Genomic DNA, 57,671 nt, shown 5'->3' on the forward strand with positions numbered 1-57,671 from the left:
GCCGGCGAACTCCGTCATGGCGATCGCTTCGGGTGTGAGCGCCTTCAATTGCCGACGCTCTGCCGCCGTTGCGGGTGCGTCGGTACGCTCATACCACGAACTGCCGAGATCGTTCGCGATCCTGTCATAGGCGACAGCAGGGTTGGTGCCGGTCCGGGCGGTGATCTCCGCCGCGAGCAGGCCCACGATCATCCCATCCTTGTCCGTCGTCCAGGCGGTCCCGTCGCGACGCAGGAAGCTCGCACCACCGCTCTCCTCACCGGCAAAGCCCAGGCTTCCGGCAAGCAGGCCCTTGGTGAACCATTTGAATCCGACAGGCACCTCGATAAGTGCGCGACCGAGCCGGGCGGTCACGCGGTCGATGGTGCCGCTGCTTACGAGCGTCTTGCCGACCGCCGGCGCCGGTCCCCAGGCTGGACGATTGGCGAACAGGTAATCGATCGCGGCGGCCAGCACATGGTTGGGGTTCATCAGCCCATCCGCGCCGGCGACGATACCATGCCGGTCCGCATCCGTATCGGTGGCAAAGGCGACGTCGAACCGGCCGCGCAGCGCGACCAGACGCGTCATCGCGTAGGTTGAGGAGCAGTCCATCCGGATCCGGCCATCCCAGTCGGCGGTCATGAACCGGAAGGTGGGGTCGACGATGTCGCTCACCATGGTGGCCGCAATGCCGTAGCGCTCAATGACCGGCTGCCAGTAAGCGACCGCAGCACCACCGAGCGGATCGATGCCGATACGCACGCCCGATGAGCGGATGATGTCCATGTCGACTACGTTGGCAAGATCCGCAACATATGGTCCGACATAATCGTGCCGGTGGATGTGTGCGGATTTCAGCGCACGATTGAGCGGGATGCGCCTGACGTAGCGGAGGCTCGCCGCGAGCAGCGTATTAGCAGTCTGCTCGATGGCGCTGGTGACGTCGAGATCAGCCGGTCCGCCATCGGGGGTATTGTATTTGAAGCCGCCATCCTCGGGAGGATTGTGCGACGGCGTGATGACGACCCCGTCCGCCAGCCCCGTCGTGCGGCCGCGATTATAGGTCAGGATGGCGTGCGAGATGACCGGGGTCGGGGTGTAGCCATCATGCGCGTCGATGAACGCCTCCACACCGTTCGCCGCGAACACCTCCAGCGCCGTGGCCAGCGCCGGGCGGGACAGGGCGTGGGTGTCGATGCCGATGAACAGCGGGCCGTCGACCCCCGCCGCTTGACGATGCCGGCAGACCGCCTGGCTGATCGCCAGGATGTGCGCCTCGTTGAACGTACAGTCGAACGCGGACCCGCGATGGCCCGAGGTCCCGAAGGCCACGCGCTGCTCCGGGCTGGCCGGATCTGGCGTCAGGGTGAAGTACGCGGTGACCAGGCGCGGCACATCCACCAGGGCGGAGTTTGGCAGCAGCGTGCCGGCGAGCGGGCTGATCGTCATGAATGTACCTTTCCGCCGAGCATCACCTCGACCAGGTGGGTACCGCCATCGTCGCGCAATGCGACCGGTCCGTTGTCCGCGTCCGCGCCGTCCAGCCGCATCCCAGCCACGCCACTGCACACCTTGTCCGGATTGCTGACCACGACGCGGTAATGGGCCGAGCGCCAGGTTAGCGTGGCCTCGAAACCCGGCCAGTCGCGCGGAATACACGGGTCGAGATGCAGTGCGGCGCCCAGGATGCGCAGGCCCAGGATGCCCTCCACCCCGGCCCGCTGCATCCATCCGGCGGATCCGGTGTACCAGGACCAGCCGCCTCGGCCGACATGCGGCGGCACCGAATACGCGTCCGCCACCACCGCATAGGGCTCCACCTTGGACCGGTCGGCATCCGCCTCGGTCAGCGCGCGTCGGATCGGGTTGAGCAGGCCGAACAGCATCGCCGCCCGGTCGCCGTCGCCCATAGCCGCGGTGGCCAGCACCGCCCAGGTCGCGGCATGGGTGTACTGGCCGCCATTCTCGCGCAGGCCCGGCGGGTAGCCCTTGATGTAGCCGGGATCGTGCGTCGTGCGGTCGAAGGGCGGGGTCAGCACCAGCAGAAGCCCGTCATCGGGCCGCACCAGCTCACGGTTAAGCGAGGCCATTGCCGTCGCCGCCCTATCCGGTGGCGCCACGCCAGACAGCACCGCCCAGGACTGCGCGATGGAGTCGATCCGGCACTCGGCGTCGGTGTGCGACCCGAGTGGGGTGCCGTCATCGTAGTAGGCACGAAGATACCATTCTCCATTCCAGGCCGCCGCAAGTGCCGGTTCCAGCGCCGCCGCGTGGGCACGCCAGACTGCGGCGCGGGCGTGATCACGCGCGTCGGGCCGTGCTTCGGCCAGCGGTGCGAATGCCAGCAGCGCCTTGTGCAGGAACCAGCCGAGCCACACGCTCTCACCCCGCCCGGCCTCGCCGACGCGGTTCATGCCGTCGTTCCAGTCGCCGGTGCCCATCAGCGGCAGGCCGTGCGTGCCGGTGGAAAGGCTGTGGTCGAGGGCGCGGGCGCAATGCTCGAACATGGTCCCGCCACTGTCGGCAGGCTCGGGTGCAAAGAACCGGTCGTGTTCCGCCTCGGTCAGCGCCGGCGCCTGCAGGAACCCCGCCTGTGCGTCGAGCAGCGCGCCGTCGCCGGTCGCCTCGACATAATGCGCGACGGCGGTCGCCAGCCAGGCGCAGTCGTCGGAGATCCGGGTGCGAACGCCCATGCCGGACCCCGGCAGCCACCAATGCTGCACGTCGCCCTCGACGAACTGCCGAGCCGCCGCCCGCAGCAGGTGCTCGCGGACCAGGTCCGGGCGGGATGCGGTCAGCGCCATGCCGTCCTGCAGCTGGTCGCGGAACCCGTACGCGCCGCTCGCCTGGTAGAAGCCGGCGCGCGCCCACACACGACAGGCGAGCGCCTGGTACAACAGCCAGCCATTCAGCATGATGTCCATGCTGCGGTCCGGCGTGCGCACTTCAACCGCGCCGAGCACGCCGTCCCACAAGTGATGGATCCCGACCAGGACGGCATCGAGGTCGGCGCCCCGGTACTTCATGACCAGGGCCCGCGCCGCGTCCGCGCTCGCCGCTTCGCCGAGCAGGAAGACGATCTCCGCATGCCCGTCCGGCGGCAGGTGGATGGTGGCCTGCATCGCCCCGCACGGGTCCAGCCCGGCCCCGACGCACCCGGATAATGGCGCCGCGCGGGCGACACCGGCCGGGCAGTCAAGCGAGCCGTTGCGACCGATGAACTCGCGCCGATCGCCAGTCCAGCTCGTCTGGCTGCCACCGAGATCGGCAAACGCGACATGCCCGCTGTTTGCCGCACCCCAGGGGTTGGTCGCGAACATCGCGCCGGTCTCGCTGTCCATCGTTGTCGTGACGAACGCGGCCGTGGCAGTGCGGGAGGCGCCGAGCACCCACTCCACGTAGGCCGACACGCTCAGCGTCCGGGCGCGGCCGGACAGGTTGTGCAGTTGCAGGCGGGACAGCTTCACCGGGTCAGCGGTCGGCACGTATTGCAGCAGGGAGCTGGCGATGCCGTGGGCCACGCGCTCGAAGCGGGAAAAGCCGCGGCCATGGGTGATCACGTAGGTCGCCGCCGGGTCGCGGCGCGGTGATGCGGTCGGACACCACAACCCGTGGGTGTCGACGTCCCGGATGTAGAACGCCTCGCCCGAGCGGTTGGTGACCGGGTCGTTGGACCAGGGGGTCAGCTGGTTCTCGCGGCTGTTCCGGCTCCAGCTGTAGCCGCCACCCTCGGCCGCGACCAGGAAACCGAAGCCCGGGTTGGCAATCACGTTGATCCAGGGCGCCGGCGTGGCTTGGCCGGGGCGGAGCACCACAACGTACTCTCGGCCGTCATCGGCAAAGCCACCATGGCCGTTAAAAAACTCCAGGGGGGGCACCGGGGGGATCGCGGTTCCCGTGTCACGGGGTGGCTGCAGGGCCGGTACGGGCAGCACCGCAGTGCTCCGCGTACGCAGCTGCTCGGACAGGCTGCCGCGTTCGGCCGACAGCACGACGCGCGCGGCCGAGGCCAGCAGGGCGACGGTCTCCTTGGCAACCAGGTCGCTGCGCAACAGGAAGAGCGCGCCCTCTGCCGCCGCCCCGATGACCGGCGGGGTCCGGGGCTGCATCCGCACCAGCGCCTCGAGCGCGATCTGCAGGTCTTGCGAATAGGAGGCTGCGTGCTCGTTCAGGATCACCAGATCCACCGCGAGCTGCTTCAGCCGGAAATACTCGTGTGCGAGCAGGACCTGCCGCGCGACATCCAGGTCGGCGCTGTCGCGGATGCGGAGCAGCAGGATCGGCAAGTCGCCCGAGACGCCCTGCCCCCAGAGCCCTTTTTGCGCGCTACTGCCACGCCGGATGCAGTCCGACCCCGGCCGCAGCGCCGGACCGGCGAACACTAGGTGCCCTGCCAGGCGCTGGAACAGGTCTGCCTCGGTCGGGCGAATGCCAAGGTGGCGCAGCTGTACTTGCGCCTGCGCCCAGGCCAGCGTCGAGGCACGGTCAAAAGCGGCGGCATCACGATGCTTGTCTATGGCGCCAGCCAGCGCGTCGCGGCTGCCAGCCACCATGGTCCAGAACGCGACGCGCACCACCGCCCCGGGCGGGACCGTCACGCGACAGCGCAGGGCGAATACGGCGTCCAGCACGGTCCCTGTGGTCCCGGACAGCCTTCGCCCATCCATCGCGGCAGCGTCACGGACGCACCGTCCGCGGCCCAGGAAGCGGGCGCGATCGGTCTCCGTCTCGATAGTGGCCGCCGTACCCTCCGCGACCAGCAGATGTGCCGCCCATATCTCCGGCTCATTGGGGGCCCGCCGCCTGCGGGTCGCCAGGATGGCGTCACCCAGCCGCTCGGTCTGCACAAACATCTTGGCGAAGGCGGGATGCGCGATGTCGTCGGCGCCGCGGATCAATGCGAGCTCGGCGTACGAGGTGATGTCGATGGTGCGTGCTACCCGGCCGCCGTTTGTCACGGATATGCGACGAACTTCGGCATCCTCCTCGGCCGAGACCAGGACCTCCATGGTGGTCGTCAGGGTTCCGTCGCGTCGGGCGAACTCGGCCCGGTCCTCTCCGAAAGCCACCTCGTATTGGTCCGGTGCCACGCCGATCGGCTGCAGCCCTGCCGACCAGACCTCCCGACTGACCGCGTCGCGCAGGAGGATCCAGGATCCCCAATCATCAAGGGTCGGGTCCTCTCGCCAGCGGGTGACAGCCACATCTCCCCACCGACTGCTGCCTGCACCTGCTTCCGTCAGCATGACGGCATAGCGTCCGTTCGACAGCAGGTGCGTGACGGGTTGTGGCGCGTCCGCGCTGGTGTAGCGCCGCCCACCCGGCCGCCCGACGGTTTTTGCGGCTGACGGTTTCTTGACCATGGGTAGGGGTCGCGCGATCGCCACGTTGCGGGGCGCACGCTCCTGTAGCAGCAGCTCAGCCGCCTGGATGATGGGTTCGGCGTGGAAGCGCGACCGCATGACCCCGACCAGCACGGCATCGGCGATCGCGATGATCGTCATTCCCTGGTGGTGCGCCATGAATGCCCGCACCACGGCCACCCGCTTGCCGGCCGGGACCCTCTCCGGAGTGTAGTCGAGCGCCTCGTAGAAGCCGTAGCGCCCCTGCCCGCCGGCATTTGCAAGCAGCAGGAGGTTGCGGACGGCTGCCGCGGGATTGACCATGGCTGCCAGCGCCGTGGCGTAGGGCGCGATCACCAGGTCGGCGTCCAGGCCGCGTTTCAGTCCCAATCCGGGGACGCCGAAATTGGAATACTGGTAGGTGTACTCGACGTCACGCACGTTGTAGGCGGATTCTGACACGCCCCACGGCACGTCATGATCGCCGCCGAAGCCGATCTGGCGATGCACCACCAGATGGCTGGTGTCCTCGAGCAGGCTGCCGTGCGGAGCTCGCATCACCAGGGACGGCATCAGGTACTCGAACATCGAGCCTGACCAGGACACCAGCACGGCGCCGCCATCCATCGGTGTCAGGGCGCGGCCGAGCCGGAACCAGTCGCGCGCCGGGATGTCGCCCTTGGCGATGGCGATGAAGCAGGCAAGCCGTGCCTCGGAGGCAAGCAGGTCGTAGCAGTTGGCATCGAGCACGCCTTCGTCGGCAAGGAAGCCGATGGAAAGCAGCTTGCGCTCAGTGTTGCGGAGGAAGCGGAACTCCATTTCCAGGGCCATGCCGCGCGACGCCTGTTCGATGGCGAGCAGCCGGGGGCCTAGGTTCGCCGCCTCGGCCCAATCCCGTCGATGACTTTCGACGGACCGGTCCAGAGCGGTGATCCAGAACTCGAGATCCGCAGCATCCGGCCTTGCAGCACTCAGCAGCTTTGCAACGGCTGCTGCCGAAGCGGTATCGGCAGCGAGTCCGTCAAAGGCTGCATTACGATCGCCGCCCGGGGGTTGTGCCAGCCGGGTCGTGATCGCCGCGAGTGTCGTGCCAATATCGCCCAGGAGGGGCGTCGGCGGGGTGGTCGTGGACAAGCGGGCCAGTTCATCGACGGCGATACCGGCGGTGTCGACCAGGCCTGCACGATAGGGCGAGGCTGCCACCGTATCGCACTGCCAGGACCTGCACGTGTTGGCGAGCGCGATCAGGTGGCCGGCCAGGTTGCCGCTATCGACGGTGGAGACGTAGCGCGGCTCTAACGGACGCAGGTCGGCGGTGCCGTACCAGTTGTAGAAATGCCCGCGGAAGCGCTGCAGCCGCGCCATCGTGCCCAGCGTCGCCTCAAGGCGGTCTACCGTGTCTATAAGCCCAGCCCAGCCGAAATCATGCGCGGCTGCGGATGAGAGCAGATAGAGGCCGATATTGGTCGGCGAGGTCCGGCGTGCCAGCACGGGCGCTGGGTCCTCCTGGAAGTTATCGGGCGGCAGCATGGTGTCAGCGGACGTCACGAAGCTCTCGAAGAACCGCCAGGTCCGCCGGGCGGTCATCCGCAGTGCCCGCCTGTCTTGCTCCGACAGCGCCGGACGGTTGCCGGTGGTCACCCGGCTGCACCAGTACGCGACCGCCGGCGAGGCGATCCAGGCCACCGCAAATGGCAGCGTCAGCATCCAGCTGTGGGCCGGAGCACCCGCCCGTGGCCAGACTGCCACCCCAAGGGCGAGGACGCCCAGCACTGGAGCGCCGGCCATGCGTCGATAATAACCGGCAACGCCGAGGGGCGCCCCGTCCGCTGCCTGCGCCGCCGTGACCCACTCCAGCAGGTGGCGGCGCGTCCAGAACACCCGCACGGTGGTCCGCGCGATCGCGTCGCCCATCAGCACGGCCTGGTGCGCCAGGAACACGACCACCAGCCCGGCCAGCGCGGTGGCGTGGCGCAGTCCGTCGGCCAGCACGCCCAGGTAGCTGCGCCACGTGACCCAGCGCGAGCCCGGCGCGACGTCGGCGAACACCGGCAGCAGGGCGGGCAGTGCGATCGTCAGCAGCACGAACACGGTCCAGGCCAGGGCCGCGGGAAACGGCAGCAGCCACCCGGCCAGCAGCGCCCCCACACCGGCCGGCGCCGACAGCGTCCGCCGCAAATTGTCCAGCATCTTCCAGCGACCCATCGCCGGGATGGCGTCGCGGGCAGCCGCCCCGTGATGCGGAACGATCCAAGGCAGCAGCTGCCAGTCGCCCCGGGCCCAGCGATGCTGACGCAGCACTGCGACCGCATAGGCAGCGGGGAACTCCTCGACCACCTCGATGTCGGACGCCAGTGCCGCGCGGGCGAACACACCCTCGAACAGATCGTGGCTCAGCAGCGTCGAATCTGCGACCCGGCCTTGCAGTGCCGCTTCGAACGCATCCACCTCGTAGATGCCCTTGCCGGCATAGGAGCCCTCGCCGAACACGTCCTGGTACACGTCGGAGACGGCACCCGCGTACGGATCGATCCCGTCCAGGCTGGAGAAGATGCGCTGGAACATCGTGCTGCCGCATCCGGTCGGCAGCGACGGAGTGACCCGCGGCTGCAGCACCGCGTAGCCCTCCACGACACGCAAGCGGACCGGGTCGAGACGCGGCGCGTTCAGCGGGTGCGCCATCTTGCCGACCATGCGTCGCACCGCGCCCTGCGGCAGCCGTGTGTCGGAATCCAGCGTCACGACGTAGCGCACGCCGGACGGCACCGGTGGCGGGTCCAGGAACGTCGTGTCGGTGGCGCCACGCAGCAGCCGGTTCAGCTCGTGCAGCTTGCCGCGCTTGCGCTCCCAGCCGATCCAGCGCGCCTCGCCGGCATTCCAGACCCGGCGCCGATGCAGCAGCAGAAAGCGGTCGCCGCCCGGTGCGCCGCCGTACAGCCGGTTCAGTCGGTCGATGCCGGACCGGGCCTCTGCCAGCAGTGACGCATCGGTGTCGACATGCTCCGCCCGGCTGTCGGTCCAGTCGGACAGCAGCGCGAAATGCACCTCGCCATCCCGGCTCGCCAGATGGTGGACCTCCAGCCGAGCGACCTGCTCCGCCACCGCCGCCTGCGTGGTCAGCAGGATCGGCACGGCGACGAGGGTGCGTAGCGGTGCGGTGATGCCGGACTTCAGCTCGAGCCCGGGCAGAGCCGTGGCGCCGAATACCGACGTCGCCAGCCGGTTCACGCAGGCGACGGACGCATCGGAAGCCAACACGAATCCGGCCGCGCTTAGCAGTGCCAGCATGAGCACGCCAGCCCCCGCCCCTGCCGCAAGCCGCAGCGGCACCGCCACGAAGGCCAGCGCGAGCAGCACGACAGCGGCACCGTAGCCACTGATGCCCAGCCTGCGGCAGCCCTTCTCCAGCCAGGCGCGCCAGGTCGGCCGATAGCCGATCGCCGCCTCGAACGCCGCACGGCCGCTGCCGATCAGCGAGTAGCCGGGGTCGTGCTGCCTCCCATCGGGGTGCCCGGCGGCGATGCTGGCGGCCTTGCGGGCGATGTCGAGCTCGGACCAGTCGGAGCCGCGCGACAAGGTCTCGATGGCAATGCGATAGAGATTGCGGGTGGTGAAATCCATCTCCGCGAACGGCGCCTCGGCGGCTAGCACGTCGTCGACCAGGGAGACCCGCTCGAACAGGTCGGTCCAGTCCATGCCGGCGATCATCCGCATGCTGGTGATCACGTTGCGCACGGTCGCGTTGGCCATGCCGTGCTTGTGCAGCTCGTCGCGCACCACGTCCTGCACCGTCGTACCCTGCGCCTCGAGCCGCCGGTCGAGCCAGGCCAGTGCCGGGTTGGTGCGGGGGTCGTGGCCGCGCAGCCGGTGCGCCAGCTGGACCGCGAAGGGATCGCTCACCCTGGTGTCGCGGGGCAGGCCATCCGGCAGGTTCAGCGCGCTGCCACCGACGCCCTCGACCCGGTCCGCCAGCTCATCGGCCGATTGCCGTGCGGCCGCGTCATCCACCACGAGCTCGGCGACACGCCGGAGATTCTCGATCAGCACGATCCGCAGCGTGATCGGCAACGCCCACAGCTCGCCGATGGTGAGCGGCTGCACCGACTGGTACGCGACCAAGTAGCGGCGCAGCGTTTCGATGTCGATATGGCTGTCGGTGTGGGCCACCAGCGACCACATCGCCCCGAACACCTGCGGCAGGCCGGTGAACGGGCCGGCCGCGAGCTTCGGCAATTGCACGTAGAAGCCCGGCGGCAGGTCGATGCCAATCTCGCGGATCTGCATGTCCACCAGGTGATAGTTGTCGGCCAGCCACTCTGCCGCAGGCGTGGCGTGGTGACCGTCCTCGGCCGACTTCGCGAGAACGCGGTTGGCCTGCAGCAGGAACGCGGCATTGTCGGCCAGCCTATTGGACAGCCGGCTGCCACGCGTGCGTCCGGCGGTCACCGTCTGTGCCGCGGCCAGGCTCCGAGCATGCTGCTCGAGACGCTCCACCCCGAACAATTCGGCCCGCACCGGGGTCCGGGCCCACGGCAGCGGACGGGCCCGATGCCCTAGCCCGCGGCTCGCGATTAGCGGCCCGCGCGCGGGAAGCCGGAGAGCGCTGACACTCACCGGGTCAGCGACGGAACAGGCTTCTGCGGCCCTGCGGCACGGCGGCGCCGGACAACAGCGTGTGGCCACCGAGATGGGCGCCCTCAGCCGCGTCGTAGTCGCCGAAAGGCTCCGCGCCGGAAATTGTTGCCGGGGCTGTGGGACCGTCGGAGACAGCCTCGGCAAAACCCGGATTTGCGTTGCTGGGCTGCGGGCTGGTCTGAACGTCGCTCATCGTGTCCTCCCTTATTGGTGATCCGGCAGCATAGGAAACCGGAACCGACGCCAACGGCAGGCTCGGAAACTACTTATCGATCGGGCGCAGCGTCTGACCGGCGTGCGGCTGAGTAGTTTTCGGTCCTTCGCCTGGCAGAACGGATTTGATAGCGTCCGCGTATCGAGAGATGCTCGGCCATCCAGCCGGCGTCATTGTCCTCATGGGAGATCGTGATGTCTCAAGACAGCCAGTTGCAGCAAGCCGTCCTGGCGGAATTCGACTGGGAGCCTGGTGTTTCGTCCCAGGTTTTGATGGTGCATTCTTATCCGGTGTATGGAAGGAAGGATTATGGGCCAGGTTCTGCATGGCTGCGCCACGACGACCGCGGCAATCCGTCGAGCGATAAAGCATAGTCAAAAGAGCCTCAGGGCTCTCGCCCGACGTTACGGCATCAACCAGAAAACCGTCGCCAAGTGGAAGCGGCGGAATTTCGGTGACGGACCAGCCAACCGGTCCAAGAGACCCGAAATCCGCCGTGTTGTGGGTTGAGAACGAGACGATCATCGTGGCCTTCCGTTGCCATACGCTGCTGCCACTCAACGACTGCCTCTACGCCCTGCAGGCGACTATCCCGCATCTGACCCGCTCGTCACTGCATCGCTGTCTGCAACGCCACGACATCTCGCGCCTGCCTGACGTCACTGGCGACAAGCCCGACAAGCAGAAATTCAAGGAATATCCGCTCGCTATTTCCATTTCGACATCACCGAGGTCCGCACCGAGCAGGGCAAGCTCTACCTTCTTGTCGCCATCCACCGGACTTCGAAGTTCCCTTTCACCCAGCTGCATGAGAAAGCCACCAGGTAGGTCGCCGAAGCCTTTCTCCGCACCCTCATCAAAGCCGTGCCCTACAAGATCCACACCGTCCTGACAGACAATGGCACCCATTTCACAACGCCGGGAAATGTCTGCTCGGCCGCCGCCAATATCCCTATTGCCATGGATAGGGGTGAATTCTACCGGGCGCGCTCGTTCGAGTATGCGTGCGCTCAGAACAGCATCGATCATCGACTGACCAAGCCGTGCCACCCGTGGACCAACGGGCATGTCGAACGCATGAGCCGGACCCTCAAGGAGGCCACCGTCAAGCGATACCACTATGAGAGCCAAGACTAGGTTCAGGACCCTTTACGCGGCTCGATGCAGTGTGATTCATAGGGGATTGGAGGTGTCCGATGTCCCGTTTGATCCTGCTTTCCATCGCTCAGATGAACCGGCTCTCGCCACATTTCCCGCGCCCCCGGGGGCTTGCGCGCGTGGACGACCGTCGCGTCGTCAGCGGGATCGTCTACGTGATCCGCAACGGGCTTCAGTGGAAGGACGCCCCAGCGGGATACGGGCCGCACAAGACCCTCTACAACCGGTTCATCCGGTGGAGCCGCCTCGGCGTATTCGACCGGATCTTCGCAGCCCTGGCCGCCAAGGCAGGCGTGCCTGAGCGCCTGATGATCGACAGCACGCATCTCAAGGCACACCGAACGGCCGCGAGCCTGCTTAAAAAGGGGCTGCTCCGCGCTGCATCGGACGCACAAAGGGCGGCTTGAACTCCAAGCTGCACGCCGTCTGCGACGGCGAGGGCCGCCCGGTCATCATGATGCTGACGGAGGGCCAGATGAACGATCACAAGGGTGCCGCTCTCCTGCTTCCAGCGCTCCCCGCCGCGCGTGAACTGCTTGGCGATCGTGGGTATGACAGCGACAAGTTCCGGAATGGTCTGCGAGAGCGCGGTATTGAGCCCTGTATTCCGCCAACAAGGAACCGGAAGGCCCCTCCCGCCTACGACAAGATCCTGTATCGTCAGCGCCATCGCATCGAAAATACCTTCGGTCGCCTCAAGGACTGGCGACGGATTGCCACCCGCTACGACCGATGCGCCCACACCTTCTTCTCGGCAATCTGCATCGCAGCAACCATTACGTTCTGGCTCCCACAATGAGTCCTGACCCTAGCTCAAAAGCCACTTGGCGGACTTCATCACGGCCTACAACTTCGCCCGGCGCCTGAAGACCCTCAAGGGCATCACAGCCTACAAAACCCATCTGCAAAACCTGGACAAACCAGCCACAGCGATTCATCGTAGACCCGATCCACCAAATGCCGGGACTGAACATCTAGCTTAAACCGTTACCGGTTGTCTCGGCGGCCTGCGGCTTGAAATTGTTCATGACGGATTATCCCGGACCGTTCCGTGGACGGCCTCGCGCCAATCTGATCAGTCAGGGTCCCGCGCCAGCATTGCCGCTGTCGCCAGCCAGGCCAGAACCACCGAGGTCGTCGCCACCGTGACGATGTTGATCCAGAACAGGTGCTCGGTGCCTGCATAAGGGGTACGAAACTTTCTGCCCGGGATGAGCAGCAAAAGCCACTGTATGATGAGCGTCACGCAGCCCGCCTTCAGGATCATCAGATAGCGGGACTGGCCATGCCGGAAGCTGACGCTCGTCAGCAGCGCCGCCATCACGCTGGCTGTCACCAGCCATATCATCGCGACGCGCTGAGGTTCCAGGCGCTGATGACTGGTAGATCGGCGTGGCCGGGATTGGATCCGAGGACGCCCACGGCAGCGGTCCCGAGCACGAAATGCTGGCCTTCGATTACCGGCAGCCCGATCCACCGCACTGTCAGGCTGCTGCCGATCTGGCCGTGGGAGAACAGGGCGATGCTGCCCCCTAAGGCCCGCAACCGCGCGATGAGGCGATCGGCGCGCAAGGTGACCTCGGCCGGTCCTTCCCCCTCTGGACAACCGTCGCGATAGACGCTCCAGCCTGACCGCTCCGCACGAATCTCGATCGACCGTCGGCCCTCATAGGCGCCGTAGTCCCACTCGGCCAGGTCCGGCTCCTCCTCCGCCATGTCCCCCAGTCCCGCCAGCATGCAGGTCTGGCGGGCACGTCCGGCCGGGCTCACGAACACCCGGTCGAACGACACCGTGGCCAGCATCGGACGCAGCGCCCGAGCTTGGTCCTCACCGTGTCCGGTGAGCGCGATATCGGTCCGTCCGGTGTGGCGGCCGGACAGCGACCACGCGGTCTCGCCGTGACGCACGAGATAGACGCAGCTCGTCGGCCGCTCAGCTTGGACACGGTGATGCTCCATCGTCAGGGGCTGGAGAGGCCGGCTGTCATCGTGCTGGTCGGTCCTACCGGAACGCCGTTGAGCCCGACCTGCCACTCCATCAACGCGTCGTAATCGCCGCGAAGCGCTGCCTGATTGCACAGGGCGCGATGCTGCAACGCCTCCTGTGCGTCATGCCGGTTGGCGTCGTCGCCACGCCATATCTCCAGGGCAGGCTGCTGGATAGCGCGCGCAAACGAGAAGACGAGGGGCCATGGGAGATCTCGGCGCGGATAGCCGGCCTGGATGTTCATCGCGTTGAGTCGCGCCGACGCCAGCTCGCCGGACTGTCCGCCCGACAGGAACGCGATGCCGGCGACCTCCGCCGGCACGTGCTGCAGCAGGCACGCGATCGTAGCTGTCGCAACCGCGTCTGCTGACACCTGCACTGTACTCGTCAGCCCGGGGAGAACCATGTTCGGCTTCAGGATCAGTCCGTCGAGGGCCACACCCTGGGTGGCGAGTTCATCGAAGACAGCCGCGAGCACGTCGCCAGTAACGATCTGGCAGCGTTCCAGCGTGTGGTTGCCGGTCATCAGGACTTCCGGCTCGACGATCGGGACTAGGCCCGCCTCCTGGCAAAGGGCGGCATAACGGGCCAAGGCTTGAGCATTCGCCTTAATGCAGGCGAGGCTCGGGAAGCCTTGCCCGATGCCGATCACGCCGCGCCACTTGGCAAACCGTGCGCCGAGCAGGGCATAATCCTTCAAGCGATCGCGCAGCCCGTCCAGCCCTTCGGTGACTGTCTCGCCCGGATGCAGCGCCAGTGGCTTGGCGCCCAGATCTACCTTGATCCCGGGGATGATGCCGGCGGCCACCAGCCGTTCGACCATGAGCACACCGTGGCTGTCCTGCTGGCGGATAGTCTCGTCATAGAGGATCGCCCCGCTGATGCAGTCGCCAAGCCCGGGCGTGGTCACCAGCAGCTCGCGATAGGCCCGCCGCGCATCCACTGTCTGCGGGATGTCGACAACCGCGAAGCGCTTGTTGCAGGTGGGCGTGCTCTCATCCATCGCGAGCAGGCCGCGGCCCTCCGCGACCAGAGCATGCGCCGTGGCAGTCAACCCGCGCCGGCTCATGCTGTGGCGCTCCATTTCCAGTTGCGTATCTCGGGCAGGTCCTCACCGTGCTTGTCGATGTACTGCTTGTGCTCGATCAGCTTGTCGGCCATCAGCTGCCGCAGATAGGCACCCTTGGTGCCGAGCCCCGGCACGCGGTCGACGACGTCCTGCACGAGATGGAAACGGTCGAGCTTGTTCTGGACACGGATGTCGAAGGCGGTGGTGATGGTTCCCTCCTCGACATAGCCGCGCACGTGGATATTGCGGTTCGTGCGACGGTAGGTCAGGCGGTGTACCAGCGACGGGTAGCCGTGGAACGCGAAGATGATGTGCTTCTGCTTGGTGAACAGCTCGTCGTACTCGACCTCGCTCAGCCCATGCGGATGCTCGCTCGCCGATTGCAGCCGCATCAGGTCCACCACGTTGATCACCCGTATCTTCAGATCCGGCAGATGCTCCCGCAGGATCGATACCGTAGCGAGGATCTCGAGCGTCGGCGTGTCGCCGCAGCAGGCCATGACGACATCCGGCTCCTCGGTGTGATCGTTGCTCGCCCATCTCCAGATGCCGAGCCCCTGGGTGCAGTGGATCACCGCCTCGTCCATGGTGAGCCATTGCGGCATCAGATGCTTGCCGGCGACCACGACGTTCACGTAATGGCGGCTGCGCAAGCAGTGGTCGAACACCGACAGCAGGCAGTTCGCATCCGGCGGTAGATACGCACGCACAATGTCGGCCTTCTTGTTGATCACGTGGTCGAGGAAGCCCGGATCCTGATGCGTGAAGCCGTTATGATCCTGCTGCCACACATGCGATGCGAGCAGATAATTGAGCGATGCGATCTTGCGGCGCCAAGGCAATTCCGACGTGACCTTCAACCATTTCGCGTGCTGGCTGAACATGGAATCAACGATCCGGATGAACGCCTCGTAGCTGTTGAACAGGCCGTGGCGACCGGTCAGCAGATAGCCCTCGAGGAAGCCCTCCGACTGATGCTCGCTCAGCATCGAGTCGACGACGCCGCCGTCCGGCGAAAGGAACTCGTCATCGGGCACCTCCAGCGCGTCCCACTGGCGGTTCGTGACCTCGAAGACCGCACCGAGCATGTTCGACAGCGTCTCGTCCGGGCCGAAGATACGGAAGTTGCGCGGCTGGTCGTTCGCCGACACGATGTCGCGAAAGAACTGCCCGAGCACCGTGGTATCCGAGGCGACGACAGCGCCTGGCGACGGAACATCGACGGCGTGCACACGGAAATCGGGCATCAGCAGGTCGCGCAGCAGCTGCCCGCCATTAGTGTGTGGGTTGGCACCCATGCGGCTGTTTCCCTGCGGTGCAAGTGCTGCCAGCTCGGGAAGCAGTCGCCCCTGCGCGTCGAACAGCTCCTCGGGCTTATAGCTCCGCATCCAGCTCTCCAGCTGCGACACGTGTTCCGCATGTGCGTGATCCACCAGCAGCGGCACCTGATGCGCGCGGAAGGTGCCCTCCACCTTGAGGCCGTCGACCATCCTGGGGCCGGTCCAGCCCTTCGGCGACCGCAGCACGATCATGGGCCAGCGCGGACGGGCAGGTATGCCGGTCGTGCGCGCCTGGACCTGGATGTCGTGGATGTCCTGCACGACGCGCTCCAGGGTCGTCGCCATCAGCGTGTGCATGGCGTCTGGATCGTCGCCCTCCACGAAATAGGGCGTCCAGCCGCAGCCGCGGAAGAACTGCTCGAGCTCCTCGTGGTCGATCCGCGCGAGGATGGTGGGATTGCTGATCTTGAAGCCGTTGAGATGCAGGATCGGCAGCACGGCGCCGTCGGAAATCGGGTTCAGCAGCTTGTTGGAGTGCCAGGCGGTCGCCAGTGGTCCGGTTTCCGACTCTCCGTCACCCACCACGCAGGCGACGATGAGGCCGGGATTGTCTAACACGGCACCGAAGGCATGGCTCAAAGAATAGCCGAGCTCGCCGCCCTCGTGGATCGATCCGGGCGTTGTCGGCGCGACATGGCTCGAGATGCCACCGGGAAAGGAGAACTGCGTGAACAGCCGCCTCAGTCCGGCCTCGTCCTGACTGATGCTCGGGTAGATCTCGCTGTAGCTGCCTTCAAGGTAAGTGTTTGCCACCAGCGCCGGCCCGCCGTGTCCGGGCCCAGATACATAGAACATGTCGAGGTCGTATTTCTTGATGACCCGGTTCAAATGCACATAGATGAAGTTCTGGCCTGGCGTGGTGCCCCAGTGACCGACGATCAACGGCTTGACGTGGGCGAGCGTCAACGGCTCACGCAGCAGCGGATTGTCGTAGAGGTAGATCTGACCGACCGAGAGGTAGTTCGCGGCGCGCCAGTAGGCGTTCATCAGCCGGACTTCAGCGGCATTGATGACCGCACCCTCCGGCGGCCGCTCCGTCGTGGCGATCGGAAGCCTTGGGCTTGTTACGATCGTATCCATTCAAAGATCCTCGGGGTCCGTCACGTTCGGCAGCAGGCGCCGACCAACCTGTCCGCGGCGCCAGGAACATAAGCCCGGGCGGCGAGTGGTCGGAGGGTAGTTTCTGTCTGTGGATGGGTGCAGCCTCGGAAACTACTCAGCTGCGGCAGTGCCGCTGCCAAGATCCGATCCGACGGGCGTGCGCGGCAGCCTGTGCCCGGCGTCCTGTTTCAGGCCATACATTGCAGTACCAAGCAGGGCGGCGTTCACGGTAATGACGCGGACGGGGACCGCGCGAAGAAGGTTGGCGAAACGCCCCTTCGACGTGAAGGCGTGCATGAACGCGCCATCCTGCAGCTGCGGCACCACACGTGGCGGCAGGCCGCCCGCAAGATACACGCCGCCGGTCGCCATGACCTTCAGCGCCAGGTTGCCGGCCTCGGCGCCCCAGACATCGATCACGATGCGCAAGGCAGCGGCGGCAAGCGGATTATTGTCTGGGTCATGCAGCGCGGCTTCGATAATGACCGGTGTCCTGTCATGTGCTGCGTGTAGAATTGCCGCGAATGCGGGATCTTTCGAGGACGGATCACGCGAGCGCACGTAATCATACATGTTGGGCAGACCGGAACCTGCAAAGACTCGCTCGTAGGCGGCATGACGGAACCGCTCGGTCAGGAACCGCCAGAGCCCGGCCTGGATCTCGTTGGTCGGTGGGAAATCCGCGTGGCCGCCTTCGGCGGCGCACGTCACATAGCTCTCGCCGCTCCAGATCAGGAACGCCTCGCCAAGGCCGGTGCCCGGCGCCAGCACAGCAATCGCCGTGTGGGGCACCGCCTGTCCTGCATTGATCTCGACCACTTCCTCGGGCAACAGATGCGGCACCGCATGCGCGATTGCCTCGAGGTCGTTCAGCAGGGTGACACGATCAAGATAGAGCGCTCGGGGCAGGGCCTGTTCCTCGAGATCCCAGGGCAGGTTGGTCAGGTGCGCCTTGCCGGCAATCACCGGACCTGCCACGTCGAAACAGGCGGAGGAGTCGGGTGGCCGCCAGTGCTCGTCAGGAACGCCTCGACGATCGGCTGCAGGCCGGAATTGTCGGTACTTTTGTAATCCTGTCGCGCTAGGAAGTTCCTGGGCCCCGCCTCCGCGGACACCAGGGCCAGCCTAGTCGTGGTCCCGCCAATACCACCCGCGATCAGCATCCGGACCTCTTCGTTACTCTCTCGAACAGTATGCTCACTGCCGCGGCTGTCCTGACACCAGGGGCATCACAGGCCAAAGCGGCATCAGGATGGTTGCAAGCCGGCAACGTTCCGATCTTGCGTAAAGGCCGGAAGTCCAGCGCGCCCGTCTTGGTTTTGTGCCACCTAGCCCCGGATGATCTGGCGTGGTCTTGATCTGAGATCGCCATGATGCATCCTATCTCTGCAACGTCACGGTCGCCTGCTCGAGGTACAGAGGCTAGCGGTCCGTCAAGCCGAGTATTGCATCGAATTTATCTGCCTTCAGGCTGGCCCCGCCGATCAGCAGGCCCCCAACCTCGGGAATGCTCAGGATTTCTGCCGCATTATCTGACGTCACTGACCCGCCATACAGGATTCGGATTGCCGATCCGAAACCACCGAACTGGGTCATCAGGCAGGACCGGATATGCTGGTGCATTTCAGTGACCTGCTCCGAACTTGGCGGATGACCGCTTCCGATCGCCCAGAGCGGCTCATACGCGATCGCAGTTACCGCAGGTTTGCTCGGCGCGCTGAAAAGACTGCCGGCCAGCTGGCTGGCGCAGCTGGTCAGGGCTCTTCCGTTGCTGCGCTGTTCCTGTGTCTCGCCGATGCAGACGATGATACTCAGGCCGGCCCTAAAGCCCGCCAGCGCCTTCGCCGCGACTACTGCGTCAGTTTCCTGGTGAAGCCGCCGGCGCTCGGAATGGCCGACGATCACTGTGGTCGCTCCCGCATCCTTCAGCATCTCGGCGCTGACATCTCCGGTAAACGAGCCAGAAGCCTCCGCGTGACAATCTTCACCCCCCATCGGAAGCCGACCGGCCGCGACTTGAACGGCTCGGGAGATCAAGGTCGCCGGAACGCAGAGCAGCACGTCGGCATGAAGCGGCCTCGACGCAACGCAGGCTGCCATCAGCTCGATTTCCGGAAGCTGATCACTGAGACCGTGCATCTTCCAGTTGCCGGCAATCAGCTGACGCATGGCACAGGCATCACAGGGCTGTCCGGCCAACGAGAGTGGAGATCGGAGCAGCTGAAGCGACAGCGCCACGCCGCGCGATCGGGGTTGAACTACCTGCGATGTCGGATTTCAGTTGAGCATACTCCTCGCGGGTGATGTCGCCGCGCGCATAACGCTCATCGAGGATGTCGAACGCCCGGTTATCCGGCCGGCCTGAAAACCTCTGATGCGCACGGTAGGTGTAGCCCCAGTTCCCGAAGCTCGACAGCATCAGGAAGATGAAGCCGAACCATAGGAACCAGCCCCAGCCAAGAAATCCGTCGTTCCAGTAGGTATGGATCATCATGCCGCCTCATGGTCTTGAAGTTGATCTGTTGAGACAAATATTCCCCAATGCCGAAGTTAGCGGCAGCTTCGGAAACTACTTAGCTTCGGCAGGCTGCACGTTCGCGAGCTGGTTTCGAAGAACGGCCAGGGTGTGGCGAGCGATCATGGCCTCCTCGTCGGTGGCGATGACGCGCACCTCCACAGCACTCCCTGGGAGGCTGATCGGTTCGGTCAGCCCTCGCGCCAGGGGCGGTCTAATGGCCGCTTGAAGCCTGCCGTAGCGTCGCAAGCCGTGGCACTGGGAGGATATCGGGATGAACTGCGTGTGCTGTGGGGCTGCGGCAGTGACGGAACGGCCGGAGATGACGGCACGCGGATAGCGGTGCTTCCGTTGCCGGGCCTGCGGACGTCAGTTCAACGAGCGCAGCGGTGGCGTGCTGAACCGGACCTGCCTGCCCAGCGACATTATCGCCTTCGTGGTGTTCTGCAGGCTCCGCTACCGGCTGACGCTGCGCGACCTGAGCGAGATCATGGCGCTGCGTGGGATCGAGGTCAGCTACGAGGCCGTGCGTGACTGGGAGGCAAAGCTGCTGCCGGTCCTCGGCGAGGAGCTGCGCAAACGCCGCCGCGGCACCGGACGGCAATCCGGCGTGAGCTGGTATGTCGACGAGACCTACCTGAAGGTCCGCGGCCGCTGGACCTACCTGTATCGGGCGATCGACCGGGATGGGAACCTGATCGACGCCATGCTCAGCGAGCACCGCGACATGAAGGCCGCCAACGCGTTCTTCCGCTCGGCGCGGGCGGTTATGGGCCTGCGGCCGGACCGGGTGACGACGGATGGGCACGGCTCCCACCCAAGGGCGATTCGCACTGTGCCGGACAAGGCAGTCCGCCACCGCACCAGCGCGTACCTGAACAACCGCCTCGAACAGGACCATCGCGGCATCAAGGGCAGGATCCGATGTATGCGTGGCTTCAAAAACCACGATGCCGCCCACCGCCTCTGCCGAGAGCATGGCGAACTCCGCAACCTCCTTCGCCCTCGTCGCCGTCACAACCAGATCGTATCCGCCTCCCTCCGACGCACCCGCTTCGCAAGAGGCGCCCGAGCTGCACTCCGAATCATGCAGAATGCGTGATCCCGCAAGCTTCCGCAGAGACCAGTGAGAACGATGGCACGGGTGCTGACAGAACCGTGTCGGCTGCGGGCTCCCGGCCGGATCGACAGGAGCCACGCATGCATCGACATCCCATCCCTGGCCGGCAAGAGGGGTATCAAAATAAGGCTAAACCTGACCGATCGAACTTGGTTCGGGACAAACCGCCATTTTCTAAAGTTCGGAACGGCACCCCGCTCGCCTTCGTCATGCTTGCGCTAACACGCCGTTCAAAGAGTCTCTCGGTTCAACCCCGCCAGTCCGCGGCAAGACAAACCGCGCACGGCATCGAGACCAGCCAAAAGCTAAGGCATTACCGATAGGTCATCGAGCTGACCTTCGCCTGGATCGACCGCAACAGCCGCCTCGTCATACGCTACGAGCGGAGAAGCAGCATACATTACCCCCCCTCTCGCCTGCGCGCTCATCTGCTTCAACGGACTGCAGAGCGGTTTCGAAGGCATTCTAAGACCGCACGGCGTTAGTTTCTCGGATCCGGGATCGGCGTGAGCTTGCCGAGGAGAAAGACGTAGGAGAGGATCCCGATAATTAGCACGATACCGGCGACCAGGAACGCATCGGTGAAGGAATGCGTCGCTCCGACAATATAGCCGGTCGCGATCGGCGCGACGGCACCCATCATGTTGTTCAGGAAGTTCATGATGCCGCTGATCGTCCCGGTGGCACCCTTTGGAGCAATCAGTGAGGGAATGGACCAGCCAACCGGTGCTGCTGCGGCAAGGCCGCTCAGAGCGATCGAGATCCAGACGATCGCCCACACCGGGTCGGCCGTCAGGGTGGCGCCGAAGACTGCGAGACCGAGCAACATTCCAGACACGAGCACGGTCTTGCGAACCCGCGTATCGTCATAACCTTTCGTGATTAGGTGGTCAATCAGCCAGCCACCGACAACAAGATCGGCGACGGTCGCGCACGCCCATGGCACTGCGGCAAACCCCGCGGACTTCAGGATGCTCATATGCATCGTCTGGACGAGGTAGTTTGGCAGCCACGTGAGGAACAGATAAAATGAGTATCCGTAGGCCGCGAAGCCGATCGTCAGCCCCCAGAGCTTCCGGTTGCGCAAGAGATGGCCGAGCATGACCATACCGCCGCTCGCTGCCGGTCCCTCGACGGCGGCCCCGCCCGCACGAATATACTCGCGCTCCTCGGAACTAAGCCGCGGATGCTTGCTGGGATCTCGGTAGAAGAAAAAGAACATCAGGAAATACAGGAAGCTCAACGACGCTGTTACCACGAACCCAAAACGCCAACCGAAGTTAACGACGACCAGGGCGACGATCGGAACGCCAATGACGTTAGAGAACTTCGCCCCAGCGTCGAAGATCGATGTCGCTAGCGATCGCTCCTGGCGCGGGAACCAGTAGCCCGTGGCCTTCGCACTTGCAGGGAAACCGGGTGCCTCAGCCGCGCCCAGCAGGATGCGCGCACCAAAGATACCCGCGAAGCCACTCATGAATGCGGTCGAGGCGGAGATCATCGACCAGATCAGCGTGCTGCAGCGATTTGTTTTGGTGACGCCGAAACGATCCAGGATCATGCCCGTTGGGATCTGCATGAGGGCGTATGACCAGAAAAATCCACTGAAAAGCCAGCCTAACTGACCATCGGTGAGGGTGAAGGCATGCTTGAGCTGGGGCGCCGCGACGGACAGGTTGATCCGGTCGAAATAGTTGACGAGCACTCCACAACCCAGAAGCACACCGATACCCCATCGCAATCTTGGGACGTGTCGTGCCGCGCCGGCCGGTGCCGGCACTACCGTTTCTCGGATCGGCGCGCTTTGGGGAGCCGCAACATTGACTGTCATATCCGCGATCCTGACATTGCCGGCTGTTGCCGCGACGCCACGAGGTCCCGCTGTTCCAGCTGTTGCACGATGGTTGCGGCAATATCGGAAGGGGGAGTACCGATATTCACCGTGATTGGTCGCTCATCCTCCGTGGGTTCCTCTAAGGTCGAGAACTGGCTATCCAGCAGCGCTACCGGCATGAAGTGCTCGAGCCGTGCCGTCATGCGACGACGGATGAGGTCGTGTGATCCCTTCAGGTAAACCAGCGTCACGTGGGAGCGATCTCCGATGAGGATCTTGCGATACGCGCGTTTCAGCGCCGAGCAGGTCACGACTGCTGACTCGCCCCTTGCGCGCCAGCCGTCGACCTCCTTGGCGATCTTCTGCAGCCAAGGCAGTCGGTCGGCATCCGTCAGCGGCGTTCCACTGTGCATCTTCTGCACATTAACGGCCGGGTGAAGGTCATCACCCTCCTGAAACTGGCAACCGAGAGCTGCCGCTAGGAGGGCAGCCACCGTGGTCTTACCTGATCCAGAGACCCCCATGATTACGACTATGACAGGACGACTTAGCGAGGGCGTAAACGCTGGAGACCAAAAGCGCCGCGCTTGCCCATCATGTTCAACCATGGATACCTCCTACTCAAAGCCTTCGGACCTGCCCGTGTCACGCGATTGACGGATGCCCGCATTGTCAACACCGGGATTCGATAGGGCGCCATGGCAATCGCTCATAGCTTCGGAAAATACGCAGAGCTTGAGCTTAAGACTTTACAAAACAGCGCCTGCAAAGTTGTGCCAGCTGGATAAGGCTTGAAGTAGGCCACGCCTGGCCGAGTGAAGCGCGGGTCTGGTCCACCTCATCCGCGGGTTCGCGAACCTCTCGATGAGCCGGCCAAGCGGCATACGTCACTGGGCATTGCCGGATCCGTGGGGCTAGGCGTGACCGGGTGAAGGTTGCAGCTGGTGTTCGATCCCGACGATCCGCTGTTAGCGCAGTTCCGCCGGAGGATGGAGCACGAGCAGGGCACGCTGGCGGCAACTGCGGACAGAGGCTAAGCAGGGCACCCTGCTGTTATGACCCCTTGATCAGCTGCCGCTGGCGAAATACGGCATCACCCCTTGGCGAGCAACGCGCGAACGCTTCCCTTCCTGCGCCAGCTCTTATGATTCCCGATTTGCCAGAAGGGGCAGCATCGCAAACCAGGATCCGCCACAACGGCATAAAGTCATGCAGTTCTTTAATCGTAGTGACTACAGGGGTTTCGTCTGCTTGCGAACAGCAGAGATCGTCAGGCGGACCAAAACTCTATCCTAGGTCGTCTGCTGACACGGACGCAAAATCGCAGGTTGCCGATGAGAATAACCTGTTACACTTCCGGGGACGGCACAGAGCCATCGCTAGCAGGGCGTCAACGCAATGGATTGGGGCTTCCCTTTAGTTTGTGTGGGTGGCCCCGTCAGCGGGCTGGATGCATACACTCATCTGCTCCGGAATTTCCCACCCAACCTTGAATTGACGATCGCAATCGCTAATCACTTGAGAACGATGGCCACCCAACTTTATCAGATCCTCAGCCGTCACACGGGGATTCTGGTCAAGCACATCAGCGAGGGTTTTAATATCAAGCCTAATTGCGTTTTCATTATTCTGGCAAGCCGCGACTTGCACGTGCAAGACGGCGAATTTCGTCTGAATCTTATATCCAAACCGCGGGGATGGCCAGATGTGATCACCGTCTTTCTCCATTCTCTAGCTGAGCATTGGCAGGGCTAGTTAAAGCCGTCATCGTCTCCGACCTTGATGGCGACGGAGCAGACGCTCTTTGCGAGATATGAGACGTCGGAGGCGTGACTATTGCGCAGAGACCGGGTAGGGCTGAGCGGCCAGATATGCCCACGAGCGCGGTAGCTAGCGGGTGTATTGATTTCGTTCTTTCACCTGAAGCCATTCCAGAGGCAATTCGTGAGATCAATTCTAGGGGACTGTCCGAGCGGCCGATAAGGCATTTATAAATTCAAGTGACAACTGTCGGCTTGGCCGCTCAACAAGCCCTGGATCAATCTGCTGCCGTCAACGGTTTGCAGCTAGAAAACGTTTCTCCAGTGATAGGTCAGTCGCCGCCACAAGCTGCCTTCAGAGCGTCGGTGGTGATCTCCTGGATGGTCTGGCCGGTTCGGCGGACCGACGCTGCAGCCAGCGATGCATTGGCACCGTTGCCCGGGAGGTCAGCGCGATGGTCGGCTCCGGCCGCACGAACCCGAAGCTTTCCTGCACCGGCCTACGCAGGCGATCTTCCGTTCCGGCCGGCCCATCTCCGCCAAAGAGGCTGCTCTGTCCCGCGACCTCGACCCGCGGCGCGCGCTGGCCCTCGAGCGTCACCATGCTGCATTCTAGATCCGTCTGGAGCATGCTCTGCCCGGTGGTCTGCAGGCGCTGCACCAGACGCTTTAGGCGATCATAACGAGCCGAGCCGTGACCGGGATGGTACCGACCTTGCGCGCGACCATAGATCGGTCGTGCTGCAGCGGCCGGGCTTAAGACACCTCGTGAGCTTCAAAGGGCTGCATATTTGGTCCTTCACGACTCTTCGGCAGGGGCAAGAACTACGGACTCATCGAACGCCACTCCCTGCGTGTAGCGATGACCCTGCACCGGCCTCATCGGTTTTGTCGCAAACTTTGACGGTGGATGAGGTAGGCGCAGGAACTGCGGAGTGGATTATCCTGTGAGGGAATAAAACTGCTGTGCTGGACGCAAATTTCTGTGGAGCGCAACTGGCCCTTGCGGATCATATGCATGATCTCGATGCCGGCGAGGGTGACTGCTGCCGACCAGAAACGCTTGAAGCCGAGCATCGGCCTGGTCATCCGTTTGACCGCCCGATGGTCCTGTTCAACGATATTGTTGAGGTATTTGACTTGGCGGGTCTTGATCCCAGCGTCATGTTCGGCGTTGTAGCTGTCGATCGCCGCGATGTTGGAACCGCTCTTATCGATGGTGATCGTGCGGGGGACCCCATGCCGGCTGGCGGCCTTGCACAGGAAGCGGAGCGCCGCCTTGCGGTCGCGCTTAGCGGTCAAAAGGAAGTCCACCGTGGCGCCGGCCTTATCGACCGCACGATACAGATACTTCCAGGCTCCCTTGATCCGCACGTAGGTCTCGTCCATCCGCCAGCTGTCACCCACCAGGCGCTTGCGTCCAAGGAACGCCTTCTCCAACAGCGGCACATATTTAAGAACCCAGCGATGCAAGGTCGAGTGATCGACCTCCACACCGCGCTCCTGCATCATCTCTTCGATCTGGCGGTAGCTGAGCGGATACGCCACATACCAGCGCACCCCCCACAGGATCACGTCACGCTTGAAGTGACTGCCCTTGAACTCAATCGCCATCGTCCGCCCAGCCTGAATTGGGCCCTAGATCCTATACCAAACATCGGTAGCGAAAAACTTGCGACAGAACCGTCTGGGCTGCAGGTCATGCTCGCGCATCAGGCGACGCACCTTCTTGCTGTTCACCACCAGCCCCTGGTGACGCAGTTCCGCGCATATCCGGCGGTAGCCATACGCCTCGAACTCCTCGCCGATCGCCCTGATCCGGCTGACGATCTCATCATCCTGCTGAGGAGCGACAATCGCGTCGTGGTAGGTCGAACGAGCCAAGCCCATCAGCCGACATCCCTGGGTAATGCTGAGACCACCGGGCCGGTGATGACGGACATAGAAACGTTTCTGCTCGATCGTCCGTGCTTGAGAGCCCCCTTTAGATACTCAAGTTCGAGTGCCTGCCGCCCAACGAGCCGCTCAAGCGCTGCGATCTTCGCCTCGTATCCAGATAACAGATCCGCTGCTTCCGCCTCATTGTCGAACGCACCGACCTCTGCCTTGGCGATCCAGATGCGGATCAGGTTCCGACTGATGTCGTGCCGCTTGGCAAGCGCGTGCAGCGTCTCTCCTGCGGTGTATTCAGCGACAAGCTGGCGCTTGAACTCGATACTGTGGACGCGATGTTTGGCCACGACCTTACTCCTGTAAGGCCCTCCGGCAGGGGGTCAACCAGATCGCCTCATCCTGTCCACCCGCAGGGGCGCACTCCACAAGCTGGTGCAGGTCGCGCGAGAACAGAGACACCCCGACCCAGGTCTCGAGCGACTGGATACGCCGGCTCATGGCGGACTGGGTCATATGACGCCGCTCCGCCGCGCGTGCGAAATGAAGGCAGTCCGCCGCCGCCAAAAAATCCTCCAGCCAGCCATGGTCCACGTCACGCCTCGCCGCTGTCTCATGCGAGTTTCACATGAACCGCCCCTGGCGCGAGGGCTGACAGAACCGCTAAAACTAGCCGGGATCGGACACAGGGGAACCGCGTAGACGATCAGATGACGGCGATGTCGTTTTCGACGTCGATTGCACCGGGTGCCGACCATGCAGTCTCCGCAGCGATCTGCCGCTCGTGAGACGAGTGCACAGTTCCGCTCAGTACAACTTTGCCGCCATCTGCGCGAACGTGAACTGCCTCGGGATCAAAGAACCACGAGCGATGTAGCGCGTGAGTAATGTCGTCACTGAGGCTGGCTGTATCGACGCGGGGCTTGATGGTCGCTTGGTTCGAGACGCCGATCACACCGTGCAGTGGCCGAATGTCTTGCTCAGCGGCTTCTTTTTGGAACCACCAATCGACCACCCCAGTCAGCGTGACCCAGCCGTTCGCGACCGTGACCTTAACGCTATCCTTTGGAACGGAGACGTTCCACGACAAGCGTTCGATCGCCGCCGCCGCGATCTCGCCGTCCGAGCGCTTTGTCTCGAACGGCAGGCGGACCTCGATCTCGTCGGCGACCGCCTTTACGCCCTTCACCCGGCGTACTGCGGTTTCGGCGGCGTGCTTCTCGGCGTAGCTGTCGACACGGGCGGAAAGGGTCACCACACCAGCGTTGCGATGACGCCGATATGCCCGCCGGTCACGCTCGGTTCCCAGATCAACTGCGCGAGCACAGACTGCTGAAGCCGACTGTCTTTAGACATTACGAACTCCCGTTCGGACAGTTAACCGGCAAGAGAGCCGACCGTCCTCGTCACCCAGAAACTACACGACCCGTCCTGGCCGGCGGCACGCCATTCCACCTGGGGCTTCGGAAGCGCGGCGGCCCGAGAGTGTCTGCCATCTGCGCCCTGAGGGCCGTGCGATGAGTAGTTTCCGACTCTGCCGTGCGGCGTCATTCCGGCTTTTTATGCTGATGGCCATCAGCACCGAAAGTTCGCATGAGCGATATCCAAGACAGCCTGCCCGCCGGCCGAGCCGAGCCTGGGTCCCTGAAGGAGGGGCACAATTGAAGGCGCTCACGCCCAATGGGTTCGGCATGGCAATGCTGGCCGGGGAACAAGTGCGCGCCACGCTCACGACGGCGCCGCTCAACTGCGCGGCAATCGGTGGGGTGAAGATGGCCGATCACGGCTGGTTCGCCGCCCGGACATCGGGCACGTTCAGCCAGTCGATCCTGGCCGGCGCTGCCTGATGCCGGGCGCTATCCTGGCGCTCAATGCCGGGTCGAGCAGCATCAAATTCGGGCTGTTCGAGGTCGGCGACGGGCCGGAGCTCCGCCTGATGTCGAAGGGCGGGATCCAGGGCGTCGGCGGCAATCCGCACTTCACCGCCACGGATGCGGCTGGCGCGTCGATGACGGACAAGCACTGGCAGGGGAAGGAGGCGGAATACGACGCCATGCTCGGCGCGCTGCTGGCATGGGCGGAGTCCCATGTGCATCCTGACACCCTCGTCGCGGTCGGGCACCGCGTGGTGCATGGCGGGCGCGACTTCACCGCCCCGGTCCGGCTGACGGCCGAGATCGTCCAGCAACTGGACGCGCTGACGCCGCTGGCGCCGCTGCACCAGCCGCATAGCCTGGCGCCGATCCGCACGCTGACAGCGCTGCGGCCCGGCCTGCCGCAGGTCGCCTGCTTCGACACCGCTTTCCACAACACCATGCCCGCGGTCGCCAAGCGCTTCGCGTTGCCACGCGAATACGAGGACGAAGGTGTCTGGCGCTACGGCTTTCACGGCCTTTCCTACGAGTACGTCTCGCGCGCCTTGCGGCAGGACGCGCCGGGCCTTTCCGCAGGCCGGGTCGTCGTCGCGCATCTGGGCAACGGCGCCAGCCTGTGCGCCATGCGGGACGGGCAAAGCCAGGACACCACGATGGGCTTTACCGCGCTGGACGGCCTGGTGATGGGCACGCGCTGCGGCACGCTGGATGCCGGCGTGGTGCTGTACATGCTGCAGCAGAAGGGGCTCGATGCGCATGCGGTGGAGCAGGTGCTGTACGAACGCTCCGGCTTGCTCGGCGTATCCGGCCTGTCGAGCGACATGCGGACGCTGCTCGACAGCGCCGACGAGCGGGCCCGCGAGGCGGTGGAGCTGTTCGCATTCCGCGTAGGGCAGGAGACGGCGGCGATGGCGGCCTCGATGAACGGGCTCGACGGCTTCGTCTTCACGGGCGGGATCGGCGAACATGCGGTGGCGGCGCGCACCTTGGTGTGCGAGCGGCTGCGTTGGCTGGGAGTGGCGCTGGACGCCGCCGCCAATGCGAATGGGGCGGGCCGGATTAGCACGCCGGGCAGTCGGGTCGAGGTCCATGTGATCCCGACGGACGAGGAGGCCACCATCGCCCGGCATACGCATGATCTGATCGCCTAAGTCACCGCCGCAATCTGCTTGCCTGAGTAGTTTCCGAGCCTGTGTTCCTAGGCCCGGCCAGCCAACATCCTGTGCTGTGCCGATGGTCCGGTCGTCACGCAGCTCACCGAAGCTGAGATCGCGGAGCAGGAACGCACGAGAAAGGAACGCATAATGCTGAATGCCGTCTCATCGCTCAAAGGATTCGAGATCCAGGCCAAGGATGGCAGCCTCGGCACGGTCAGCGACTTCCTGTTCGACGACAGCACCTGGAAGGTGCTCTGGATGGTGGTCGACACCGGGCGCTGGCTGAGCGGGCGCAAGGTCCTGATCCACCCGTCGGCGGTGATTTCCGCTGAATATGGGGAGAGGGAACTCAAGGTCGCACTGACGAAGGCTCAGGTGAAGGACAGCCCGGACGTTGGGACCGACAGGCCAGTGTCACGACAGATGCAGAACGATCTTTACGGCTACTATGGCTCCGACCCGCTCTGGGGCGGATCGATGTTCGGCGCCGGGCTGTATGGCGGGTCGATGAACGGGTTCGCTGGCGGCGGCATGGGCGCGATTGCCTCGCCTTTATCGGCGCCCGCCTATTTTGGCACGGCCGCCGTGCAGGAAGCCGAGCGCGGCGAAACAAATCATCACGAGGGCGACCCGCATTTGCGCAGCATCGCCGAGGTCACCGGCTACCACGTGCATTCGACCGACGGCGACATCGGGCATATCCAGGACCTTCTCATCGACAATGCAAGCTGGGGCATTCGTTACCTCATCGTCGATACCTCGAACTGGTGGGTCGGGCAGCATGTGCTGATCTCGCCCTATGCAGTGCAAGGCGTGGACTGGTCGGAGCGTCACGTCCGGCTCGACCTCACCCGGGCAAAGGTCAAGTCTAGCCCGTCCTGGAACCCGTACAACGTCATCGACGGGGAGTTCGAGCAACGGCTGCACAACCACTACGACTGGCCCGGCTACGGTTGGTAACGGGATCGCTCGATTGGGCGCCGGCAAGGTCACGTCAAGGCAAGATCAGGCGAAGGCCTGGGCCGGCAGGAGGGGGACAATGCAGACAACTCAACCCAACGTATTCGCCCCCTGAAGAATTCGAGCGCTGAGGCGTTCCTTTACGCCGATATCAGAGCAGAGCTGAACGGCTCGACACTGACGATCCTGTCGATGGTCGCGCGGCTTGGTCGCGACCCGTGGGCGGAAGCGGCAAGATGGGCGGCGCTGCCCCGGGCCGGCGCGATCGAGAGCCTCGCCCGAGACATCGATCAAATGCCGCTGGTGCCGGCTGCCCTGGCCGCGGCATACGCCACCGTCACACGTCTCGTCCAACTCCTGCCGGCGACAACGCCAGGCGCGCAACTAGCCCGTCTTATTCAGCGCATGCCAGGGATTCGCTGGCGGATGTACCGTAAGCATCGGTTTTGTCGCAAACTTTGACGGTGGATGAGGTAGGCGCAGGAACTGCGGAGTGGATTATCCTGTGAGGGAATAAAACTGCTGTGCTGGACGCAAATTTCTGTGGAGCGCAACTGGCCCTTGCGGATCATATGCATGATCTCGATGCCGGCGAGGGTGACTGCTGCCGACCAGAAACGCTTGAAGCCGAGCATCGGCCTGGTCATCCGTTTGACCGCCCGATGGTCCTGTTCAACGATATTGTTGAGGTATTTGACTTGGCGGGTCTTGATCCCAGCGTCATGTTCGGCGTTGTAGCTGTCGATCGCCGCGATGTTGGAACGTAACCATCCGCTGAGCACCGCGGCATCATGTCTGATCAGGCAGCGTGGCCGATCGCGGCGGTATTTGATTTAAGCCAGTGCCATGGCAGCAGATCATCGAGGCGTTGCACCGGATGTTCCGCGATGCGGGCCAGCACGTCAGCCAGCCAAGCCTGCGGGTCAACGTCGTTCATCTTGGCCGTGACGATCAAGCTGTACATGATTGCGGCACGCTGCCCGCCGCGATCCGAACCACAGAACAGCCAGGATTTTCGCCCAAGTGCGATGCCTCTCAGGGCGCGTTCGGCCGCGTTGTTGCTGAGGCAGATCCGTCCATCATCCGCAAACCGGGTAAACGCCGTCCAGCGTTTCAGCATGTAGTCGATGGCTTTGGCGATGTCGTTGCCACGCGCGAGCTTAGCCCGCTGCTGACCCAACCAGTCCTGCAGGTCCATCACCAGGGGAAGTGACGAGGCCTGCCGGATCGCCCGGCGCTCCTCGGCACTGTGGCCGTTGATGTCGCGTTCGATGTCGAACAGGGCGTCGATGCGTTGCACGGCTTCCAGGCAGATTGGCGACAGAACCGCTGGGGCCTTGCCGTGCGCCGCACGGCGCGCGCTGCCCGCAAGGTCGGCCAGCACGAAAAACTTCCGGCGCGCATGCGCCCAGCAGGCAGCTTCCACGATCGGCCCGGGTTTGCGTCCCGGTTCATAGAGCTTGCCATAGCCGCCATAAGCATCTGCCTGCAGGATGCCGGTGTAGGCTGCCAGATGGCCTTGCGGGTGTTCGCCGCCGCGATCGCGCGAGTAGTGGAACACAGCACCCGGCGGAGCGAGACCACCGAACGGCCGATCGTCGCGCACGTAGACCCACAGACGGGCGATGTCGGTCTTGCCGCGGGCCAGCACCGGCACCGTGGTGTCATCGCCATGCAGCCGTTCTGCCGCCATGACATGAGCAGCCAAGCGCCCAAACAGCGGCATCAGCACGGTTGTGCAGGCACCGACCTGGTCGGCCAGCGTCGACAGGCTGACCTCCACACCCTCGCGGGCATAGCGTTCTGCCTGACGGTTGAGCGGCTGATGCTGGCCGAACTTCTCGAACAGAATCATGGCCAGCAGGTTCGGTCCGGCCCAGCCGCGGGGCGTCACGTGGAATGGCGCCGGGGGCTGACTGATGCGCTCGCAATCGCGGCAGGAGAATTTCTCACGCACATGCTGGATGACTTTCCAGCTGCGCGGGACGACCTCCAGGGTCTCCGTGACGTCCTCCCCCAGCCTGGACAGGCGTGTGCCGCCGCAGCAGGCGCAGGCCGACGGACCTGCGATGACGACGCGCTCGCGAGGGAGGTGTTCGGGAAACGGGCGCCGGGCCGGGCGCTTGCGGGTAAAGCCGGTGACGGCTGTAGTCTTGGCCGCGGCGGCCTCGGCAGCCAGCTCGTCCTCGGTGGCCGATGCTTCCAGCTCTTCCAGCTGCAGTTCCATCTGCTCCAGCAGGCGGGCGGTGCGCTCCGAGCGTGGTCCGAAGCGGTCACGGTTCAGTTTCTCAATCTGCAGCTTGAGGTGGGCGATCAACGCCTGGTCGCTGGATTGCTGGGCTTGGGCCTCGGCTATGACCCGGGCGACGTCGGCACGTGCTGCCAGGAGCGCTGCCTTGAGCAGCTCGACCTCATCCGGCGGTGCGGCAAACTCGGCGTCCATGCCGAAGATTGAATCATGAACCAAGCCGCCGTGGTACTATTTTCGGCAGCTACCGATCCATTATCCTGCAGATTGTGGACGCCATGTCTGCCGCGGATTGCGCCAGTCGATCGCCTCCAGCAAATAACCCATCTGCGCCGCTGTCAGCGGCACTGCGCCATCCACCGTCTGCGGCCAAATGAAGCGCCCGCGATCCAGGCGCTTGGCATAGAGCGACAAACCGATGCCATCATGCCAGATCGCCTTGATCAGCGAACCACTGCGGCCCCTAAAAACAAAAACATCCCCAGCAAATGGATCTCGGCCAAGCCCTTCCTGCACCTGCAGAGCAAGACCGCGCATGCCCCGGCGCATGTCGGTATGGCCCGTCGCGATCCAGATCCGTACGCTCGCCGAAACCGGGATCACTCGCGCAGCGCCGCCAGCACGCGCCGCAACGCGCCGAGATTGACGTCGCTGCCAACGCGGACGTGTCGGCCATTGCCCAGCTCGATTTCGATGAGCCCGGACGTCGGCACGGATCGCATCGGCGCTACCGAGTGCGGTGCCGAATTGGATGGCATGGATTCCGTGGGAGCCACCCCGATCATCTGCACCGGCATGAACATCGCCATATCCGACGCCGCCCTCAGCACACCCTCACGCACCTGTCGTCGCCAGGTGAACAGAAGGCTTTCGCAAATATCATGGCGAGCCGCGACAGCGCGGATCGCAACACCAGGCTCCTGCGTCTCAGCAACAATGCGCAGCTTATCTGCCGTGCTCCAACGCCGCCGACCCTCACGCCCGGTGATGATCTCCATCACGCCATCCATCGAAACACCTCAAGCGCCACCTAAAGTAGCAACTTAAGGTGGCGACAGATTCACGCCCAGGCGGCCTTCAGCGGAGGGATACGTTGGAACCGCTCTTATCGATGGTGATCGTGCGGGGGACCCCATGCCGGCTGGCGGCCTTGCACAGGAAGCGGAGCGCCGCCTTGCGGTCGCGCTTAGCGGTCAAAAGGAAGTCCACCGTGGCGCCGGCCTTATCGACCGCACGATACAGATACTTCCAGGCTCCCTTGATCCGCACGTAGGTCTCGTCCATCCGCCAGCTGTCACCCACCAGGCGCTTGCGTCCAAGGAACGCCTTCTCCAACAGCGGCACATATTTAAGAACCCAGCGATGCAAGGTCGAGTGATCGACCTCCACACCGCGCTCCTGCATCATCTCTTCGATCTGGCGGTAGCTGAGCGGATACGCCACATACCAGCGCACCCCCCACAGGATCACGTCACGCTTGAAGTGACTGCCCTTGAACTCAATCGCCATCGTCCGCCCAGCCTGAATTGGGCCCTAGATCCTATACCAAACATCGGTAGCGAAAAACTTGCGACAGAACCAGCCCGCGCACGGGCGCGGATCGCCGCCACCGATTGAGCTACCCGGTGACCGGCTCGCCCACCCTGGCTTCGTGGCCGGACGGAGTTTCCAGCGCGCTCACTTCCGCAATCCGACGGTTGTGCCGGGCTATTCCGCTAAAGCGCGCAGCGAGGAAGATGTTTACCAGCTCCGTCGCCAGCCTGATCCCGATGACCTTGCCCCCGAAGCAGATGACGTTCATGTCGTCATCCTCGACGCCCTGCCGCGCCGAGAAAGGATCATTCACCAGGGCTGCCCGGATGCCGGCGACCTTGTTGGCCGCGATGGACGCGCCCACTCCGCTGCCGCATAGGGCAATTCCCCGCTCGACGGTTCCCTCGACGACGGCCCGCGCCAGCGGGATCACAAACATCGGATAGTCATCGGCGCTGTCTAGAGTTTTTGCGCCGAAATCGACGACCTCATGCCCGCCGACACGAAGCATCGCGGCAAGTTCGGACTTCAGCTGCCACCCACCATGATCTGCGGCAATACCGATTTTCATGAGGCGGCTCCTGGTTGATGCGGGTGGTTTCCGGCGTAGGCCGGAGCCCCGGACTTCAGTCGGGCTTCCGGGCCCGTCGCCGAACTTCCCACTAAAATCAAGCGGCGTCCGGGACATTGGCCTTTGCGTCCCAAGTGCCGGCTAGCACTAACCTCGCAAGTGCAGGAAGCGACGCCGCACCAGTCCTGCGCATGATTGAGGCACGGTGATTTTCTACCGTCCGCTGGCTGATAGCGAGATCTGCCGCTATATTTTTGCTCGGCTCGCCAGCAACCACCCGAGTCATAATTTCGCGCTGCCTTGGCGTAAGAGAGGCTATATTGCGGGCTGCATCCTCTCGCCAGACGACCTGCTTGCTCTTGTCGCGAGCCTGATCCAGAGCGCGATCGATGCTGGCCAGCAGATCGGCTTGGCCAACCGGTTTTTCAATAAAGTCTAAGGCACCGGCCTTCATGGCCATTATTGCCATTGCGACGTCGCTCCTACCAGTAATCATGATAGCCGGCAGGTGGCTGGACGCAGTCTGCAAATGACGGAGTAGATCCAAACCGCTCATTCCCGGTAGGTAGGCGTCGATCAGCAGGCATCCCGTATCGCCATGACGGTATGATGCCAGGAATGCCTCGCCGTTGGCAAAATCCTCAACAGTACGTCCATCGTCCTCTAGCACCGACCGGAGGGCTGACCGAATATGAGCATCGTCGTCGACCACAAAGACCGTAGAAGGTTTTTTGGATACCGCGGGACGCTCCGGTTTTGGGATTGACGCATGTCGTTTCACGTCGAGGCACAGCATCTCCGCTATAGTTCGTATCAGCTCGTCGCGCTTTGCAGGCTTGTTGAGTTGCACACAACCTTCCGCCGCAACTTCACGCATTGTTTTGCTTGAGATATCGCCGGTAAGAATGATGGCCGGCACTGCCTTTCCGACGACCTGTCGTAAGCGGCCAACCGCCTGGATGCCGTTCAGGCCACCGGGGAGATTAAAATCGACCAGCAGCAGATGCGGCACTCCCGACGCATTCTGCACCAGCTTTATCGCGGCTGGACCATCTCGTGCCGTTAGGGCGCGGTAGCCCTCGGTCTCCAGCAGCATGCCGAGCAGTTCGCGTAAGTCGGGATCGTCCTCAATGATCAGGATCGTGCTGGGTGGGTGTTCGACAAGTGCCTTACCGCTGCTTTTTAAGTCCGATCGCGTTGTTTCCGCAAAAGAACCGCTCGTCGCGAGGGGTATCTCGATAGCAAACATCGATCCCTTTCCTTCCCGGGAGGTGACCCGGACGCGATGACCCAGAAGGATCCCCAACCTCTGTACGATCGACAGCCCGAGGCCGAGGCCGCGGCTGCGTTCCCGAGCGTCGTTCCCGACCTGATGATACTCCTCGAAAATTGCCTGTATCTCGCCCTGTGGGATGCCGATACCAGTGTCCCAGACTTCTACGCTAAGCATGGGGCCTTTCCGGCGGCAGCCGAGCAGGACTCTCCCCGTCTCGGTATATTTCAATGCATTTCCGAGCAGGTTGCGGATCATCTGCCTGAGTAGTTTCGGATCACTATACACTTCTTGGGAGCAGTCGACGACGCTAAACTGCAGGCCTTTTGCCGTGGCTGGATAAAGAAACTCGTCCCGTTTTCTTGCAAGCAATTCACCTATATTGAACTGTTGCAAATCTGCCGGGATGACCCCGCCCTCAATCTGATTGATGTCAAGCAGAGCGTCCAGCATCACCGCCATCGAGCCGAGGGTGTCGTCTTGTCGGGCGATGAGATTTTGCGCCTTGTCGCCCTGTACCGTCTTGGCGAGGAGACCTTGCAACAGCGATAACGTCTGCAACGGCTGACGCAAGTCATGGCTCGCAGCTGCGAGGAACCGCGACTTGGCCCTGTTGGCGATATCAGCCTCGCGCCTGGCTTCGTCGACCGCGCCGGCGGCGCGCTTTCGGCTGGTGATATCGTTGAACGTGATAACCACGCCTTCGACTCGGCCGCCATGCGTCAGGTACGGCAGGATCCGGCGACGAAACCACTGCCCGCTGGCCGCCTCGATCTCACGTTCGGCAGGATCGAGACTTGCCAGAACGGTGATGGCGTCGCCCGCCAATGCACCGTCGGCCGCCAGAGAGTGAAGGTCGGCGAGCGGACGACCGACATCTCCGGGCAGAATGGCGAACAGCGATCGCGTCGCAGGCGTGAAAAAGCGGATGCGGAGATCGCGATCAAGGAACAGGGTTGCAATGTTCGTACTGTAGAGCACGTTCTGCAGGTCGTACGCCGTCGATCGTTGCCGGTCCAGCGTCTCCTGCAGTTGGCTGTTCAACGCAGTCAGCTCCTCGTTGAGCGACTGCAGTTCCTCCTTAGAGGCCAGCAATTCCTCGTTGGTCGACTGGAACTCCTCGTTGACGGAAACCGCGTCTTCGTTGACCGCCTTCTGCTCTTCAGCGGATAACTCAAGATCGCGGAGGGCAGCCTGAAGGTCCCTCCGCGTCGTTTCGAGTTCAAGCTCAAGCTCGGCAAACTGTGGCGGATTGCGAGTGATCGCATTGCCGTCAACCAGCGCAGCCCGTGGTGCGGGAACGAAGCAGACCAGCAGCAATGCTTCGCCATCGTCCAGCACCGGCTGCGCCTCGATGATGACCTGCTCGGCGTGGCACTCGACGGCGATGCGGGTTTTATCGCGCCGAGAGCGATCGATCGCTGTTCGCAGCTTCGCGCGCAGGCCGGACCGTACGGTCATGAGAAGGTCGTGCGTGGGATGGCCGGTTGCAAGGCGAAGGTAGCGGTCTGTGGGGCCAAGCGAAAAAACGCTTTCATTGGCCTGATTGATCAATACGGCTGCCGGCGCGTATCCGTCCAGCACGAGCCGGCGGCCGAGATCGGCAAGCGCCACTTGGCGCGATGGTGGCCGCACGACCACCGCTTGGCGCAGCCGCAAACCCGCACCAGTCGGGATGGCCAGGCTGAGCCTGTCCACGCGTCCTACGCGGCGGTAGATCCGCTGATCCTTTGCGACAGCCTCGAAGCGGCCGTTGGCGCTGCCGGGCGTCTCGACGGGCCCCAGCACCAGAAACCCCTCTTCGGAGAGCGCGAAATGGAAGAGCGAGATAGCTTTTTCCTGCGCGTCGGGTTGAAAGTAGATCAACAGGTTACGGCAGGAAATCAAATCCAGCCGAGAAAAAGGCGCGTCGGAGAGCACATCCTGCACGGTGAAGACGACCAGGGCGCGAAGCTCGGCAGACACACGCCAGATATTGCCTTCCTGCGAAAAGAACCGGCTCAGACGATCGGTTGACACGCTCTGAACGATCGTGTCGGGATAGGCGGCATCTCGAGCCGTCGCGACAGCGTCTGCATCGATGTCTGAGGCAAACAGCTGCACCCGAACAGGATGCTCGGACCGGGCGATCTCCTCCTGGAAGAGCATCGCGAGCGAATAGACTTCTTCACCCGTACTGCATCCAGGAACCCAGACCCGCAGATGCCGGTCAGCCGGATGCTGTCGCACCATGCTGGGAATGATATGCTCCGCCAGGTAGGCAAACACCGCAGGATCTCGGAAAAACCCGGTGACATGGATCAGCAGGTCCTTTGCCAGTAGATCAAGCTCGTCACCATCCTGGCGCAGCAGTTGAAGGTAGCGGCCGATGTCATGTGGCGCAATTCCGGCGAGCGCCATGCGCCGCTCAGCGCGGCGTTGCAGCGTACCGTGCTTATACTCGCTGAAATTATGCCGGGTGTTGGATCGCAGCAACGCGATGATGTCGGCTAAATCGGGCTGCTTTGGCCCGGTTTGAGGGTGCAGGGTTTGAGGTGGTGACGGCGGAAGATCCTTGTGAAGCCAATCCGTCAATGCGGACGGGATAACGCCGACCGGTAGTACCCGGTCGGCCATCCCGGTGGCGATCGCGCTCTGCGGCATCCCGTCATAAGCTGCCTCGTCAGGATCCTGTACAATCACGAACCCCCCGGCCTTCTTAATGGCAACCAACCCCACGCTGCCGTCCGCGCCTGTGCCAGATAGGATGATGCACGCAGCCCTTGGGCCGTAACTCTCCGCTAGGGATTGCAATAGAAAATCGAATGTGAGCCGCGTGCCATCCTTACCCCGTCGCGGGGTTAGGTGCAGTGCATTGTGAGCCACGGACAGGTCGGTTCCGGGGGGGATGACATACAAATGGTCTGCCGCCAGCGGCAATCCATCTGCCGCCTCGCAGACGGTCAGGCCGGTTCGCGCAGCTAGAAGCTCTGTCATCATGCTGGCATGCGTCGGGTCAAGGTGCTGCACGAATACGAATGCCACCCCGCAACCAGGCTGGATTGCCGCCACCAGTTTCGTGCAGGCTTCAAGGCCACCCGCTGATGCGCCGATACCGACGACGGTAAGGCTTGCCGAGTCGATTACGGGATATTGCAGGGCAGCGGGCTCTGCATTGACCAAGATCGGCTTCGGTCTGGGTGGAGACGCTTGGCGTCGAGGCATGTCCAGTGTTCCTGCTGCTATTCGTATCGAAAACGGTGGTAAGTCACGGTAGGAGCAAGTCTCCCCTCAAGCGAGGATTCCGTAAGTGTTTTCCGACCTTCCACCATTGCCAATACCGCGCCTGGAGCCTAGCACGATCTCCCAGAGTCGAAAGTTCTTCCCCGACGCGGAGCCGATCTGATTCACCATGTTGGCTGGATTGGAGGCCAGCATGGATGGGACGGACACTTTCTCAGGACCTTCGAGACCGGGTAATCGCCGCCGTGGATGGTGGCATGTCGCGCAATGCCGCCGCTGCGCGGTTCGGCGTGGCAGTAGCGACAGCGGTCCGTTGGGTTCGGGCCCGGCGGACGGAGGGACTGCCAACACCGCGGCCCAAGGGCGACGACCTGCGCTTCCAGCGGATCGAGAGCTACCGGGTGGTGATCCTCGCGGCTATCGACGCGCAGGTGGATATAACTCTCGTCGAGCTCTCTGAGCTGCTACGTGAGCGGCATGGTGCGTCGTTCGCGCCAAGCACGATCTGGCGTTTCCTCGACCGCCACGGGATGACCTTAAAAAACGTATGGCCCGCCCAGTCTGCAAGCGATCTTTGCGATCTGGTCAGTCTACGCCAACGTATCCAATCTCGGGACATTGTCCCGGCCAAGATGGAGGTCCGCACGTCCCGGTCCTCATAAAAACATCGGCGTCGAGCGCCATTTTTTGAACCAGGTTTCCAGAACACCAATCAACTCTCAGGCCACCTCGCATTAACCACCCGCAGACGCCATCAACCGTCCACGCCGGGTAAGCGCGGCCGGCCAATTCTATTGATTATGACACCGTTGCAGTCGTGAGCTCGAACCTCCGCCCACTCCGAAGCACTGCGCAGATGATCCGTACCAGCTTGGCGGCCAGCGCCACCACTACGGTGTTCACGTGCGCTGGCGCGAGCAAGCCGCGCAACCAGCCACCCATCGGGGTCTCACCCTTGGATAGCGACGGCAAGGCTGCACACGCACAGTGGATCAGCATCTTGCGCAGGTAGCCGTTACCGCGCTTGGTTATTCCCAGAAGCTTCGGCTTGCCGCCGGTCGTCATCTGCTTGGGCACCAGCCCCGGCCAGGCGGCCAGGTCGCGTCCACGCCCGAAAGTCTAGGGGTTGCCGATGGCGGCCGCCAGCCCCGTCGCGTTCAGCGGGCCGATACCCGGGATCGTGGTCAAGAGGCGGGCGGTCTCGTTGGTGCGCGCCTTTACTGCGAATTCGGCGTCAAAACCCTCGATACGGCGATCCAGCCCGCTCCACTCGAGACGCAGATCGTCGACCAGCAGCCGGGTTCTTGCACTCAACCCAACGCCTTATCCGGCCAAAAGCGCCTCGAGGTGCAGTTCCACCTTGCGCCGTCCCTGCGGCACGATGATCCCACGCTCAAGCAGGATGGCGCGCAGCTGGTTGATCAGGGCGGTTCTCTCGCCGACCAGCCGGTCGCGGGCACGGTGCAGGCTCTGCATGTCGAGCTGTGTCTCACTCCTCAGCGTCACGAACCGCATCGTCGACCGCGTTGCCGCTTCGGCGATCGCCTCGGCATCCCGGTCATCATTCTTCTGAGCCGTGACGTAGGGTCGGACATATTCCGGCGACATCAGCCGAACCTCGTGTCCTTGATCGCGAAATATCCGGCCAAGATGGTGCGCGCCACAGCAGGCCTTCATTGCCATCACGCTGCTGGGCACGCTCGCTGCAAGCTTCAGGACGCCATCACGGTGGAGGCGACGCTTCAGGACAACGCACCCGGTTGTATCCAGCCCCACGACACTGCAGCTGTTCTTGCAGAGGTCGATACCCAATACTGCAATCTGCATTAGCCCAGCTCCTGTTTCTCCGGTTGCCCAAACAGCTTAGCGCTCCAGTTTTCGGTGTCGGAGAGATAAGGGGCGGGCCATCTCCTAAAAACAGCACACGCCAGCGAGCAGGAGCGGCCGGGCGTCGCCGTGCGCAGGCAGGCCTGGTTCGACGCCCAGCCAGACCTCGACCCGGCCCGTCTGGTCTTCATCGATGAAACAGGTGTTTCCACCAAGATGGCGCGCCTGCGCGCCCGCGCCCGGCGTGCTCACCGCTGCCGCGCGCCTGTTCCGCACGGGCACTGGAAGACCACCACCTTCACGGGCGCACTCCGGCTCTCCGGCATGACGGCACCAATGGTGCTCGACGGTCCGATGAACGCCGAGGCGTTCCATGCCTACATCCAGCAGGTGATCGTCCCGACGTTGTGCTCAGGCGACATCGTCGTGATGGACAACCTGGCCGCCCATATAGAGATGTTGCCTTTCGCGCCATGATCGATGCTGCAGGAGCCACGCTTCGATACCTGCCGCCCTACTCACCGGACTTCAATCCGATCGAGAACGCGTTCGCCAAGCTGAAGGCGGTGCTGCGCAAGGCAGCCGCTCGGACCATCGATGACCTCTGGAACGCCATCCGCGACGCGCTCCCAACCTTCAGCCAACGCGAGTGCGAAAATTACTTCACGGCCGCAGGCTACGTGCCGGAACGATCAGACTCTGCTCTAGCATGCGGAACGGATAATTATCCCGGTCGAACCCAAGCTGGCCTGCGGGCCTTTGCTCATGCGACTGGCCGTGCCGTTGCTTCGCCACGAACGGCACAAGACTATCGCACCGCCCTTCGCCCGCTCGGGCGGTCAGCTGCTTTTCCACCTGATCAGCAAGCTCTACCGACAGACCTCGGGGTTCATCACCACCAACCTGATATTCGGCGAATGGCCCACTGTGTTCGGCGATCCCAAGACGACGACTGCGCTGCTCGACCGGATTACCCATCACTGCGACATCGTCGAGACCGGCAACGACAGCTGGCGCTTCAAGCACCGCAGCTAACACCACATAAATGATCCTTCGCGCTGCTTGCGCCCATCATCGACGCCGGCCAGCGCAATAAGGGGGTCCCTTTTGCATGCCGATCCGGGGGCCCGGTTCGACGCTAATTTACAGGCCTGCTGTATGGAATCCTACACGGACCAACTCGCCGATCAAATCACGTCCCGATCGCCTGCATCCTATCACACCTCGACCGCGGGAACGGCGCCTTTTGAAGTCATCGGCGGGACACGACGCCGCCGCAGCCATGACCTCGGAGCGAGTAAAGGCAACCTCAGGCGGAAGGGCCAACTTCGACGACGCTTGGGCGCACCTTCAACCGGATCTCCAAACCGATCACGTCGCTGTGCACTATAGGTCTTGTCGGTCTGCGGTTTGATGAACAAAACGACCACCTCAGGATGAGCCGCGCGGACATGTTGCTCGAGGGCAATCACTTGTTGCTCGACTTGCAAAATCGTCCGCTCGTCAGAAAATTCCAGGCTGAGTGCGGCCAAGATCTGATCAGGAGAGAGCTGGACCGTCATTAGACCGTTCGCACGTGTGACGAATGGCTCGGCGGCAGCGATTGCCAGGATCGAGTGTGACAAATGCGGATCAGCACGCTCGCCTATCAGCAAGCTTTTGCTTTCGCGCGCCAGCAGGACAGCCGTCCCACCTAGGATCACGCCGATGACGATCGACGCCACGCCGTCCAAATAGGGTTGGTGGAATGCGACGGCAGAAGCGGTTCCAATTGCTGCGACTATGAGCCCCAACAGGGCCGCGCTGTTCTCGAACAGGATCATGAACGATGGTGGATCCTTGCTGGCGCGAAAGGCCGCGTAAACACCAAGATCACCGCTGGCGGCGTCGAACTGCTTAAAGGACACCAGCCATGCCCATCCTTCCAGCCCAAACGCGACGCCAAGCACCAAATAGTTGATCAATGGATGCTGGATCGGTTCGGGGTGAAGTACGTGGTTGATGCCTTCAAAGACGGCAAATCCCGCGCCCAAGGCGAAAACCAGGAGGGCGACGATGAAGCTCCAAAAGTAGAGCTCGCGCCCGTAGCCCAATGGGTGTTCGATATCGGGCCGGCGCCCGGCGCGGCAAATGCCGTAGAGAAGCAGGATTTCGTTCCCCGCATCGACGAAGGAGTGGATCGCTTCGCTCGTCATGGCGGAACTGCCGGTCCACAGCGCGGCAGCGGACTTAGCCAGCGCGACTAGCACGTCTCCAGCCAAAGCGGTACGGACGGCCGGTGTAGAGGAATTTTTGCGTCTTGCTACCATGAGTTTGTCCGACGAACTTGCGGCCCAAAGGCGGCGGCTTAGTCAATAGCTTTCGGTCGAGTTCGGAGTGCAAAGCGTGTTAGGCCGCCTCATCCAATCCGATCCGAGGCGAGATCAATGACGAAGCGATAGCGCACGTCCTTGCGTTCGACCCGAAGGTAAGATTCGTCGATCTGATCGGGGCGGATAAGCTCGATCTGCGGCCGAATGGCATTGGCGCTGCAATAGTCGACCACCTCCTGCGTCTCTGGCATCCCGCCGATGCAGGACCCTGCGATCGAGCGCCGTTGATTCCACAAGGCCCCGCCACTGACGCCCGCAATTACGCCAGGCGCGCCTACGTTGACGAAAATATCGTCCTGTCGGAGCCGCGGCAGGAAGGGTGCGACGTCGAACGGGAGAGGAATGGTTGAAAGCAGGAAATTGAAGCGGTTAGCCATCTGTTCGGCCAGCGGGATCGGATCGGTCGCAGCCGGTTGCCACACAACGACGTCCTTGGCGCCCATGGCATAAGCGTCCTTGGCCTTGTCCGCACTTGTCGTGAAGACGGTCGCTTTGGCGCCGCGATGGACCGCGAGCTTCAGTGCCGTATGCCCCAGCCCACCGAGCCCGATCACCGCGAAGCGTTGGCCCGAACCCAAGCGCCAATGCTGCATCGGGGAAAAGGTCGTGATGCCCGAGCACAACAACGGCGGGGTGAACGCCAGGTCCGCACCATCGGGAATTTTGACGACGAAGCGTTCGCGCACCACGATCCGTTCGGCATAGCCGCCGTAAGTACGCCCGGGACCACGCGGGTCGGGCGAGGCATAGGTCACCGTCGTGCCCTTAGTGCAATATTGCTCCAGACCCGCCTTGCAGCTGTCGACCATGCAGCCTACCCCGGCAAAATCTCCGGGCGAGAACCGGGTAACCGCTTGGCCGACGGCAGATACCCGACCCACAAACTCGTGCCCTGGCACCATTGGAAACGGCTGTTCGCCCCATTCCCCGCGGATCATGTGGATATCGCTATGGCACACGCCACAATAGAGAATGTCGATGGCGACATCGTCCGGCAGGCGCGCGCGGCGGTCGATGTTCATGCTGTGGATCGGCCCGTTGCTGTAAAGCGCGCCATAAGCACGGGTAGGGGCGCCATGATGCTCGACGATCTGCGACGCGTCGCTCCGTGTCCACACGGTTTCCGTTCTGTCGGCGAATTTCTCCAGAAAGAATGTATCGGTCACAACGGTATCCATGGTTTCGCGGGTGCCAGCCATGCCCAGCCGTTCGATCGCGACAAGCAGGGACGGGACTGCGCCAAGGCGCCCCCGCCCAACAGGATCGGAAACTACCTAGGGACCGAGGATTCGAGGGGAGCGCCGCGACGTACGGGCATCTCCGCATTGTCCGCAGGTCACGACATATCCTTCGGCGGGTAGATCGCGCGTGTGAGAGAACGCCCGACCATACACGCATGTTTCAGCGAACCGCCTGCGTCGGCTTTAGAGCGCCTTTCAAAACCTCTTCTGCAGCGTGTTGAAGCAGATCAATGAGCAGGCGAGAGCGGTGAATGCGTGGTGGATATCGCTTCTGCGCTCGTAGCGCGTGACGAGCCGGCGGTAGCGGTTGATCCACGCGAAGGTCCGCTCGATGACCCACCTGTGTCGGCCCAGCTTCTCGCTGGTCTCGACGCCGCGCCGGGCGATGCGGGGTGAGATCCCACGGCGGCGGCAGGCCTGGCGGCAACGTCGGTGATCGTAGGCCTTGTCGGCGTGCAGCTTGTCCGGCCGGTGTCGTGCCCGGCCCGGCTTGCCGCCGATCGGCAGGATGCTGTCGAGCAGTTCCTCGAACGGCATGCTGTCGTTGGTGTTGGCGCCGGTCAGTATGAAGGCGAGCGGGATGCCGCTCCGGTCCGTGACGAGATGGCGTTTCGTGCCGAGCCTGCCTCGATCGGTCGGGTTTGGCCCTGTCTTGTCGCCCCCCTTTTTGCAGCCAGCGATGCGCTGTCCAGGCAGGCCCGGCTCCAGTCGATCCGGTCGGCCGCCCGCAGCCGACGCAGCAGTTCGCGGTGCAGTGCATCCCACACGCCCGCCTCTTGCCAATCCCGCAAGCGACGCCAGCACGTGATGCCCGAGCCGCACCCCACCTCAAGCGGTAGCATCTCCCACTGGATGCCGGTCCGTAGCACGAACAGGATCCCGGTCAGCGCCGCCCGATCCGGTACCCGCGGCCTGCCGCCCCGCGGTCGTGGCGGAGGCACGGGCAGCAACGGCTCGATGATCGACCAGAGGGCGTCGGAGACGAGAGGAGAAGCCATGTCTCCTCATGAATCAGATCGCCGGGCAGTACAAGGTTTTGAAAGGCGCTCTTAGCGTGGTGATGACCGTTGCCAGCACTGCAGTGCCTGCGAGGTCTGCGTAGATTCCGACGCTTTTCCGACTTCCAATCGACGCGGAGAACAGCGCTTTGGTCGCCCCATAGCCCGCGATGCAAAGGTTCATCATGTCCACGTCAATCATGCTTCCGTGAGAACAGTGAATTCGGCATCGATTTCAGCGGGCGGCGATATGTCTCGCTCCCACGGCCGCCCGATAAGAACGAATAGCGAAATGACAGGTCCGCCAATGGAAACCGAGTTGAAGCTTGATTTGGATGTGCAAGACGGGTCCACGGTCTATGCATCGCTGATCACGAGCTTCGGCCGTCCGACGGCGTAATCAGCAGCATCATGTTCGTGATCCGGGACGGCCTATGCCGGCGCGATGCGTCAAAGGAGTATGGACCGCACAAGACGATCTACAACCGCGTCATCAGTTGGAGCCGTCTGGGTGTATTCAACTGGATTTTTCGGCACTGGCCGCTAAGGCTGGCAAACCCGACCAGTTTACGATCGAAGCGACACACCTGAAGGCGCACCGGACGGCGGCAAACCATTTGGAAATGGCCTGTTCCCCACCGTATTGGACGCACAAAGGCCGCCTGAACTCAAAGCTCCACGCCGTCTGCGACGGCCAGGGCGGCCACTGGTCATGCTGCTTAGCGAAGGCCAGATGAGCGATTACAAGGGTGCGTACTCATGATCGAGGCACTCCCCGAGGCTAAGGCCATGCTCGCCGACCGGGGCTACGACGCCAATTGGTTCCGGACTGCGCTGACCGCGAGCGGCATCACTCCGTCCATCCCGTCAAAAGTCAATCACAAGGTGCCCGTCCCGCACAACCGCCCGCTCTACCGTCAACGTCACAGAATTGAGAACATGTTCGGCAAGCTCAATGACTGGCGCATCCACACCCGCTATTACCGCTGCGCCCACACCTTCATGTCAGCCATCTGCATCGCAGCGACCGTCATCTTCTGGCTGTGATCAATGAGTCCTGAGCCGAGGTGAAGGTGATACTTGCGGTCTGTAACAGCCCTCCTGGTCATTCATCGTTGCATGCGGTCCTTGCAATCAATGTGATTTCGCTGGAGGCAGCGGCTGATACGGCTTGGCACCCATCCATGCGGTCAGCATGGCAGAACTGACGGCGAGCAGCACCGGTCCCACGATGATGCCAACGAGGCCAAACCCCGCGACGCCGCCAACCACTCCCACAATGACCAGCAGCATCGGCACGTCGGCTTCACGACGGATCAGGAATGGCCGTAACAGGTTGTCGATGACGATCGCCACTATCGTGACGACGAGCAGCAGCGTCGCCAGTCCGCCGTCCCGGAAGACGTACATCCACAGTACTGCCGGGATTAGGATGACCCCCGGTCCCGCCTGCAGCAGGCAGACGACAAAAGTCATCGCCGCTAGGATCAAGGCGAACGGCACGCCGGTGCACCGCAGACCGACGAAGGCGATCACGGCCTCCACCACAGCCGTGACCACCACGCCGATGGCCACGGCACGAATAGCGCGACCAGCTAAGTCCACCAGATTGCGACCTTGTCTGCCAGCAAGGCTACCGCCGACCTGCATCGCCAGCTCGGCCGCCGCCTCGCCTTTGGCGTGCAGCATCGCGGTCATGATGAGCGTCAGGAGGAGCCGCACAGCCATTCCTCCGAAGCTGCCGACGAAGCAAAACGACCAATGTGCCACCTGCCCGGCATAGGGCCTGATGCGCGACGCCAGTTCCGGGATACCCGCGTCGCGCGCCTGCTGCCAGGTCGTGACGATATGAGGGCCGACGGCCGGAATGCGCGATAGCCAGCGCGGCGGCTGCGGGATACGGAACGCGCTGGCGGCAAGCACCAGGCGGGGGACCTCGTCGCGATGGGCAACCAAAGTTGTCACCGCCAACCAGAACGGAATCATGAACACCAGCAGCGCGATCAGCGTGGTGATGCCGACCGCCAGAGCGCGGCTGCGCCAGAGCACCGCCTGGATGCGCAGCAGCAGAGGCCATGTGGACACGACGATGGTCACCGCCAGAACGAACGCCGCCAGGAACGGCCGGATGATCCAGACGGAAGCCAGAATCAGGGCTGCCGCCGCCAGGGCTGCAGGCAGTGCAGACCTGTTGATCACTGTGCCCCTCGTGCCGCCTTCAGCGCATCGTTAATGAGCTCCTGAATAGTGATGTCGCGTTCAGCCGCCGCTTGGTGCAGCCAGCGGTGCATCGGCACCGACGCCCGGTAGGTCAGCGCCACCGTCGGTTCCGGCCGCACGAAGGCGAAGCTGTCCTGTCGCGGCTTGCGGGGAACACTGGCCTGGCCGTCGACCGCCGGCTCGAACAGCATGCTCTGCCCGGCAATGTCGACCTTGGGCATGCGCTCCCGCTCCAGCGTCACCATGCTGCGGTCGAGCGCGGTCTGAATGATGTGCTGGCCGGTTGTCGTGTAGCGCTGCACCAGCCGTTTCAGGCGGTCGTAGCGGGGTGGATCCAGCCGCACCGTGACGGGGATCGTCCCGAGCTTGCGGGGGTGACGCACGTCACCCTGAGCCTGGAGCTCAGTCTTCGAAGGATCCGTGATCTCAGAGATCTGCATGACGACTCCCGGTGCGACGCGTCCGACATGCTGAGTCTATGACGACGTGAATCCTCGATGCCAGCTCTCATTAGGCGGCCTCCCCTTCAACATGGATCGGCTGCCAGAGTGTCTGCTGCTCCAGCGTGAGACTCCCACCGCGCGCGAGCTCCAGCCCGGCGATCAGCGTGGCGGCCAGCGCTGCCTTGCGTCGCAGCGGTTGGTGCGTGCCGGTCTCTCCAGTGCGGTCCTCCGGCAGAAACCACTCCAGCGACACCCGCTCGGTCTGCGCCGGCAGCAATCGAGTGATTCGGGCAAGTGCGTCGGCGACCGTCCAGAACGGCAGCCGCCGCAGCTGAAAGGCGTCTGCGTGCGAGGGCAGCCGCAACGCCACGAGGCACGCCCTGAGCAGTGCTGTTAGATCGTCGCGCCCGGCGTCATCTGCCAGCCCGGCATCATCGGTGTCCTTGTCGTCGGCGCTGAGCTCAGACGTGTATCCGGCACCCTGCCCTGCCCATGCCACCTCCGCCTACCCGCGCGCGAACACGTCGCGTCCCAGCTGCGGTTGCCGGTCGAGCCAGTCCGCTGCCACAGTCATCTCGGCGTGGCTGATCCACTGCCGGCGCAGCCCCTCCGCTTCATCGCACGCCGCCTGGGCGCCCGGCGCATCGGGCGGCAGTGACCCTCCCCCGGTTTGGCGGACACCTCGTATAAGCTCCTAAGGGGGCGAGGTGTGATGATGACAAACAAGACGCGCCGTTCATTCACGGACGATTTCAAACGGGAGGCGGTGTCGTTGCTGGCATCGAGCGGACGGCCGCTCATCCAGGTTGCGGCCGGTTTGGGCATCCAGCCATCGATGTTGCGAAGCTGGCGGGGTCCAGCGAACGGTGTGGCGAGGCCATCGATCGGATCCAGTCTGCCAGCTTCGAAGATGGCGCCATCTGCCGATCAGCTGGAGATCCGTCGCCTTCGCCGTGAGCTCGAGTATGCGCAGATGGAACGCGACGTTTTAGAAGAGCCATCGGCATCTTCTCGGGTCCAGCGAAATGAGGTTCTGCTTTATCGAGGACAACCGGCAGGTCTACCCGGTCCGGCTCATGTGTGCGGTGCTTGAGGTCAGTGCCAGCGGCTACTATGCGTGGCGCGGACGGCCAGAAAGTGCACGTGTTGTTGCCGATCGCGACCTGACCGGGCGAATTCGTCACGTCCATGCCGACAACCGCGCCGTCTATGGCAGTCCGCACGTGCACGCGGCACTTTGTGCTCAGGGACAGCGGGTTGGCGTGAACCGTGTCGCCTGCTTGATGCGCCATCACGGCATCCAGGGCCGGTATTAGCGGCGGGGACCGCGCACGACCGACAGCCAGCACGCCCTGCCGCTAGCCCCAAACCTGCTCGACCGACAGTTCGAGGCACCTGCTCCCAACCGGACGTGGCTGGCCGATATCACCTCCGTTGCGACGTCCGAAGGATGGCTCTACCTGGCCGTCGTGCTCGACCTGTTCTCAAGGCGCGTGGTCGGCTGGTCGATGAGCGACACGATGCCGCAGGAACTGACCCTCGCCGCCCTGCAGATGGCGATCACCAACCGACGTCCAGCACCGGGCCTGCTTCATCATTCCGATCGTGGATCCTAATACGCGGCTCATGCCTATCGCCGGTTGCTCGCCGACACCGGCATGCTCTGCTCCATGAGCCGCAAAGGAAACTGCTGGGATAACGCGCCCATGGAAAGCTTCTTTGGCAGCATGAAAACAGAACTGGACGCTCGCCAGCCGTTCGAAACGCGCCTGGCTGCGAAGAATGCTGTGTTTGCTTTTATTGAAGGCTTCTACAACCGGACCCGGCTGCATTCAGCTATCGGATACCGCTCACCTGCTGATCTGGAACAAAGCGCTGCGGCTGCGTAAGCCGTAACCGGTGTCCACTTTGTCGGGGGAAGGTCAGTATCGTAACTCCACCTTAGCTGTTTCGTCCCAGGTTTTGATGGTGCATTCTTATCCGGTGGATGGAAGGAAGCATTATGGGCCAGGTTCTGCATGGCTGTGCCACAACGACTACGGCGATCCGTCGAGCGATACAGCATAGTCAAGAGAGCCTGAGGGCTCTTGCCCGGCGCTACGGCATCAACCAAAAAACCGTCGCAAAGTGGAAGCAGCGGACCTCAGTCACGGACCAGCCAACCGGTCCAAGAGACCTGAAATCGACCGTGTTGTCGGTTGAGGACGAGGCCATCATCGTGGCATTTCGTCGCCATACGCTGCTGCCGCTCGACGACTGCCTTTACGACCTGCAGGCCACCATCCCGTATTTGACCCGCTCGTCACTACATCGCTGTCTGCAACGCCATGGCATCTCTCGCTTGCCTGACGTCACCGGCGACAAGCCCGACAAGCAGAAATTCAAGGAATATCCGCTCGGCTACTTCCACATCGACATCGCCGAGGTCCGCACCGAGCAAGGCAAGCTCTACCTTCTCGTCGCCATCGACCGGACTTCGAAGTTTGCTTTCACCGAGCTGCATGAGAAAGCCACCAGGCAGGTCGCCGGCGACTTCCTCCGCGCCCTCATCAAAGCCGTGCCCTACAAAATCCACACCGTCCTGACAGACAACGGCACCCACTTCACAACACCCGGAAACGTCTGCTCGGCCGCGGCCGAGATCCGGGCCGCCATGGACAGCGGTCAACTCTTCCGGGCGCACTCGTTCGAGTATGCGTGCGCTCAGAACAACATCGATCACCGACTGACCAAGCCGCGCCACCCGTGGACCAACGGGCAGGTCGAACGCATGAACCGGACCCTCAAGGAAGCCACCGTCAAGCGATACCACTATGAGAGCCACGACCAGCTCAAAAGCCACTTGGCGGACTTCGTCACCGCCTATAATTTTGCCCGCCGCCTGAAGACCCTCAAGGGCCTCACACCTTATGAATTCATCTGCAAAACCTGGACAAACGAGCCACAGCGATTCATTGTAGACCCGATCCACCAAATGCCGGGACTAAACACTTTAGCCAACAGATCTAATAACCACCTCTAGCTACGCCCCTGCGGGCTACCAATTTTACCCCGAGCGCGGACGTTCGCAATTCATGACATATTCAAGCCTGATTGTGCTTCTCGACCCTGACAGACCGAACCAGGTCCTTCTTAAGGTCACCACGGAAGTTGCCGAGCTATTCGGTGCGCGTGTCATTGGTCTCGTTGCCAGCCACCCCCTGGCTGCGGACTACGGCGATAGTACGCGCGCCGGCGGGATGGCGGACCAGGACTACGCATCCCTGGAACGGCGAACGCTGGCGGTGAAGGCCGAATTCCACACGGCGATGAGTGGCAGAGTGCAGGACGTGCAGTGGCGTGCGATCATGACCTATGAGCCGCCCGCAGCCACCGTCGCCGTCCACGCACGAGCGGCCGACCTGATCCTGAGCGCTCCGGCGGCGCATGGCAGCTTGTTCGGCACGGCACGAGGATCCAGTCCCGGCGACCTCGTCATGCAAGCTGGGAGACCGGTCCTGCTTGTGCCGCCTTCAGCATCGGCACTGGATCTGGAGCGGGTTGTTGTCGGTTGGAAGGACACGAGAGAGACGCGGCGTGCGGTTCAGGACGCTCTTCCCTTTCTGAGGAAGGCCGGCCGGGTCGACGTTGTGGAACTGACTGAAGAGAAAGGGCTGCCCGAGGCACGCCTTCGGCTCGAAGATGTCGCCATATGGATGAGGCTTCATGGCGTGGCTGCAGACGCGGAGGCCATGACGGCCGCGGACAGCCGCGGCCGCGAACTTGACGATGTCGCAGCACAGAAAAACGCAGGAATGCTGGTGATCGGTGCTTACGGGCACAAGCGGATGCAGGAGGTACTTCTCGGTGGTGCGACACGCGACTTCTTGGCGCAACCCGGGCGCTGCTGCCTCTTCTCGCATTGAAACGCCCTCCGTTCGCGGCAGCATAGAGAACACGGTCATATCAAGCCCGTGCATAGGCCCCATAAGACCCCCGGGCATCAGATTACCCGACTTGATACGCGGGCACAGCCTCAGCAGGCCGTCGCGGCAGGTCAGCAGATTCGGGGAAGCTGCTCACCTGTGAGCCAGTCCACAATCCGGCCGCCGCCGAACGAAGTGATCATCTGCACGAAGCGCTGTTCATCGGCGATCACCTCGCCAATGCGTGCCGCCTCCCGCCCGAGCGGATGAGCCCGCATCACCGCAAGCAACGCGTCCGCCGCCTCCGGGGCAACGACAGCGACCAGCTTGCCCTCGTTCGCGACATGCAGCGGGTCCAGCCCGAGAAGCTCGCACGCGGCTGCCACCTGGTCCTTGACCGGGATCGCATGCTCGTTGATCAGGAACCCCACGTTCGATTGCTGGGCGATCTCGTTGAGGCTGGCGGCGAGGCCACCGCGCGTCGGGTCGCGCAGCAGGCGGAGCGAGGCGCCGGCCACGTGCACCATCTCCGCCACCAGACCATGCAGGGCGGCGCTGTCGGACAGGATCGTCGTCTCGAAACCGAGATTGTTCCGCTGCGACATAACGGCGACGCCATGATCGCCAAGGCTGCCGGAGAGAATTACCTGGTCCCCGGGACGTGCGCGATCGCCGGATAAGATGAGACCGGGCGGGACGATCCCGATCCCGGTCGTCGAGATGAAAACACCATCCCCGCTGCCGCGCTCGACCACCTTGGTGTCGCCGGTCACGATCGCCACGCCCGCATCGCGCGCGGCCCGCCCCATGCTGGTCGCGATGCGCTGCAGGTCGGCAAGCTGAAAACCCTCTTCGAGGATGAACCCGGCCGCGAGATGCAGGGGACGCGCCCCGGCCATTGCCACGTCGTTGATGGTGCCATGCACGGCCAGCGAACCGATGTCGCCGCCGGGAAAGAACAAGGGGGAGATGACGTAGCTATCGGTCGACATCACCATCCGGCCGGCCGGCACGTCGAAGGCGGCTTGGTCGTTGCCTTGAGCCAGCAGCGGATTATCGAACGCGGGCCGAAAGATCTCGTCGATGAGCTGGGTCGTGGCACGGCCGCCGGCGCCATGCGAAAGGTCGACCCGGCCGTTCCGCAGGTCCAGCCTGCGGGTTCGCAGCCTGGGGGCCGGGTCCATCGAGGCCGGAGACGGGGACAGGCTCACGTGGCGGCCGGTACAGGTTGGCGTGCGACGCGATTGCGGAAACGGCCATAAGCCCAATGCGCCGCGCAGGCCCCTTCCGGGGATACCATGCACGACCCCATCGGGGTTTCGGGCGAGCAGACCGTGCCGAACAGCTTGCACTCCGCAGGTTTCGTGCGCCCGCGCAGAACGTCGCCGCACTCGCAGGCCGGATTGTCGGCGGTAGATACGGTCGTGATCGAGAAGCGCCGTTCCGCGTCGAGATCGGCATAGGCCTCGCGCAACTGCAAGGCGCTGTCCGGAAGCTCTCCCAGACCGCGCCATTCGAACGACGCCCGCAGCTCAAAAACTTCGGCGATCGCACGCTGGGCGATCAGGTTGCCCGCTTCGGACACCATGCGGATATACTGGTTCTCGACATCATGACGCCCATCATTGATCTGCCGCACGAGCATCAGGATCGCCTGCATCATGTCGAGCGGCTCGAACCCGGCAACGACGACCGGCTTCCTGAAATGTTTGGCGAGTGCCACATAAGGGGTCGTGCCGATCACCGTACTGACATGCGCCGGGCCAACGAAGCCGTCGATCCTGACGCCACCCGTATGTTCATCCGCATTATCGTCGTCGGGCACGTCGAGGACCGCGCGGATTGCCGGCGGGGTCAGCACATGGTTGCAGAACACGCTGAAGTTCCGGAGCATCTTCCGGCGGGCCAGCCGGATGGCGATGGCGGTCGCAGGCGTGGTGGTTTCGAAGCCGATCGCGAAAAACACCACGTCGCGGCCGGGCTCATCCTCGGCGATGCGGATCGCGTCCATCGTCGAATAGACCATGCGGATGTCGGCGCCGGCACTCCTGGCTTTGAGCAGGCTGCCACCGCCCGAGGCCGGCACGCGCATCAGGTCGGCATAGGTGCACAGCGTGACGCCGGGGCGCAGGGCCAGCGCGATCGCGTCGTCGATGCGCCCGACCGGCAGCACGCAAACCGGGCAGCCGGGACCGTGCACCATCCGCACGTTCGACGGCAGCAGGTCCTCGATGCCGTAGCGCGAGACCGCGTGCGTGTGGCCGCCGCAGAACTCCATGAACTGGTAGTGCCGGCCCGGAACCGCCTCGGATGCGATCGTCGTGGCGATAGCACGCGCGAGTGTCCCGTCGCGATATTCGTCGATGTATTTCAAGGCCGCCAATCCTGCATCTCGGCAAGGCCCGGAACGGCGGCCTCGCGCATCAGGTCGAGGGTCCGCTCCGCTTCATCCGGATCGAGCCTGGTCAGCGCATACCCGGCATGGATGAGCAGATAGTCGCCGACCTGCACATCCTCCAGCAGCGCGATGGAGACGGTCTTCGAAATGCCGCTCAGCGTGACGCGCGCCATGTCGTCGGCCAGCAGCGCCTCGACGCGGATCGGGATCGCAAGACACATGGAATTACCCTTTCGACGATTGGAACGACGTGCCGCCGTTCATCAGGTACGCTCGTGCGATTGCCGCCTGGCCGAGCGAAAGGCCGCCGTCGTTTGCCGGCACGGCACGCGGTAGCCAGGCGACCAGGCCACGCGACCGAAGGCCGGCTGCAAGACCCTCCGCCACTATGCAATTTGTCATGCAGCCGCCGCCGAGCACGATGTCGGTCCGACCGAGTTCCGTCGCGGCACGTGCGATCCAGTCGACCAGGCCGGTGATCAGCGTCCCGTGAAACAGTTCGGCTCCTTCGCGAGGCTGTAGTCTCGGCTCCAGGAGGCTACTCAGGAGTGGGCGGAAGTCGAGAACGCGGTCGATGATGCGATAACCGCCTGGCAGGCATCGTAGGCTGTGAACCAGAGCTTCGAACTCCATCGCCGCGTGACCTTCGTAACCCTGATACGGGCGTAGGCCGAGCAGGGCGGCGGCTGCGTCGAACAAACGGCCCATGCTGCTTGTCGTTGGTCCGGCCTCTGCGGCGAGCAGGGCTGCAAGCGGCCCGGCCAGTGCGATCCGGGAGAAGCGCCGGCTAGCTTCCGCGCCGCGATCCAGGGCGACCAGGGCGGCCACGCCCATGCGCCAGGGCTCGCGCGCGGCTCGGTCGCCACTGGGCAGCGGCAAGGGATGCAGGTGGCCGATCCGTCGGTGTGCGGCGCCATCCAGCAGCATCAGCTCGCCGCCCCAGGCGTTGCCACCCGCACCATTGCCGCTGTCGCCCAGGCCAGTCCCGTCGAGTGCGACGCCGATTAGCGGACCGCGCAGATGATGCTCGGCCGCGACGGCGGCGAGATGAGCCGCGTGATGCTGCACTCGCAGCACCGGCAGCCCGGTTTCCACCGCGAAGATGCTGGAGCGATAATCCGGGTGCATGTCGCAAGCTACTAACTCGGGAACGACGTCCAGCATCGACAGCATGGTGCGGGCTGTCTCTTGGTAGAAGCGGACGGTGCCCGCGGTATCGAGGTCCCCGATATGCTGCGACAGGAACGCCTCGCGTCCGCGCGTGACGCACAGCGTGGCCTTCAGGTGAGCGCCGGTCGCCAGCACCGACGGACCATCCTCCCCGAGATTGATCAGCTCGGGCACAATGCCGCGCGAGCGACGCATGATGGCAGGCGCGCCGTCGATCACCGCCATGACGGAGTCGTCAGCCCGGCACAGGATTGGACGGTCGTGCGTGACGATCATGTAGGCGATGCTGGCGAGGCCCTGCAAGGCGTCGGCATTGTCGATCATCAGCGGCTCGCCGTGCAGGTTCGCGCTTGTGACGACGAGCACCGTCGGCTGCGGCCGGTCATGCCATGCGGTGCCCTCGGGCCGGCCGGCGAGAGCGTGGAACAGCAGATGATGTACCGGCATCGACGGCAGCATCACCCCGACCCGATCAAGGCCCGGTGCGACGGAGGGCGCCAGACCATCGGGCACAGGCTCATTTCGTGACCGCAGCAGCACAATCGGGCGGGCGGTCCGGCGCAGCAGGTCACGGTCCAGCGCTGTCACCAGGCCAATCCGGTCGACCGACGCCTCGTTCGCAATCATGACCGCGAACGGCTTCGCAGGCCTTTGCTTGACGACGCGCAACGCCTTCACCGCGACCTCGTTCGTTGCGTCGCAAAACAGCTGGAACCCGCCAATCCCTTTGATCGCCACGATCTGCCCCTCCGCCAGCGCAGCCGCGATGGCCGCGATGGGGTGACTGAGGCGCGGGCCGCATGACGCGCACGCGATAGCCTCCGCATGGAAGCGGCGATTGCTCGGATCGGCGTAGTCGGCGGCGCAGTCGTGGCACACGACGAAGCCGCTCATCGAGGTATTGGCACGGTCGTAGGGCAGGCGGCGGGTGATGGTGAGCCTGGGTCCGCATTGGGTGCAGGTCACGAACGGATAGAGATGGAAGCGGCTCGCCGGGTCGAACAGATCGTCCAGGCAGTCGCAGCAGGTCGCGGCGTCCGGAACGACACGCGTGCCGGCAGCACCGGCGCCGATGCTGTCGCGAATGGTGAACCCGGTCCCGCCTTGCCCCGGCATCCGCTCCGTTTCGAGCGCGTCGATGAAGGCCATCGGCGGACGCTCCCGCCGCAGAGCCGTCAGGAACGCCTCCAGCCCCAGACCTTCGATTTCGGCAAGCACGCCGTCACGATCGTTGAGCACGAAACCGGACAGGCCGTAGCGTGTCGCCAGCCCATGCACGAACGGCCGAAACCCGACGCCCTGGACGGCACCCCTGACACGGATCCGCATGCGGTCCACGGCAACCTGGGGCTCGGCCAGACTCACGCAGGCTGGACCAAAGCCGAAAGGGTCGCGGCACGTGCCTCGATCCAGGCGTAGAAGGCCGCGAGCCCTTCGCCGGTGCGGGCCGAGACGATCAGGATCTGGATCCGCGGGTTCACCCGCAGGGCCGCCGCAAGGCAGGCCGAGACGTCGAAATCGAGATGCGGCAGCAGATCGGACTTGTTCAGCAGCATGAGGTCTGCGGCTGCGAACATGTCGGGATATTTGAGCGGCTTGTCTTCGCCTTCGGTGACCGACAGCACCACCACCTTGTGCGCCTCGCCGAGATCGAACGCCGCCGGGCAGACGAGATTGCCGACATTCTCGATGAACAGCAGGCCGCCGGGAGCAAGCGCAAGATGATCGAGGGCGTGCCCGACCATGTGCGCGTCGAGGTGACAGCCTTTGCCGGTATTGACCTGCACCGCCCGGACGCCGGTGGCGCGGATCCGCTCGGCATCGTTCGAGGTCTGCTGGTCGCCCTCGATGACCTCGATCGGCCAGCGCTGCTTCAGGTCGGCGATCACGCGGACCAGGAGCGACGTCTTGCCAGAGCCCGGGCTCGAGACGAGGTTCAATGCGAAGGTGCCCGTATCCCGGAATCGTTTGCGATTGGCACCCGCAAAGCCGTTATTCTTCGACAGGATATCGCGCTCGATCCTGATCGTCCGCTGCTGGCTCAGACCAGGGACGTGCACGCCCGCAGGACCGCTCCCGAAGTCGATGGCGTCGTTCATGTCATGACGATGGTTGTGATCCGCATGACGATGCTCATGCGGGTGCGCATGATCGCGTGCCATCGTTCCAGCAATATCTGACCGATGACCGCCTTCGGCTTCATCGACAATTATTGCCGTGCCGCATCCGCACACCGTGCACATTATTCGACCTCCAGTTCCGCAAGCCGCAAATCCTGGCCTGCGCTGATCTGCACCATCGCGTTGGCGCAG

At 63.6% G+C, this 57,671-nt stretch carries 45 protein-coding genes and 11 pseudogenes (2 of these 56 running past the window's edge); 17 read left to right on the top strand and 39 right to left on the bottom strand.

Going from position 1 to position 57,671, the window contains the following annotated elements; translation table 11 throughout:
* The 3 genes in view from pgm to HN018_RS25575 are tightly spaced (at most 46 nt apart) and all read right to left on the bottom strand, a layout consistent with a single transcriptional unit that may run on beyond the window.
* On the bottom strand, window positions 1–1,431 hold the 5' portion of the coding sequence (gene pgm, locus HN018_RS25565) for a phosphoglucomutase (alpha-D-glucose-1,6-bisphosphate-dependent) (protein WP_171834333.1). Its footprint begins 225 nt before the window's first position; only the first 1,431 of its 1,656 coding nucleotides appear in the window; its start codon is at window positions 1,429–1,431; its stop codon lies off the left edge, out of view.
* The gene (locus HN018_RS25570) at window positions 1,428–9,896 is read right to left on the bottom strand and encodes a GH36-type glycosyl hydrolase domain-containing protein (RefSeq protein WP_456307031.1); all 8,469 of its coding nucleotides are present in this window, start codon (window positions 9,894–9,896) and stop codon (window positions 1,428–1,430) included. Before HN018_RS25570 ends, pgm begins: the two co-directional genes overlap by 4 nt.
* Before the next feature lie 46 nt (window positions 9,897–9,942).
* Window positions 9,943–10,152: a hypothetical protein gene (locus HN018_RS25575; RefSeq protein ID WP_171834331.1), complete on the bottom strand. Its 210-nt coding sequence runs from the start codon at window positions 10,150–10,152 to the stop codon at window positions 9,943–9,945.
* Between the two features lie 215 nt (window positions 10,153–10,367).
* Here HN018_RS25575 and HN018_RS25580 point away from each other — a divergent pair, with 215 nt between their 5' ends.
* From HN018_RS25580 to HN018_RS25595, 4 genes and pseudogenes are all read left to right on the top strand, one after another.
* Complete coding sequence (locus tag HN018_RS25580) at window positions 10,368–10,547, top strand: hypothetical protein (RefSeq protein WP_171834330.1); 180 nt, start codon at window positions 10,368–10,370, stop codon at window positions 10,545–10,547.
* A pseudogene (locus HN018_RS25585) lies at window positions 10,483–11,307 on the top strand (DDE-type integrase/transposase/recombinase); the annotation flags it as partial. The gene HN018_RS25580 and the pseudogene HN018_RS25585, both read left to right, overlap by 65 nt.
* A 62-nt stretch (window positions 11,308–11,369) precedes the next feature.
* A protein-coding gene (locus HN018_RS25590) for an IS5 family transposase (RefSeq protein WP_239478966.1) occupies window positions 11,370–12,130 on the top strand; the annotation gives its coding sequence in 2 pieces (ribosomal slippage) (window positions 11,370–11,703 and window positions 11,703–12,130; 762 coding nt in all).
* 13 nt (window positions 12,131–12,143) lie between these two features.
* A pseudogene (locus HN018_RS25595) lies at window positions 12,144–12,309 on the top strand (IS481 family transposase); the annotation flags it as partial.
* A 97-nt stretch (window positions 12,310–12,406) separates the two neighbouring features.
* Here the strand turns inward: HN018_RS25595 and HN018_RS25600 are convergent.
* The 8 genes from HN018_RS25600 to HN018_RS25635 all read right to left on the bottom strand — a co-directional run bounded on the left by HN018_RS25600 (window position 12,407) and on the right by HN018_RS25635 (window position 19,322).
* Window positions 12,407–12,667, bottom strand: coding sequence for a hypothetical protein (locus HN018_RS25600; RefSeq protein WP_171834328.1), 261 nt, complete (start codon window positions 12,665–12,667; stop codon window positions 12,407–12,409).
* A gap of 8 nt (window positions 12,668–12,675) precedes the next feature.
* On the bottom strand, window positions 12,676–13,290 hold the full coding sequence (locus tag HN018_RS25605; RefSeq protein ID WP_171834327.1) for a histidine phosphatase family protein: 615 nt from the start codon (window positions 13,288–13,290) through the stop codon (window positions 12,676–12,678).
* A 2-nt stretch (window positions 13,291–13,292) separates the two neighbouring features.
* Window positions 13,293–14,387: a class I fructose-bisphosphate aldolase gene (locus HN018_RS25610; protein WP_171834326.1), complete on the bottom strand. Its 1,095-nt coding sequence runs from the start codon at window positions 14,385–14,387 to the stop codon at window positions 13,293–13,295.
* Window positions 14,384–16,714, bottom strand: coding sequence for a phosphoketolase family protein (locus tag HN018_RS25615; RefSeq protein ID WP_239479453.1), 2,331 nt, complete (start codon window positions 16,712–16,714; stop codon window positions 14,384–14,386). Before HN018_RS25615 ends, HN018_RS25610 begins: the two co-directional genes overlap by 4 nt.
* A gap of 225 nt (window positions 16,715–16,939) precedes the next feature.
* Window positions 16,940–17,794, bottom strand: coding sequence for a glucokinase (locus tag HN018_RS25620; protein WP_171834324.1), 855 nt, complete (start codon window positions 17,792–17,794; stop codon window positions 16,940–16,942).
* Window positions 17,791–17,991, bottom strand: a complete 201-nt coding sequence (locus HN018_RS29195) for a glucokinase (RefSeq protein ID WP_171834323.1) — start codon at window positions 17,989–17,991, stop codon at window positions 17,791–17,793. Before HN018_RS29195 ends, HN018_RS25620 begins: the two co-directional genes overlap by 4 nt.
* 259 nt (window positions 17,992–18,250) lie before the next feature.
* Window positions 18,251–18,997, bottom strand: a complete 747-nt coding sequence (gene tpiA / locus HN018_RS25630) for a triose-phosphate isomerase (protein WP_171834322.1) — start codon at window positions 18,995–18,997, stop codon at window positions 18,251–18,253.
* A 10-nt stretch (window positions 18,998–19,007) separates the two neighbouring features.
* On the bottom strand, window positions 19,008–19,322 hold the full coding sequence (locus HN018_RS25635; RefSeq protein WP_239479425.1) for an SHOCT domain-containing protein: 315 nt from the start codon (window positions 19,320–19,322) through the stop codon (window positions 19,008–19,010).
* 295 nt (window positions 19,323–19,617) lie between these two features.
* On the opposite strand from HN018_RS25635, the pseudogene HN018_RS25645 reads away from it, so the two are divergent.
* A pseudogene (locus tag HN018_RS25645) lies at window positions 19,618–20,445 on the top strand (IS6 family transposase).
* A 499-nt stretch (window positions 20,446–20,944) separates the two neighbouring features.
* On the opposite strand, the gene HN018_RS25650 reads toward HN018_RS25645, so the two are convergent.
* Together HN018_RS25650 and HN018_RS25655 are read right to left on the bottom strand one after the other, a co-directional pair.
* Window positions 20,945–22,294 (bottom strand): MFS transporter, encoded by a 1,350-nt coding sequence (locus HN018_RS25650; protein ID WP_171834320.1) that lies wholly within the window; start codon window positions 22,292–22,294, stop codon window positions 20,945–20,947.
* Entirely contained in the window at window positions 22,291–22,905 is a 615-nt protein-coding gene (locus HN018_RS25655) for a gluconokinase (RefSeq protein WP_171834319.1), read from the bottom strand. The genes HN018_RS25650 and HN018_RS25655 overlap by 4 nt, the downstream gene beginning before the upstream one ends.
* Before the next feature lie 790 nt (window positions 22,906–23,695).
* Between HN018_RS25655 and HN018_RS29270 the strand changes: the two genes are divergently transcribed.
* Together HN018_RS29270 and HN018_RS29275 are read left to right on the top strand one after the other, a co-directional pair.
* On the top strand, window positions 23,696–24,052 hold the full coding sequence (locus tag HN018_RS29270) for a chemotaxis protein CheB (protein ID WP_338034043.1): 357 nt from the start codon (window positions 23,696–23,698) through the stop codon (window positions 24,050–24,052).
* Window positions 24,053–24,168: 116 nt separating this feature from the next.
* Window positions 24,169–24,291, top strand: coding sequence for a hypothetical protein (locus HN018_RS29275; protein WP_338034044.1), 123 nt, complete (start codon window positions 24,169–24,171; stop codon window positions 24,289–24,291).
* 121 nt (window positions 24,292–24,412) lie between these two features.
* Here HN018_RS29275 and HN018_RS25665 read toward each other — a convergent pair whose 3' ends face one another.
* The 6 genes and pseudogenes from HN018_RS25665 to HN018_RS25690 all read right to left on the bottom strand — a co-directional run bounded on the left by HN018_RS25665 (window position 24,413) and on the right by HN018_RS25690 (window position 27,202).
* Window positions 24,413–24,718 carry a hypothetical protein gene (locus HN018_RS25665; RefSeq protein ID WP_171834318.1) on the bottom strand — a complete coding sequence of 102 codons (306 nt, stop codon included), beginning with the start codon at window positions 24,716–24,718 and terminating at the stop codon, window positions 24,413–24,415.
* 279 nt (window positions 24,719–24,997) lie between these two features.
* Window positions 24,998–25,671 (bottom strand): annotated as a pseudogene (locus tag HN018_RS25670) (IS6 family transposase).
* Window positions 25,672–25,695: 24 nt separating this feature from the next.
* Window positions 25,696–25,947, bottom strand: coding sequence for an IS3 family transposase (locus HN018_RS25675; protein WP_171837839.1), 252 nt, complete (start codon window positions 25,945–25,947; stop codon window positions 25,696–25,698).
* Window positions 25,947–26,297 carry a transposase gene (locus tag HN018_RS25680; protein ID WP_171837838.1) on the bottom strand — a complete coding sequence of 117 codons (351 nt, stop codon included), beginning with the start codon at window positions 26,295–26,297 and terminating at the stop codon, window positions 25,947–25,949. Before HN018_RS25680 ends, HN018_RS25675 begins: the two co-directional genes overlap by 1 nt.
* A 4-nt stretch (window positions 26,298–26,301) precedes the next feature.
* Window positions 26,302–26,541: a helix-turn-helix domain-containing protein gene (locus HN018_RS29280; protein ID WP_171837837.1), complete on the bottom strand. Its 240-nt coding sequence runs from the start codon at window positions 26,539–26,541 to the stop codon at window positions 26,302–26,304.
* 112 nt (window positions 26,542–26,653) lie between these two features.
* A complete protein-coding gene (locus HN018_RS25690; RefSeq protein ID WP_338034045.1) occupies window positions 26,654–27,202 on the bottom strand; it encodes a BON domain-containing protein in 549 nt (182 codons plus the stop codon).
* A 406-nt stretch (window positions 27,203–27,608) separates the two neighbouring features.
* Between HN018_RS25690 and HN018_RS25695 the strand changes: the two genes are divergently transcribed.
* The 3 genes from HN018_RS25695 to HN018_RS25705 all read left to right on the top strand — a co-directional run bounded on the left by HN018_RS25695 (window position 27,609) and on the right by HN018_RS25705 (window position 29,938).
* A complete protein-coding gene (locus HN018_RS25695; RefSeq protein ID WP_171837834.1) occupies window positions 27,609–27,794 on the top strand; it encodes a hypothetical protein in 186 nt (61 codons plus the stop codon).
* On the top strand, window positions 27,794–28,972 hold the full coding sequence (locus tag HN018_RS25700; protein ID WP_171837836.1) for an acetate/propionate family kinase: 1,179 nt from the start codon (window positions 27,794–27,796) through the stop codon (window positions 28,970–28,972). Before HN018_RS25695 ends, HN018_RS25700 begins: the two co-directional genes overlap by 1 nt.
* A 153-nt stretch (window positions 28,973–29,125) precedes the next feature.
* Window positions 29,126–29,938, top strand: a complete 813-nt coding sequence (locus HN018_RS25705) for a PRC-barrel domain-containing protein (protein WP_171837835.1) — start codon at window positions 29,126–29,128, stop codon at window positions 29,936–29,938.
* Between the two features lie 498 nt (window positions 29,939–30,436).
* Here HN018_RS25705 and HN018_RS25710 read toward each other — a convergent pair.
* The 7 genes and pseudogenes from HN018_RS25710 to HN018_RS25740 all read right to left on the bottom strand — a co-directional run.
* Window positions 30,437–30,651: pseudogene (locus HN018_RS25710) on the bottom strand (DDE-type integrase/transposase/recombinase); the annotation flags it as partial.
* An 86-nt stretch (window positions 30,652–30,737) separates the two neighbouring features.
* The gene (gene tnpC, locus HN018_RS25715; protein WP_171837086.1) at window positions 30,738–32,381 is read right to left on the bottom strand and encodes an IS66 family transposase; all 1,644 of its coding nucleotides are present in this window, start codon (window positions 32,379–32,381) and stop codon (window positions 30,738–30,740) included.
* A gap of 60 nt (window positions 32,382–32,441) precedes the next feature.
* The gene (tnpB, locus tag HN018_RS25720; RefSeq protein WP_338034028.1) at window positions 32,442–32,723 is read right to left on the bottom strand and encodes an IS66 family insertion sequence element accessory protein TnpB; all 282 of its coding nucleotides are present in this window, start codon (window positions 32,721–32,723) and stop codon (window positions 32,442–32,444) included.
* Window positions 32,724–32,785: 62 nt separating this feature from the next.
* Window positions 32,786–33,196: an IS66-like element accessory protein TnpA gene (gene tnpA, locus HN018_RS25725; RefSeq protein ID WP_172443548.1), complete on the bottom strand. Its 411-nt coding sequence runs from the start codon at window positions 33,194–33,196 to the stop codon at window positions 32,786–32,788.
* 76 nt (window positions 33,197–33,272) lie between these two features.
* Window positions 33,273–33,695 (bottom strand): annotated as a pseudogene (locus HN018_RS25730) (IS6 family transposase); the annotation flags it as partial.
* Window positions 33,696–33,804: 109 nt separating this feature from the next.
* Window positions 33,805–34,290: an RpiB/LacA/LacB family sugar-phosphate isomerase gene (locus HN018_RS25735; protein WP_171837383.1), complete on the bottom strand. Its 486-nt coding sequence runs from the start codon at window positions 34,288–34,290 to the stop codon at window positions 33,805–33,807.
* A 97-nt stretch (window positions 34,291–34,387) separates the two neighbouring features.
* Entirely contained in the window at window positions 34,388–38,725 is a 4,338-nt protein-coding gene (locus tag HN018_RS25740) for a chemotaxis protein CheB (protein ID WP_239479426.1), read from the bottom strand.
* A gap of 317 nt (window positions 38,726–39,042) precedes the next feature.
* On the opposite strand from HN018_RS25740, the gene HN018_RS29285 reads away from it, so the two are divergent.
* The gene (locus tag HN018_RS29285; protein ID WP_171837385.1) at window positions 39,043–39,447 is read left to right on the top strand and encodes a winged helix-turn-helix domain-containing protein; all 405 of its coding nucleotides are present in this window, start codon (window positions 39,043–39,045) and stop codon (window positions 39,445–39,447) included.
* Between the two features lie 136 nt (window positions 39,448–39,583).
* On the opposite strand, the pseudogene HN018_RS25750 reads toward HN018_RS29285, so the two are convergent.
* Window positions 39,584–40,612, bottom strand: a pseudogene (locus HN018_RS25750) (IS110 family RNA-guided transposase).
* Between the two features lie 87 nt (window positions 40,613–40,699).
* On the opposite strand from HN018_RS25750, the pseudogene HN018_RS28905 reads away from it, so the two are divergent.
* Window positions 40,700–41,301: pseudogene (locus HN018_RS28905) on the top strand (IS630 family transposase); the annotation flags it as partial.
* A 130-nt stretch (window positions 41,302–41,431) separates the two neighbouring features.
* Window positions 41,432–41,647: pseudogene (locus HN018_RS25765) on the top strand (ATP-binding protein); the annotation flags it as partial.
* Between the two features lie 182 nt (window positions 41,648–41,829).
* Here the strand turns inward: HN018_RS25765 and HN018_RS25770 are convergent.
* From HN018_RS25770 to HN018_RS25780, 3 genes and pseudogenes are all read right to left on the bottom strand, one after another.
* Window positions 41,830–42,921 (bottom strand): cation diffusion facilitator family transporter, encoded by a 1,092-nt coding sequence (locus tag HN018_RS25770; RefSeq protein ID WP_171837387.1) that lies wholly within the window; start codon window positions 42,919–42,921, stop codon window positions 41,830–41,832.
* Window positions 42,922–43,010: 89 nt separating this feature from the next.
* Complete coding sequence (locus HN018_RS25775; protein WP_239479427.1) at window positions 43,011–44,183, bottom strand: NAD(P)-dependent alcohol dehydrogenase; 1,173 nt, start codon at window positions 44,181–44,183, stop codon at window positions 43,011–43,013.
* Between the two features lie 321 nt (window positions 44,184–44,504).
* Window positions 44,505–45,223: pseudogene (locus tag HN018_RS25780) on the bottom strand (IS5 family transposase); the annotation flags it as partial.
* 759 nt (window positions 45,224–45,982) lie between these two features.
* Here HN018_RS25780 and HN018_RS25785 point away from each other — a divergent pair.
* Window positions 45,983–46,270 carry a transposase gene (locus HN018_RS25785; protein ID WP_171837568.1) on the top strand — a complete coding sequence of 96 codons (288 nt, stop codon included), beginning with the start codon at window positions 45,983–45,985 and terminating at the stop codon, window positions 46,268–46,270.
* An 87-nt stretch (window positions 46,271–46,357) separates the two neighbouring features.
* Here the strand turns inward: HN018_RS25785 and HN018_RS25790 are convergent, their stop codons facing one another.
* From HN018_RS25790 to HN018_RS25800, 3 genes are all read right to left on the bottom strand, one after another.
* Window positions 46,358–47,422 (bottom strand): AI-2E family transporter, encoded by a 1,065-nt coding sequence (locus HN018_RS25790; RefSeq protein ID WP_171837569.1) that lies wholly within the window; start codon window positions 47,420–47,422, stop codon window positions 46,358–46,360.
* A complete protein-coding gene (locus HN018_RS25795; RefSeq protein WP_171837570.1) occupies window positions 47,419–47,883 on the bottom strand; it encodes a hypothetical protein in 465 nt (154 codons plus the stop codon). Before HN018_RS25795 ends, HN018_RS25790 begins: the two co-directional genes overlap by 4 nt.
* Before the next feature lie 70 nt (window positions 47,884–47,953).
* Window positions 47,954–48,385, bottom strand: coding sequence for a hypothetical protein (locus HN018_RS25800; RefSeq protein WP_171837571.1), 432 nt, complete (start codon window positions 48,383–48,385; stop codon window positions 47,954–47,956).
* A gap of 216 nt (window positions 48,386–48,601) precedes the next feature.
* On the opposite strand from HN018_RS25800, the pseudogene HN018_RS25805 reads away from it, so the two are divergent.
* The 3 genes and pseudogenes from HN018_RS25805 (at window position 48,602) to HN018_RS25815 (ending at window position 51,791) form a co-directional block, all read left to right on the top strand.
* Window positions 48,602–49,775, top strand: a pseudogene (locus HN018_RS25805) (IS3 family transposase).
* Between the two features lie 113 nt (window positions 49,776–49,888).
* Window positions 49,889–50,908 (top strand): IS481 family transposase, encoded by a 1,020-nt coding sequence (locus tag HN018_RS25810; protein WP_171835747.1) that lies wholly within the window; start codon window positions 49,889–49,891, stop codon window positions 50,906–50,908.
* A 52-nt stretch (window positions 50,909–50,960) separates the two neighbouring features.
* Window positions 50,961–51,791 (top strand): adenine nucleotide alpha hydrolase family protein, encoded by an 831-nt coding sequence (locus HN018_RS25815; RefSeq protein WP_171835746.1) that lies wholly within the window; start codon window positions 50,961–50,963, stop codon window positions 51,789–51,791.
* A gap of 131 nt (window positions 51,792–51,922) precedes the next feature.
* On the opposite strand, the gene hypE is transcribed toward HN018_RS25815, so the two are convergent.
* The 6 genes in view from hypE to hypA are tightly spaced (at most 23 nt apart) and all read right to left on the bottom strand, a layout consistent with a single transcriptional unit that may run on beyond the window.
* Entirely contained in the window at window positions 51,923–52,975 is a 1,053-nt protein-coding gene (gene hypE / locus HN018_RS25820; protein ID WP_171835751.1) for a hydrogenase expression/formation protein HypE, read from the bottom strand.
* Between the two features lie 23 nt (window positions 52,976–52,998).
* Window positions 52,999–54,165: a hydrogenase formation protein HypD gene (hypD, locus tag HN018_RS25825; RefSeq protein WP_171835745.1), complete on the bottom strand. Its 1,167-nt coding sequence runs from the start codon at window positions 54,163–54,165 to the stop codon at window positions 52,999–53,001.
* Complete coding sequence (locus HN018_RS25830; protein ID WP_171835744.1) at window positions 54,162–54,410, bottom strand: HypC/HybG/HupF family hydrogenase formation chaperone; 249 nt, start codon at window positions 54,408–54,410, stop codon at window positions 54,162–54,164. Before HN018_RS25830 ends, hypD begins: the two co-directional genes overlap by 4 nt.
* A 4-nt stretch (window positions 54,411–54,414) precedes the next feature.
* Window positions 54,415–56,724 carry a carbamoyltransferase HypF gene (gene hypF / locus HN018_RS25835; RefSeq protein ID WP_408886842.1) on the bottom strand — a complete coding sequence of 770 codons (2,310 nt, stop codon included), beginning with the start codon at window positions 56,722–56,724 and terminating at the stop codon, window positions 54,415–54,417.
* A complete protein-coding gene (gene hypB, locus HN018_RS25840; RefSeq protein WP_171835743.1) occupies window positions 56,721–57,602 on the bottom strand; it encodes a hydrogenase nickel incorporation protein HypB in 882 nt (293 codons plus the stop codon). The genes hypF and hypB overlap by 4 nt, the downstream gene beginning before the upstream one ends.
* On the bottom strand, window positions 57,602–57,671 hold the 3' end of the coding sequence (gene hypA, locus HN018_RS25845) for a hydrogenase maturation nickel metallochaperone HypA (RefSeq protein ID WP_171835742.1). The gene runs 272 nt beyond the window's last position; 70 of the gene's 342 nt are visible here — the last part of the coding sequence; the start codon falls outside the window, past its right edge — the gene reads right to left on this strand; it ends in the stop codon at window positions 57,602–57,604. Before hypA ends, hypB begins: the two co-directional genes overlap by 1 nt.

The organism is Lichenicola cladoniae (assembly GCF_013201075.1).
Lineage (GTDB): Bacteria > Pseudomonadota > Alphaproteobacteria > Acetobacterales > Acetobacteraceae > Lichenicola > Lichenicola cladoniae.

Excerpts from the sequence above, each read along its gene's own strand:
- HN018_RS25575 (WP_171834331.1), bottom strand. The coding sequence starts at position 10,152 with ATGAGCGACGTTCAGACCAGCCCGCAGCCCAGCAACGCAAATCCGGGT.
- HN018_RS25580 (WP_171834330.1), top strand. The coding sequence starts at position 10,368 with ATGTCTCAAGACAGCCAGTTGCAGCAAGCCGTCCTGGCGGAATTCGAC.
- HN018_RS25605 (WP_171834327.1), bottom strand. The coding sequence starts at position 13,290 with ATGGAGCATCACCGTGTCCAAGCTGAGCGGCCGACGAGCTGCGTCTAT.
- HN018_RS25610 (WP_171834326.1), bottom strand. The coding sequence starts at position 14,387 with ATGAGCCGGCGCGGGTTGACTGCCACGGCGCATGCTCTGGTCGCGGAG.
- HN018_RS25615 (WP_239479453.1), bottom strand. The coding sequence starts at position 16,714 with ATGAACGCCTACTGGCGCGCCGCGAACTACCTCTCGGTCGGTCAGATC.
- HN018_RS29195 (WP_171834323.1), bottom strand. The coding sequence starts at position 17,991 with ATGCTGATCGCGGGTGGTATTGGCGGGACCACGACTAGGCTGGCCCTG.
- tpiA (WP_171834322.1), bottom strand. The coding sequence starts at position 18,997 with ATGCGTCAGCTGATTGCCGGCAACTGGAAGATGCACGGTCTCAGTGAT.
- HN018_RS25635 (WP_239479425.1), bottom strand. The coding sequence starts at position 19,322 with ATGATGATCCATACCTACTGGAACGACGGATTTCTTGGCTGGGGCTGG.
- HN018_RS25650 (WP_171834320.1), bottom strand. The coding sequence starts at position 22,294 with ATGACAGTCAATGTTGCGGCTCCCCAAAGCGCGCCGATCCGAGAAACG.
- HN018_RS25655 (WP_171834319.1), bottom strand. The coding sequence starts at position 22,905 with ATGGTTGAACATGATGGGCAAGCGCGGCGCTTTTGGTCTCCAGCGTTT.
- HN018_RS29270 (WP_338034043.1), top strand. The coding sequence starts at position 23,696 with ATGGATTGGGGCTTCCCTTTAGTTTGTGTGGGTGGCCCCGTCAGCGGG.
- HN018_RS29275 (WP_338034044.1), top strand. The coding sequence starts at position 24,169 with ATGCCCACGAGCGCGGTAGCTAGCGGGTGTATTGATTTCGTTCTTTCA.
- HN018_RS25675 (WP_171837839.1), bottom strand. The coding sequence starts at position 25,947 with ATGGGCTTGGCTCGTTCGACCTACCACGACGCGATTGTCGCTCCTCAG.
- HN018_RS25700 (WP_171837836.1), top strand. The coding sequence starts at position 27,794 with ATGCCGGGCGCTATCCTGGCGCTCAATGCCGGGTCGAGCAGCATCAAA.
- HN018_RS25705 (WP_171837835.1), top strand. The coding sequence starts at position 29,126 with ATGCTGAATGCCGTCTCATCGCTCAAAGGATTCGAGATCCAGGCCAAG.
- tnpC (WP_171837086.1), bottom strand. The coding sequence starts at position 32,381 with ATGGACGCCGAGTTTGCCGCACCGCCGGATGAGGTCGAGCTGCTCAAG.
- tnpB (WP_338034028.1), bottom strand. The coding sequence starts at position 32,723 with ATGCGCGGTCTTGCTCTGCAGGTGCAGGAAGGGCTTGGCCGAGATCCA.
- tnpA (WP_172443548.1), bottom strand. The coding sequence starts at position 33,196 with ATGGATGGCGTGATGGAGATCATCACCGGGCGTGAGGGTCGGCGGCGT.
- HN018_RS25735 (WP_171837383.1), bottom strand. The coding sequence starts at position 34,290 with ATGAAAATCGGTATTGCCGCAGATCATGGTGGGTGGCAGCTGAAGTCC.
- HN018_RS29285 (WP_171837385.1), top strand. The coding sequence starts at position 39,043 with ATGTCGCGCAATGCCGCCGCTGCGCGGTTCGGCGTGGCAGTAGCGACA.
- HN018_RS25770 (WP_171837387.1), bottom strand. The coding sequence starts at position 42,921 with ATGGTAGCAAGACGCAAAAATTCCTCTACACCGGCCGTCCGTACCGCT.
- HN018_RS25775 (WP_239479427.1), bottom strand. The coding sequence starts at position 44,183 with ATGGCTGGCACCCGCGAAACCATGGATACCGTTGTGACCGATACATTC.
- HN018_RS25785 (WP_171837568.1), top strand. The coding sequence starts at position 45,983 with ATGATCGAGGCACTCCCCGAGGCTAAGGCCATGCTCGCCGACCGGGGC.
- HN018_RS25795 (WP_171837570.1), bottom strand. The coding sequence starts at position 47,883 with ATGCAGATCTCTGAGATCACGGATCCTTCGAAGACTGAGCTCCAGGCT.
- HN018_RS25810 (WP_171835747.1), top strand. The coding sequence starts at position 49,889 with ATGGGCCAGGTTCTGCATGGCTGTGCCACAACGACTACGGCGATCCGT.
- HN018_RS25815 (WP_171835746.1), top strand. The coding sequence starts at position 50,961 with ATGACATATTCAAGCCTGATTGTGCTTCTCGACCCTGACAGACCGAAC.
- hypE (WP_171835751.1), bottom strand. The coding sequence starts at position 52,975 with ATGGACCCGGCCCCCAGGCTGCGAACCCGCAGGCTGGACCTGCGGAAC.
- HN018_RS25830 (WP_171835744.1), bottom strand. The coding sequence starts at position 54,410 with ATGTGTCTTGCGATCCCGATCCGCGTCGAGGCGCTGCTGGCCGACGAC.
- hypB (WP_171835743.1), bottom strand. The coding sequence starts at position 57,602 with ATGTGCACGGTGTGCGGATGCGGCACGGCAATAATTGTCGATGAAGCC.